Genomic DNA, 57,671 nt, shown 5'->3' on the forward strand with positions numbered 1-57,671 from the left:
GCGGCTGCCGCCGCCTCGTCGTCGCACGTCCCCTCCGGGGCCGGGGTCTTGCTTGGTGCTTCGCATCCGTTGTTGCCCGTCCACTACGTGGCCGTCACTGCCCTGGACGGCTTCCCTGGCTCGTGGTCGGGGGCGGTTGTGCGTGGGGCGTCGGGGGGTTCGGCCGCTGCGCAGGCGTTCCGGGGTCGCTGGGGTTGGGTGGCGGGTGTTGCGGTGTGCATGTCGACCGCAGGCCCGGGGTCTTGGGTCGGGTGTGTGTCCGGTGCTTGGGTTTCCGGCGGGGTGTGCGGCCTTTTCTGCCTTGTCGTGCCTCGGTTTCGGCTCGGGGAGCACGAAACCCGCACTCGCCGGCCTGCGCGGACCCGGGTGCCGGGTAAAACCGCAGGTCGCGCTTCGTCTCGAGCCTGGGGAGTCTCGTCGGGATCCGGTTTCGGTCCCGAGGAGAGGGCGGGTGCCGTGAGGGGCTGCGAGACGCGCCATGGCCACCGACCGCCGGGGGCCGCCGCCGGGACAACGGCTCCCGACCGCGAGTCGGGGGATGCCGACCAGGGTGGTAACGGCCACGTAGTGGACGGGCAACAACGGATGCGAAGCACCAAGCAAGACCCCGGCCCCGGAGGGGACGTGCGACGACGAGGCGGCGGCAGCCGCCACGAATCGGCCCCGCCGAACGGACCCAGGGCCACCACGCCAGCAGCCCAACACCACGACGCCGAGCGGCCAACCGCCCCCGACCACGACCCAGGGAAGCCGTCCAGGGCAGTGACGGCCACGTAGTGGACGGGCAACAACGGATGCGGAGCACCAAGCAAAGACCCCGGCCCCGGAGGGGACGTGCAACGACGAGACGCGGGCAGCCGCCACGACCCGGCCCCGCCGAACCGACCCAGGGCCACCACGCCACCAGCCCAACCGCACGACGCCAAGCGGCCAACCGCCCCCGACCACGACCCAGCAAAGCCGTCCAGGGCAGCAACGGCCACGTAGTGGACGGGCAACAACGGATGCGAAGCACCAAGCAAAGACCCCGGCCCCGGAGGGGACGTGCAACGACGAGACGGTGGCCACCTACCGCGACCCGGCCCCGCCGAACGGACCCAGGGCCACCACGGCACCAGCCCAACACCACCACGCCAACCCGCCAACCGCCCCCGATCGCGAACCAGCCAAGCCGACCAGGGCAGCAACCGCCACGCAGCAGAAGGCCAGCGACGAGACGTAGGCCGCCGAGCCTGGGTTCGGTTCCGCTGCCCCGCATTGCTCGTTCGTTGCGTGCCCCGCCCCCGGCCCCGCGGCGTGGAATAGGCGTACGCCTGCCCAGGCGGAACGGGCGTGGTTAAGCTCTGGCGGCACGGGCGATGGAGGAGCGGGTGTGGCGGAGGACGATCGGGCGTTGCCCAAGGAACTCCGGGACGTGCTGCGGGAGTCGGGGCGGCGCCTCGGCTACGACCGTGGGGACGCGCTGTTCATGGAGGGCGACCATCCGCGCCACGTGGTGCTGATCGAGCACGGGCAGGTCAAGATCGAGCGGGCCACCTCGGACGGCTCGGCGGTGACCATCGCGGTGCGTGGGCCGGGGGAATTGGTCGGCGAACTCGCCTGTATCGACGGGCGCGGCCGGTCCGCGACCGTGGTTGCGCTCGGTCCGGTGGTGGCCGTACTGGTGCCGCTGAGCCGGTTTCGCGAGTTGCTCAACACGAACGCCCCCCTGGTGTACGCCGTGTTGATCCGTACCGTGCTGCGGATTCGGGAATCGGACCGCTGGCGGGTCGAGTACGGCGCGCTGGCCACCGGGCGTCGGGTGGCTCGGGCGCTGGCCGACCGTACCCTCGGTTGTCCCGAGGGGCCCTGCGTGATCCGGACCACGCAGCAGGAGCTGGCCGATGCGATCGGCATCTCGCGTGAATCCGTGGTCCGTGCGCTGCGGGTACTGCACGAGTCGGAACTGGTGCGGACCCGGCGCGGCAGCATCGTCGTCCCCGACCCGCCCGCGTTGCGCGAATGGGCCGACGGATAGCCGGGTGGCCGTACAGCCGGGTGGATACGAGATAGGGCCGATAACGCGTTGTGTGTCATCTGACGCGTACAACCCGACCGATGCCGGAGTACTCCTTGAGGGGCGAGGGGTAGGCGGCGCGCGAGCGCCCGGCGCGGTAGGGGGATTCGGTGGCAGCCAAGTCGCGATACATGTCGATCCTGGTGCTCGACGTCGAGCGATTCGGTCGACGCTCGGACGTCACCCAGGAGTGGGTACGGGGTCGGCTGTACGAACTGCTGCACTCCGCGCTCGAGGCCGCGGGCATCGCGTGGGACGCCTGCGCGGTCGAGGATCGCGGTGACGGGGCGATCCTGCTGATCCCGGCGAACGTGCCCAAGGAGGACCTGACCGACCTGTTCATCGACCGCCTGCATGCCGGATTGCGCAACCACGATCGGCACGCCAGCGACGAGGCGCGGATCCGGCTGCGGGTGTCGCTGCACGCGGGCGATGTGGTCCGGGACACCCGGGGCTGGTCGGGCAGTGCGATCAACACCGCCTGTCGACTGGTCAACGCCGACCCGCTGCGCGATGTGCTGGCCGCCGCCGATCGGGCCTGCCTGGCGCTGATCGTCTCCGGGGCCTGGCACGAGGCGGTGGTGGCCCCGGAGCGTGGCGGTCTGGAGAGTTCGGCATATGGGGAGGTACACGTGCGGGCCAAGGAGGTCGACGAGACCGCGTGGGTGTACGTACCCGGCTATCAACGGCCACCCGCCACGGACACCGGACAGCCGGCGACCGCGCCGCGAGGGAGAGGGACGACTGTCCGGCGCGGGGGGCTGGACAGGGGCTTCACCTTCGACGGCGGGGCGCGCCCGGCCCGGTGACGTGGTGGGTGGTGACGCACCCGGTGGGCCCGGTTCGGAGCGGTGCCGCCCGGGTGTGCGGCGCCGGCGCCCGCGGACCTGGGAGGGAGAGGCCCGACGGCGCCCGGCGCCCGGCGGCCGGCCGTGTTGCCGATGATCGGGGACACGACCGGCCGTTCGGGCGGCGCGGCCGGCAGGCCGATGGGTGCGTTGTGGAGTCGGATGGTTGCGTTGGGTGGCGGGCTGTGCGGCTCGTAACTTGATTTGTGGTCGGCCGTGTTCGAGGATTTCGAGCCATGGGACCTCTCAAGCCGGATCTTGCCGAACTGATCTTCGGATTCATCGTCTTCGGGCTGGTCTTCGCGGTGTTCGCGAAGATCCTGCTGCCGCGCATCGGGCGCACGCTCGCCGAACGACACGACGCGCTCGAAGGCGGCTTCGACCGGGCGACGGACATCCAAGCCGAGAGTGAGGCCGCGCTGGCCGAACTGCGGGCGCAGATGGCCGAGACCCGGCGCGAGACCGCGGCGGTTCGGCAGAAGGCGGCCGAGGAGGGCGCCCGGCTGATGGCGGAGGCGCGGGCCGAGGGTCAGCGGATTCGCGAGGAACTGGTCACCACGGGCCACGAGCGGCTGGACGCGGACGTCGCGCTCGCGAGCGCTTCGCTGCACGCCGAGTTGGGCCTGATCGCCACGGACCTCGCGGGCAAGGTACTCGGCGAGCCGGTCGGCACGCTGGTGGCCGACAGCGACGTGATCGCCCGCTTCCTGGCCGAGCTGGACCAGCTCGACGCGGAGCAGGGTGGCGGTACGGCGGGCAACAAGGGCTGATCGGGCTTCGTCGTCGGTCGCGGAGCGGCGGCGATGGCGGTAGCGACATAGCGACGGCGACGGCGACAACGGCCGGGTCCGGGATTTTCCCGGGCCCGGCCGCTTTTTGTTGTGCGAGCGCTTTTTGTTGCGTGAGGCGTGAGGCGTGAGGCGTGACGTTGCCGGGGCCCGGTGCGAGGTCGGCTGGTTCCGGTAGTCCGGGTTAGTTCCGGTAGTCCGGGTCCGGATCGAATTCCGGGTGGTATTCCGGCTCCGGTTCGAAGTCGGGCTCGTAGTCGTACCGGTCGTCGGGTTGGTAGTCCGGCAGCGGCTCGCGGATCAGTTCGGCCACCGGCTCGCGGGTGAGTTCGGCGGCCGGCGCGGGGGCCTTGGCAGTGGCTGGTGCCTGTGCATGTGCCTGTGCCCGTGCCTGTACCGGCACAGGCGCCGGGCCCGCGCCCGCGTCCGCCCCTGAGCTCGCCCCCGCCCCCGAGCCGCCCAGCGTGTCCAGGATCGGCTGACCATACTTCGCCAGCTTGTTCTCGCCGATGCCGCTGATCGTGCCGAGTTCGGCGAGCGTGGTCGGGCGGGTCGTGGCGATCTCGCGCAATGTGGCGTCGTGGAAGATCACGTAGGCCGGGACGCCCTGCTCCTTCGCCGTCGCCGCCCGCCAGGCGCGCAGTTCCTCGAAGATCGGCGCGGCTTCTGCGGGCATCTCCACCGGTGCGGCCTTGCCCTTGCCGGTCTTGGCCGCCTTCGCTGCCTTGGCCGCTCGCGCGGGCCGCTCCGGTTCGCGGCGCAACATCACCTCGCGCCGGCGGCCGAGCACCTCGCCGCTCTGTTCGGTGAGCACGAGCGCGCTGTACGCGGGCTCCACCGCGACCAGCCCCATCGCGAGCAACTGCCGTACCACGGACATCCATTCGGTTCGGCCCAGCTCGGTGCCGATGCCGAATACGGGAAGTGTGTCGTGGTCGAACTGGATGACCTTGGCCGTCTTGGCGCCGAGCAGGATGTCGACGATCTGGCCCGCACCGAACTTCTGCCCGCGTCGGTCGTGGTGCAGTCGCCATACGGTCGACAGCACCTTCTGCGCCGCGATCGTGCCGTCCCAGGAGGCGGGCGGCGACAGGCATGTGTCGCAGTTGCCGCACGCGGTGCTCTGCTGGCCGAAGTAGGCCAACAGCCGCACCCGGCGGCACTCGACCGTCTCGCACAGCGCCAACATCGCGTCCAGGTGCTGACCGAGTCGGCGGCGGTGGGCCAGGTCGCCCTCGGAGCCGTCGATCATCTTGCGCTGCTGTACGACGTCCTGAAGGCCGTACGCCAGCCACGCGGTGGACGGCAACCCGTCGCGGCCCGCGCGGCCGGTCTCCTGGTAGTAGCCCTCGACCGACTTGGGCAGGTCCAGGTGGGCCACGAAGCGCACGTCGGGCTTGTCGATGCCCATCCCGAACGCGATGGTGGCCACCATCACCATGCCGTCCTCGCGCAGGAAGCGGGACTGGTTGGCGGCGCGCACGCGCGAGTCCAGGCCCGCGTGGTAGGGCAGCGCGTCGATGCCGTTGTCGACCAGGAAGGCGGCGGTCTTCTCCACCGAGGCCCGGGACAGGCAGTAGACGATGCCCGCGTCGCCGGGGTGCTCGGCCCGGAGCAGGTCGAGCAGCTGCTTTTGCGGCTTGTCCTTCTGCACGATCCGGTACTGGATGTTGGGCCGGTCGAAGCTGGCCACGAAGTGCCGGGCCGATTGCAGGTTGAGCCGCGACGCGATCTCCGCGTGGGTGGCCTCGGTCGCGGTGGCGGTGAGCGCCACGCGCGGTACGTCCGGCCAGCGCTCGTGCAGCTGGGAGAGGGTGAGGTAGTCGGGCCGGAAGTCGTGGCCCCACTGCGCGACGCAGTGTGCCTCGTCGATCGCGAACAGCGAGACGACGCCCCGGTCCAGGAGCCGCAGGGTGGCGTCGACCTTGAGCCGCTCGGGGGCGAGGTAGAGCAGGTCCAGCTCGCCGGCCAGGAACTGCGCCTCGACCATCCGCCGCTCGTCCGGGTACTGCGTCGAGTTGAGGAATCCGGCCCGGACACCGAGTGCGGTCAGCGCGTCGACCTGGTCCTGCATGAGCGCGATCAGCGGTGAGATCACCACCCCGACGCCTTTTCGCACCAGCGCGGGGATCTGGTAGCAGAGCGACTTGCCACCGCCGGTGGGCATCAGCACGAGGGCGTCGCCGCCCTCGATCACATGGTCGATGATCTCCTGCTGGCTTCCGCGAAACGAGTCGTAACCGAAGACGCGATGCAGAACGCGCAGCGCTTCGCTGATCTGGGGACCGTCGTCGAGCGCTGTCATCCGAGCAGTCTAAGAGCTTCCGACGACACCCGAGCCCGCTCTGTGGACAACAGCAGGCGCCCACCCGATCCAGCCTGTGGACAACCCCGAACCACCGGGCCATAACCGACGCGGGGTCGGCTTGGGGCCGGGTCGTGGGGGAGCACTCGGCGGGTCGCCATCGGGTGCCTCCGGGATCGGCAGCGCGAGCGGCCGGTGCCGGTACGGCGGTCGCCACCGGCGGTGACGCGACGCGACGCGGCGACGCCGACGGCGGTGGGCCGGCCGCCGTGCGGATGCCCTCGGCGGCGATGCCTTGGGTGGGTGGTCGGCCTCCGCGGCGTTGTACCGAGCCGGTGCGGCTGCGGGGAGGCGATCAGGGCGTCCGCGTCGCCATCCGCGACGACCGGCCCGGCCGGGCCGAAAGGCGCCCGGGAGTTGACGGGTCCGAGGCCCGAGGACAAGTACGGCGAAGCGCCATGCCGGCGATCCGAGGGTGGGTTGCCGAGATCGCCGCGGCCCTGGGCCAGGGGCGCACTACGGTGGTGATCGATCCGGGAGGCGAGAACCCATGCCCGCACCACCCTGGTGGACGTCCCCGCCGAACGGTACCCACTGGACTGCGGCCGACCTGGATGACCTGCCGGCGGACGCCCCGGAGCATGTGGAACTCGTCGATGGAGCCCTGAACTTCCGGTCGGCTCCACAGACAAGATTCGACTCGCGGGTCCGACGCAACCTCACGACGGCCCTGGCCGCCCGAGCCCCGGCCGGTGTCGCGGTCGACGCACGGATGTCCGTCCGCCTCGACGAACTCACGTGCCTGGAGCCCGACCTCGTCGCCTACCGCGCCACCGACGACTTCGGCCGGACGTGGTTCGACGCGTCCGAGGTGCGACTGGTGGTGGAGATGGTTCCGGCACGATCGGAACGCCGCAAGCTTGAGCCTGCCCGTTACGCCGAGGCGGGGATTCCGCACTTCTGGCGGGTCGAGGAGGAGGCGAAGTTTCCCGTCGTGTACGTCTTCGAACTCGAACCGAGCACGCGTACCTACGTCCCGACCGGGATCCACCGGACTCGGCTCGAGGTAGCGGTTCCCTTCCCGATCGAGATCGATCTCGCCGCACTGCTCCACTGAATCGGGCGAGACGAACCAGCCCGCCGCCGCTGTCGGTTCGCCCTATCCATCCCGTCGGGACGTCCCCCGGATCTCCAGTCGGGTCGGGACGAGGCGGCCGGTCGAGGTGGGATCGCCCGACTCCAGTGCCTTGATCAGCAACTCGACGCCCACGGTGGCTATTTCGGTCGGGCGCAGGCTCAGGGTGGTGATCGGGGGGTCGGTCTGGGCGGCCGTGGGGTCGTCGCTCACGCAGACGATCAGCAGGTCGTCGGGGGTGCGCAGGCCGTGTGAGCGGACGGTTTCCAGGATCAGCGGCGGGCTGGCCTCGGTGAGGACGAAGAGCGCGTCGGGGCGGTCCGGTGCGGCCAGCATGTGGTCGATCACCGCCCGCGTCGGCTGATTGCCGGGGCGCGGGGTCAGGCCCACCAGGGGAGCGAATCCCCTTTCCCCGCACCACGCGTGATACGTCGTCAGGCCCTGTTCGTAGAACAGCGACGTGGAGTGCGCGGCCACCACGCCGATCCGGCGCGCGCCGCCCGCCGCCAAGTGGTCGAGTACGCCGCGCACCGCTGCCTCGTGGTCGATGTCCACCCAGTGCCCGCCCGCCCGACCGGCGAGCCGACGGTCCGAGACGATCGGGATGTGGGCCGCCAGGAAATCCTCGACCAGCGGATCGCCGGCGAGTGGATCGGCCACCACGGCCGCGTCCAGCGGCAGGTCGGCCCATTCGTCCCGGGCCGAGTGGGTGGGCAGCAGGACCAGCGCGTATCCGTGCGCGAGCGCGGCCTGCGCGGTGGCGCTGGTGAGTTGGGCGAAGTAGGGCGACTCCATGTACGACCACGGCGTGTCCACGTACTCGCGCACCGCGTACCCGATCAGTCGCGCGTGCCCGGCTCGGAGCAGTCGCGCGGTCGCGTTCGGCCGGTAGCCGAGTCGGCGTGCGGTCTCCTGGGCATGCAGGCGGACCGCGTCGGACAGCCGCCCGGTGCCGTTCAGCGCAGCCGAGACGGTGGTCTTGGACAGCCCCGCCTCGCGGGCCACGTCGACGAGCCGGACCCGAGGCACGGGCGCCGGGCGCCGGCCGCCGCCGCGCGGTGAAGTGCTCATGCCGCGACATGCTGCCGGCTGCGCGGACGTGCGTCACGCCCCCCTCACCGACCGGGGCGGCGCCCGGGCCGGTGCCCCGGCCACCGTCCGAGTAACCAGCCGGTGACCTTCAGAAAACCGTTCCCGCAAACTCTTGTGCGGGAACGTTCCCGCATTAATACTCCAGAAACTCCGGAGAAATGCCGGAAAGCTCCGGCACTCCACACCACCCCAGCACTTCACAGCACCCAGCACTCCACACCACCCCAGCGTCCCCGCTACCCCCTGGAAGAGGTGGGTTCTCTTGCGCACGCTCCGATCCGTCGCGGCGATCGCCGGCGCCGTCGTCGTCGCCGCAGCCCTGGCCGGCTGTTCCGGTGGCTCGGCCGGCTCGGCCGACTCCTCCGGCACCGGGAAGCCCGGCGGCGGGTTCCAGGTCACCGCGAACACCCCCGCGGCCAAGGGCGCCATCCCCTCGGTGTCCTGGTCGCTCTACGCCGAGCCGCAGACGCTCGACTACCTCTACGCCTGGGACTTCCCGATCAACACGGTGCTCGCCAACGTCTGCGAGCAGTTCCTGCGCACCACGCCGGACCTGAAGGTCGAGCCGGGCCTGGCCGCCTCCTACACCAACCCCGATCCGCTCACCTGGGTCTACAACCTGCGCGAGGGCGTGAAGTTCCACGACGGTACGCCGATGACCTCGGCCGACGCGGTGGCCAGCCTCAAGCGGCATCTCGACCCCGAACTCGCCTCCGCGTGGGGCAGCGCGTTTCGCAACGTCGCCTCGGTCGAGGCAAGCGGCCCGCTCCAGGTGACCATCAAGCTGAACAAGCCGGACGCGTTGCTCAATTCGCTGCTCGCCGCCTCGCCCGGCACCGTGGAGAGCGCCGCCTCGATCGCGAAGGCCGGGAAGAACTACGGCAATCCGCAGGGCGGGGTGAACTGCACCGGCCCCTACGCGCTGGACAAGTGGACCCCCGGCGACTCGATCGTGCTGAAGAAGAACCCGAACTACTGGGATCCTCAACTGCTCGCCAAGGCAGACCAGTTCAAGTTCGTCTTCATCCAGGACCCGGCCGCGCGGGTGAACGCGCTGGTCTCCGGCTCGGTGGACGGCGGCTACCTGGTGCCCTCCAGCGCGTTCGCCCGACTGCGCAACACCCCCGAGGGCAAGCTGTACTTCGGCCCCGGCACCGGTGGCTACCTGCTCGGCATCACCAATATGCAGGGCGTGATGGGCGACCTGAAGCTGCGTCAGGCGCTGTCCATGGCGATCGACCGACCCGGCCTGATCAAGGCCGCCGCCGGCGGGGCCGCCAACGAGCCCAAGGGGCTCACCCCGATCACCGCGTGGGGCCTGACCCCGGACCAGGCGCCGGGCTACTTCGCCACCCTCCCGCCGATCAAGCAGGACCTCACCGCGGCCAAGAAGCTGGTCGCCGAGGCCGGTGGCGCGGGCAAGAAGATCGTGCTGGCCACCAGCTCACTCGCGCCGGAGATCTCCGTCTCGGCCACCGCGATCCAGGCCGCCGGCAAGTCGATCGGCCTGGACATCGAGCTCAAGACGGTCACCCCCGACGCCTACACCGCGCTGTTCACCGATCCCGAGGCGCGCAAGGGCATCGACCTGGTGGTCACCAACGGCTACACCAACACCCCCGACCCGCTGGAGTTCTACGAGTCCATGGTCACCGGGGCGTTCGCCAACTACGGCAACTACTCCAACCCCCAATACGACAAGCTCTACGAGCAGGCGGCCGGCACCGCCGACCCCGCCGCCCGCTCCGACCTGACCGCCAAGCTGCAAGAGATCGCGCTGCGCGACCTGACCGCGATCCCGCTCTTCGAGCCGGCGCACAACGTGTTCATGAACAAGCGGATCACCGGCGCCACGCCCGGCATCGCGCAGTTGTACTGGCCGTGGGCCGCGACCGTCGGGGCCGCGGGCTGATGGGGCGTCACCTCTTGGGCCGTGTCCTCGGGTTGGCGTCGGTGTTGCTGGTGACCTCGTTTCTGGTCTTCAGCGCGATCCACCTCGCCCCCGGGGATCCGGTGACCTTCCTGCTCAAGGGCCACCCGGCCACCCCGGAGGCCAAGGCGGCGGTACGCCTCCAGTACCACCTGGACGATCCGTTCCTGTCCCAGTACGCGCAATGGCTCGGCGACGTGTGCACCGGCGACTTCGGCCGCTCGGTGCAATTCCGGCAGGACGTCGGGGAGTTGGTCTGGTCCCGGTTGCCCACCACGGCGTTCCTGATCGGCTACGCGGCCGTCCTTGTCGTCGTCTCCGGCGTGCTGCTCGGCGTACTGTCCGCGCTGCGCCCCGGGTTCGTGGACCGGTTCGTGCTGATCGGCACCGGAGTCGCCACCGCGACGCCCTCGTTCGTCGCCGCGATCGGGCTGGTCTCGCTGTTCTCGGTCAAGCTCGGCTGGTTCCCCACCTTCGGTGGCGGCGAGGGCTTCGGCGGCCGGATCGAGCACCTGACGCTGCCCGCGGTGGCGCTCGCGTTCACCCTTTCCGGGTTGCTCGCCCGGGTCACCCGCTCGTCGATGCTCGACGAACTGGCGCGCGAACACGTCGAGGTGGCCCGGGCCCGAGGCGTGGCCGAGTCGAACGTGGTGCGCCGCCATGTACTGCGCAACGCGCTCGGCCCGATCGTCACGGTCGGCGGCACGATGCTGGCCGGCCTGTTGGTGACCACCTCGATCGTGGAGACCGCGTTCTCCGTACCCGGGGTGGGCTCCCTGCTCGTAACTTCCGTGAACGTCAAGGACTTTCCCGTGGTACAGGCCATCACGCTGCTCACCGTGACCGCGTTCGTCCTGATCAATCTGCTCGTGGATCTGCTGCAACCGCTGGTCGACCCGAGGGTCTCGTCGACCGGGCGAGGTGCCTCGTGAGCACGCTGTCGATCGACCGGACCGACGGGGTCACCCGCCGACCGGGCCTGCGGGCGTTGCGCGCGCTGCGCCAGGGGCCGCTGTTCGTCGGCGCCGTCGTGGTGCTCGCACTGCTCGTGCTGGTCGCGGTGTGCGCGCCACTGCTCGCGCCCTACGACCCCAACGCCGTGGACCTGTCCGCGACGCTGGCCGGCACCGGAGCCGACCATCTGCTCGGTACCGATCAGAACGGCCGCGACATCCTGTCCCGGCTGATCCACGGCGCCCGTACCGGCCTGCTCGGTCCGCTGCTCGTGGTCGCGCTGTCCACCGTCCTGGGCCTGGCGCTCGGTGTCGCCGCCGCGTGGCGCGGAGGCCGGATCGACGCGATGTTGTCCCGGTCGATGGACATGATGTTCGCCTTCCCCGGCCTGCTGATCGCGATCCTGTTCGTCGCGGTGTTCGGCTCCGGGCTGACCGCGCCGGTGATCGCGATGAGCGTGGCCTACACGCCCTATGTGGGCCGGCTGGTGCGCTCGGTGGCGGCGCAGGAGAAGGCCCGGGCCTACCTCGAGTCGTATCGGGTCCAGGGCTGGTCCGGCTGGACCATCTGCGTCCGGCACCTGATCCCCAATATCGCGCCCACCGTGCTGGCCCAGTCGGCGATCAACTTCGGCTACGCGCTGATGGACCTGGCCGCGCTGTCCTACCTCGGCTTCGGCGTACAACCGCCGGACTCGGACTGGGGATCGATGATCAACGGGGGCCAATCGGCGCTGCTCCAGGACGGGTTGTTGCCGTCGTTCGCGCCGGGTGTGTGCATCGTGCTCGCGGTCGTCGCGTTCGGCATCGTCGGCGAGGGTATCGCCGACCGGGTCGCGAAGCGGGAGCGGTGAATCGGCATGGCCTTTCTGGAAATCGACGAGCTGACGGTACGGCTGCCCGAGGGGCGGGCCGCGCGGCCGATCCTGGACGGCGTATCGCTGCGGGTCGAGCAGGGGGAAAGCGTCGGCCTGGTCGGCGAGTCCGGGTCGGGCAAGTCGGTCGTGTGCCGCTCGGTGCTCGGGTTGTTGCCCGCGACGGCGCGGGTGAGCGGCGCGGTACGGGTGGCCGGGCGGGACGTACTGAAGCTGAATCGTGGTGAGTTGCGCTCCTTGCGGGCGCGGGAGGTGGCGATGGTCTTCCAGGATCCGCGCGCCTCGGTCAACCCGATGCGTCGGGTCGGCGACTTCCTCACCGAGGGGATGCGGGCGGCCGGCACCGCACCGGCGGAGGCCGCGCGGCGGGCTCTGGAGCTGTTGGCAGCGGTCGGCATCCGCGACCCCGAGGAGGCGATGCGTCGCTACCCGCATCACTTCTCCGGCGGCATGCTGCAGCGTGTGGTGATCGCCGCGGCGCTGGCGGGCGAGCCGTCGCTGCTGCTGGCCGACGAGCCGACCACGGCCCTGGACGTGACCACGCAGGCCGAGGTGATCGGGATCCTGACCCGACTGCGGGCCGAGCGCGGTACCGGGATGTTGTTCGTCACCCACGACCTGGAGTTGGCGGCGGCGGTGTGCGACCGGGTCTACGTGATGTACGCGGGGCGGATCGTCGAGACGCAGACCGCCGAGGGGCTGTTCGCGGCGCCGCGACACCCGTATACCGCCGGGCTGTTGGCGTGTACGCCGCGCCTGGACCCGGACGCCGGGCCGCCGAAGCCGATCCCGGGGCGCCCGGTGTCGTTGGCGGAGGCACCTTCGGGATGTGCGTTCGCGGCGCGGTGCGCGCATGTTCGGGCCGGGTGCGAGGTGGCGGCGCCGGCTTTGGTACGGCACGGGGAGGCGTATTCGGCCTGTTTCCGTGCGGACGAAGGGATTCTGGCGTGACGGATGGCATGGGCGACGTCGTGGTTGCCGACGGCACGCTCGAAGTGGGCGGGCTGCGCAAGGTGTTCGGGGACCACGCGGCCGTGGACGGGATTTCCTTCACACTCGCCCCCGGAGGCTCGCTGGGCATCGTCGGCGAGTCTGGCTGCGGGAAGACCACGACGGCGCGGATGTTGGTCGGGCTGGTCGCGCCGGACGCGGGCACCATTCGGATCGGCGGGCGCGAGCGGGCGGCCCGGGCCCGCAATCGGGCCGAACGGCTGGCCCGGGCCCGGGAGATCCAGATGGTCTTCCAGGATCCCTACCTGTCCCTGGACCCGCGGATCGCGGTCGGGGCGTGCGTCGACGAGGTCTTGCGGCTGCACTTCGCCGAGTTGACGAAGGATCAGCGGGCGGCGCGGGTACGCGAGTTGCTGGACCAGGTCGGCCTCGGCACCCGGGAGGCGACGGCACTGCCCAGGGCGCTGTCCGGCGGCCAGCGGCAGCGGGTGGCGATCGCCCGGGCGCTGGCGGCCGAACCGGCCGTGCTGATCCTGGACGAGGCGGTCGCCGCGTTGGACGTGTCGATCCAGGCACAGATCCTCGAACTCCTGGCGGGCATCCGTCGGGACGCGGGCGTCGGCTTCCTGTTCGTCAGCCACGACCTGGCGGTCGTCCGGCACATCACCGACCACGTGGTGGTGCTGCGCGCGGGCCGGATCGTCGAATCCGGCGCCACCGGGGACGTGTTGACGGACCCTCGGCATCCGTATACCCGGCTGCTGCTCGACTCCGTGCCGCGCGTGGGCTGGGACCCGGCGGCGATCGCGGCGGGGCGAAGGGCGTTGGCGGCAACCGAACATGTGAAGGACGTGAGCAGGTGATGCACCAGGTGAGCACCCCCGCCGAGGTCGTCTTCCGAGGCGGCCCGGTGCATACGATCGATGCCGTACGGCGCAGGGTGACCGCGGTGGCCGTGCGCGGCGGGCGGATCGTCGCGGTCGGGCACGACGCCGACGTGCGCGACCTGATCGGCCCGCGTACCGACGTGATCGACCTGGCCGGGCGGGCCCTGGTGCCCGGCTTCCAGGACGCGCACGTGCACCCGGCGCTGGCCGGCATGACGCTGATCCGGTGCGACCTGTCCGACGCGCGCGATGCCGCGGCGACCTTCGCGCTGATCCGGGCGTATGCGGCGGCCCGGCCGGAGGAGGAGTGGATCACCGGCGGCGGGTGGAGCATGGAGGCGTTCGCGGGCGGTACGCCGAGCCGCCGACAACTGGACACGATCGTGCCGGACCGCCCGGTGTTCCTGATCAACGCGGACGGCCACGGTGCGTGGGTCAACACGCGCGCCCTCGAACTCGCGGGTGTGGGCCGGGACACCCCCGACCCGGCCGACGGGCGAATCGAGCGCGAGCCGGACGGTACGCCGCAGGGCACCCTGCACGAGGGCGCGGCGGCGCTGGTCGGCGACCTGGTACCGGGCCTGGACGCCGCGGACGGCCTGCGCGCGTTGCTCGCGGGCCAGGCCCGGCTGCACTCGGTCGGCGTGACGGCGTGGCAGGACGCGATGGTCGGTTCGGCCCATCCGGGCCTGGACCCGCTGGACGCGTATCTCACCGCGGCCCGGTCGGGGCGGCTGACCGCCCGCGTCGTGGGCGCGCTGTGGTGGGAACGGGACCGGGGCGCCGAGCAGTTGGACCGACTGCTCGAACTGCGGGCGACCTCCTCGATCGGCCGATTCGCCGCGACCAGCGTCAAGATCATGCAGGACGGCGTCGCGGAGAACTTCACCGCCGCGCTGACCGAGCCCTACCTCGACGGTTGCGGCTGCCACACCGGCAACCGCGGCCTGAGCTTCGTCGACCCGGCCGCGCTGCGCGAGCACGTCACCCTCCTGGACGCGCACGGCTTCCAGGTCCACGTACACGCGGTCGGCGACCGGGCGGCCCGCGAGGCGCTGGACGGCTTCGCCCAGGCACTGGCGGCCAACGGCCGAGCCGACCACCGACACCACATCGCCCACCTCCAGGTGGTCCACCCGGACGACGTACCGCGCTTCGCGGCGCTGGGCGTGACGGCCAACCTGCAACCGCTGTGGGCCGCGCACGAGGCCCAGATGGACGAGCTGACCATCCCGTTCCTGGGCCACGAACGAGCCGGGTGGCAATACCCGTTCGGCGACCTGCTCCGCTCCGGCGCGACCCTCGCGGCGGGCAGCGACTGGCCGGTCAGCGCACCGGACCCGATGTGGGGGATCCACGTGGCGGTCAACCGGCTGCTGCCCCCCTTCGCCGACCCGTCGGACGTGGTCTTCCTACCCGAACAACGCATCGACCTGACGGCGGCCCTGGCCGCGTACACGGTGGGCACGGCCCACCTGAACCACCGCGACCACGACACCGGCACGATCGAGGTGGGCAAACTCGCCGACCTGGCAGTCCTCGACCGCGACCCATATACGGGTCCGCCCGCCGAAATCGCGTCGACGCGGGTCCTGGGGACGTACGTGGAAGGCGAGGCGGTGTACACGGCGGAGGGCCTGTAACGCCGGCCCACGACACGACGGCGCCCGACCCTCAGCCGCTCCCCAACCCGGTCGCAGGCCGGAAACGGCCGACCCGACACGGCCGATCCGACACAACAAAAGCGCCCACCCTCAGCAAAACCGAGGCCGGGCGCTTCATCGTTCTGTTCCTGCCGGTCAGACCCCACTCACACACTCTGACCTTTACGTGCCCCTGGCAGGATTCGAACCTGCGCACACGGCTCCGGAGGCCGTTGCTCTATCCCCTGAGCTACAGGGGCTCGGGTGACGTGAACATTACCAGCTCCTGGGAGTGGGTTGCGAAGGGGTTGCCGGTTGGGGGGATCGGGTGGGGTGAGATGTGCGGATCGGGCCCGCCGGTGGGGGTTCGGGGCCTAACCTCACTGGCGTGGGCGGGATTGGTGGTGAGGCGGCGCGGGTGCTTGTCGTGGATGACGACGAGGTGATTCGGCAGCTGATCGCGGTCAATCTGCGGCTGGAGGGGTTCGTGGTGAGTACCGCGTGTGATGGTGAGGAGTGTCTGCGGCTCGTGCACGAGGTGCGGCCGGATCTGGTGACGTTGGATGTGGTGATGCCGCATCTGGACGGGATCGGGACGGCGGCTCGGTTGCGGGCGGATCCGCGGACCAAAGGGTTGAAGATCCTGATGATCAGTGCCTGTGCGCAGGACGAGGATTTCTCCCGGGCCCGGGCGGTCGGGGTGGATGGCTACCTGACCAAGCCGTTTCATCCCGAGCAGTTGATTCGGTTGGTTCGGGCGTTGTCGCCGGAGTTGTCGCCCGAATGATCGACCCGGAATCGGCCCACCTCGCGTGCCGGGCGGGTCGGTGATCGGGGCGGCTGCGCTTCGCCTACCCTTGTTGCCGTGACCCCCGCAGAGCTTTCGCAGTCAGTGTTGTCCGCGGTTCGTGCCGCCGTCGAGGCGGGCGAGCTCGCCGTTGTCGTGCCCGAGAGCACCACCGTGGAGCGACCCAAGAACCGCGAGCACGGGGACTACGCCACGAACATCGCGCTGCAGCTCGCGAAGCCGGCCAAGCGGGCGCCGCGCGAGATCGCCGAGTTGCTGGCCGCGCGGATCGCCGGCACGCCGGGTGTCGCCAAGGTGGACATCGCCGGGCCCGGCTTCCTGAACATCACGCTCGACACCGCCACCCAGGGCGAGCTCGCCCGCGCCATCGTCGCGGCCGGCGCCGCGTACGGCAGCAACAACGCGTTCGACGGGCTGAAGATCAACCTGGAGTTCGTGTCCGCCAACCCGACCGGGCCGATCCACATCGGCGGAGTGCGCTGGGCCGCCGTCGGCGACTCGCTGGGGCGGATCCTGCGCGCCTCCGGGGCCGACGTGACCACCGAGTACTACATCAACGACGCCGGCGTACAGATCGACAAGTTCGGCAAGTCGCTGATGGCGGCGGCCAATGGGCGGCCCGTCCCGGAGGACGGCTATGTCGGGGCGTACATCAACGACATCGCCGCCGACATCCTGGCCGAGCGCCCGGACGTGCTCGGCCTGGCCGAGGTCGAGCAGGAGCAGGTCTTCCGGGCCACCGGCCTCAAGCTGATGGTCGCCGAGATCCAGCGGTCGATGGAGAACTTCGGCGCACACTTCGACGTGTGGTTCTCCGAGACCACGCTGCACGCGTCCGGCGCGGTGGAGCAGGCGATCGAGCGGCTGCGCGAGCAGGGCCACGTCTACGACGACAACGGCGCCATCTGGCTGCGCACCACGGACTACGGGGACGACAAGGACCGCGTCCTGATCAAGTCCGACGGCGAGAAGACCTACTTCGCCTCCGACGCCGCGTACTACCTGAACAAGCGCGACCGGGGCAACGAGGTCGCGGTCTACATGCTCGGCGCCGACCACCACGGCTACGTCGGCCGGCTCAAGGCGATCGTGGCCTGCGCGGGCGACGACCCCGAGCACAACATCGAGGTCATCGTCGGCCAGTTCGTGAAGATGATGCGGGCCGGCGAAGAGGTCCGGATGTCCAAGCGGGCCGGCAACATCATCACCATCGACGACGTCGTGGAGTGGATCGGCGTCGACGCCGCGCGCTACTCGCTGGCCCGCTCCTCCACCGACTCCACCATCACCCTCGACATCGACATCCTCACCTCGCACAAGAACGAGAACCCGGTGTTCTACGTTCAGTACGCGCACGCGCGGATGTCCGCCGTCGAGCGCAAGGCGGCCGAACGCGGGATCGTCAAGGGCGAGTTCAAGCCGGAGCTGCTGGCCACCGAGTGGGAGGCCGACCTGCTCGGCATGCTCGGCGAGTTCCCGCGCGTGGTGGCCAAGGCCGCCGAGATGCGCGAGCCGCACCACGTGGCGCGTTACCTGGAGCAGTTGGCCGGTACGTACCACCGCTTCTACGACCACTGTCAGATCCTGCCCAAGGGCGAGGAAGAGGTCACCGACCTGACGCACGCCCGAATGTGGCTGGCCGAAGCCACGAAAACCGTGGTGGCCAACGGCCTCGCCCTGCTCGGGGTGTCCGCCCCCGAGCGCATGTGACGGATCGTCACAACGCAGGCGACAGGCCGAAGGCCGGGCAACCGCCCGGCCTTCGGCCGTTCCCGGCGGGCATCACGCAGCACGGCATCGCAACCCGGCAACACGGCATCGCAACCCACGAGCCACCGGCTCATCAGTCCACGAGCCGACCGGCTCATCAGTCCACGAGTCCACCAGCCCACGGGCCCACGATCCACACACCGACGCCTCACCCCACGGGGAGCACCACGACATGAGCCGCTCCGCCCACCCCGCCGGTCCCCGGCACGCGGACGTCCTGCCCGACGGCGCGCCGCCGATCGCGCCCGAGGACCTGGCCCTGCTCGATCCGAAGATCTGGTCGGCCAACACCGAGCGCGGGGCCGACGGCGTGGTCACCGTCGCCGGCCTGGACGTGCGCGACCTCGCCCGCGAGTTCGGCACCCCCGCCTACATCCTGGACGAGGCCGACTTCCGGGCCCGCTGCCGCGCCTGGCGCGAGGCGTTCGAGGGCGCCGACGTGTTCTACGCGGGCAAGGCATTCCTGTGTCGCGCGCTGGTGCGCTGGATCGCCGAGGAGGGCCTGAACCTGGATGTGTGCACGGCCGGCGAACTGGCCGTCGCACTGTCCGCGGGCATGGACCCGGCCCGGATCGCCTTCCACGGCAACAACAAGTCCACCGACGAACTCGACCGCGCCCTTGAGGCGGGCGTCGGCCGGATCGTGGTCGACTCGTTCGAGGAGATCAGCCGCCTCGCCTTCCTCGCCGATCGGCGCGGCGTCCGCCAGCAGGTGCTGGTCCGGATCACCGTCGGGGTCGAGGCGCACACCCACGAGTTCATCGCCACCGCGCACGAGGACCAGAAGTTCGGCTTCTCGCTCGCCGACGGGCAGGCCGCCGAGGCGGTCCGCCGGATCCGCAAGCTCGAATCGCTCGAACTGATCGGCCTGCACTCGCACATCGGCTCGCAGATCTTCGACACCGCCGGCTTCGAGGTGGCCGCCCGCCGGGTGGTCGCCCTGCTGGTCGCGGTCCGCGACGAACACGGCGTCGAGCTGCCGGAGATCGACCTCGGCGGCGGCCTGGGCATCGCCTACACCTCCGCCGACGACCCGCAGTCGCCCGCCACCATCGCCGGCTCGCTCCTGGACATCGTCCGCCGCGAATGCGCCGCCGCCGGCCTGGCCGCGCCGCGCCTGTCGGTCGAACCCGGCCGGGCGATCGCCGGGCCCGGCACCTTCACGCTCTACGAGGTCGGCACCATCAAGCCGCTCGAGGGCCTGCGTACCTACGTCAGCGTCGACGGCGGCATGTCGGACAACATCCGCACCGCGCTCTACGACGCCGAGTACACCGTCACCCTCGTCTCCCGGACCAGCCACGCCGCGCCGATGCTCTCGCGCGTGGTCGGCCGGCACTGCGAGTCCGGCGACATCATCGTGCGCGACGCGTACCTGCCCGCCGACCTGGCCCCCGGCGACCTGGTCGCGGTGCCCGCCACCGGCGCCTACTGCCGGTCGATGGCGAGCAACTACAACCACGTCACCCGCCCGCCGGTGATCGCGGTCCGCGACGGCGCGGCGCGCGTGATCGTGCGGCGCGAGACGGAAGAGGACCTGCTGCGCCTCGACGTCGGCTGAACCGGGCCGGCCGGGAAATCGCCCGACGAGAGCAGTCGGAAGCAGCCGGAAGCAGCCGGAAGCAGCCGGGAGCAGCGGGGAGCAGCGGGGAGCAGCCGGAAGCAGTCGGACAAGAACAACGGAACTTTCGGGGGGCGCCGCGTGGCGGCCCCCGAACGCGGGAGAAAGTCCCGTCGGCACCAAGCGAGGCCGCAAGAATCGTCGTCTCGGATCCTGGACCCTCCCCGGTTCGGGGAATGATCCGAGCGACACTTGACGGCACTGCCCGTCTCCGGAAACCGGTCGGACGGCAGACTCGGACAACCTTTGTCTTCGAGAAGTGAGGTCGGATGATGCGTACGCAGCCGCTGAAGGTGGCGCTGCTCGGTTGTGGTGTGGTCGGCTCCGAAGTGGCCCGCATCATGACGACGCACGCGACCGACCTCGCCGCCCGAATCGGCGCCCCGATCGAACTCGCCGGAGTGGCCGTGCGCCGCGCCGGGCGCGAGCGCGCGGGCATCGACCCCGCGCTGATCACCACCGACGCGGTCGAACTGGTCAAACGCGACGACGTCGACGTGGTGATCGAGGTGATCGGCGGCATCGAGCCCGCCCGCGGCCTGATCCTGTCCGCGATGGAGCACGGCGCCTCGGTGGTCTCGGCGAACAAGGCGCTGCTCGCCGAGGACGGCTCGACGCTGCACGCCGCCGCCGCGAAACACGGCGTGGACATCTACTACGAGGCCGCCGTCGCGGGCGCGATCCCGCTGCTTCGCCCGCTGCGCGAGTCGCTCGCCGGGGACCGGGTGGAGCGGGTGCTCGGCATCGTCAACGGCACCACCAACTTCATCCTGGACCGGATGGACTCCACCGGCGCCGGCTTCGCCGAGGCGCTCGACGAGGCCACCGCGCTCGGCTACGCCGAGGCCGATCCCACCGCCGACATCGAGGGCTTCGACGCCGCCGCCAAGGCCGCGATCCTGGCCGGGCTGGCGTTCCACACCCGGGTCACCGCCGCCGACGTCTACCGCGAGGGCATCACCGAGGTCAGCGCCGCCGACGTGGCCAGTGCCAAGGCGATGGACTGCGTGGTCAAGCTGCTGGCGATCTGCGAGCGCGGCGCCGACGGGCAGAGCGTGAGTGCCCGCGTACACCCCGCGATGATCCCGCGCGCGCACCCGCTCGCGTCCGTGCGCGAGGCGTACAACGCGGTCTTCGTCGAGTCCGAGGCGGCCGGCCAATTGATGTTCTACGGCCCCGGCGCGGGCGGCGCGCCGACCGCCAGCGCGGTGCTCGGCGACCTGGTCGCGGTCTGCCGGCACAAGCTCTCCGGTACGACCGGGCCCGGCGAATCGGCGTACGCCCAGCTCACCCCGCAGCCGGTGGGCATCGCCCGGACCCGCTACCACCTCAGCCTGGACGTGGCCGACCGGGCCGGCGTACTGGCCCAGGTCGCCGCGGTGTTCGCGCAGCACGACGTGTCCATCGACACGGTGCGTCAGCAGGGCCGGGACGGGGATGCCACACTCGTGATCGTCACCCATACCGCCACCGACGCCGCGCTCGCGGCGACCGTCGCCGACCTGCGCGGTATGGACATCGTCCGGGACATCGCCGGCATCATGCGGGTCGAAGGGGAGTAGAGACACCGTGAGCGCGCTCAAGGAAAGCGTCCGCACCACTCAGTGGCGCGGGGTCATCGAGGAATACCGGGATCGCCTGCCGGTCTCGGCGAACACACCCGTGATCACCCTGCGTGAGGGTGGTACGCCGCTGGTCCCGGCCCAGGTGCTCTCCGAGCGCACGGGATGTGACGTTCACCTCAAGGTCGAGGGCGCCAACCCGACCGGGTCCTTCAAGGACCGCGGCATGACGATGGCGATCTCCAAGGCCAAGGAGGCGGGCGCGCGGGCGGTGATCTGCGCGTCCACCGGCAATACCTCGGCCTCCGCCGCCGCCTACGCGGTGCGCGCCGGGATGGTCTGTGCGGTGCTCGTGCCGCAGGGCAAGATCGCGCTGGGCAAGATGGGCCAGGCGCTCGTGCACGGCGCGCGCATCCTCCAGGTCGACGGCAACTTCGACGACTGCCTGACCCTGGCCCGCGATCTGGCCGAGAAGTATCCGGTCGCGCTGGTGAACTCGGTCAACCCGGTGCGCATCGAGGGCCAGAAGACCGCCGCCTTCGAGATCGTGGACATGCTCGGCGACGCGCCCGACATCCACGTGCTCCCGGTCGGCAACGCGGGCAACATCACCGCGTATTGGCAGGGCTACAACGAGTACGCGGCGGACGGCCTGGCCACCCGCCGACCCCGCATGTGGGGCTACCAGGCGGCCGGTTCGGCGCCGCTGGTGGGCGGTGCGCCGGTGCTCTCGCCGCAGACCATCGCCACCGCGATCCGGATCGGCAACCCGGCCTCGTGGCACTTCGCGATCGCCGCGCGGGACGAATCCGGGGGCCACATCGAGTCGGTGACCGACCGTCAGATCCTCTCGGCGTATCGCCTGCTGGCCGCGCAGGAGGGCGTGTTCGTCGAGCCCGCCTCCGCCGCGAGTGTGGCCGGACTGCTCCAGGCGGCCGAACAGGGCCGGGTCGACCCGGGCCAGCGGATCGTCTGCACGGTGACCGGAAACGGCCTCAAGGACCCGGACTGGGCCGTCGCCGGCGCGCCCAAGCCGGTCGTGGTGCCGATCGACGCCGCGGCCGCCGCCGCGCAACTCGGCCTCGGCTGACCGGTCGGGCCCGGCGTTTGCCCGGCGTCGGACACCGGCCGGATTTCGGCCGGATTCCGGCCCCGAAACCGCCCCGATAGCGGGCGAGGGGCGGATACTGGAAGGACCGGAAACCGGTCCGATACCCGCGGGCGATAATCCACGCGGGGAAGGTACCGGTACGAAAAAGCGCCGGTAGGGAAAAGCGACAAGATCAAACCAGGGCGGTCGACGGTCGGCCGTCGACCGCCCTCGGTCCATTTCGATCCATTTTCTCGTACCGATCCGGCGTTGCCCCGCAGCAATTCGACGCCGACCGGTACCAATCCCACGACGCGGTGGTTACGGTGTCCCGCGAGGGAACGCACCTTCGGTAGGCTGATCACCGGACGCGGCCTTCCACTCGTTCCGCGGCGCATGCCGCCCGAGTCTCGCGTCTGTTCCTGCCGTTCCGCAGCACCCGCGATTTCCCGAACGCGCCATCGGTTCGGATCGTCCCGCGAAGGTGCCCGGAACTCCACGAGGAGGAGTGTCCACGCGTATGGCCGGCCCCGCATTCCGTGCCGCCCCCGTCCGGGTTCGCATCCCGGCCACGAGCGCCAACCTGGGCCCCGGGTTCGACGCGTTCGGACTCGCGCTCGGACTGTACGACGACGTCGCCGTCCGGGTCGCGGACGAGGGCTTGTCGATCGACATCGCCGGTGAGGGCGCCGAGGACCTGTCCCGGGACGAGAACCACCTGGTGGTCCGCGCCGCGTACGCCGCGTTCGAGGCGATGGGCGGCCGACCGCCCGGGCTCGACGTGGTCTGCGCCAATCGCATCCCGCACGGACGCGGTCTGGGCTCGTCCGCAGCGGCGATCTGCGCCGGGGTGATCGCCGCCCGGGCGCTGACCATAGGCGGCGCCGAACGGCTCGACGACGAGGCAACGTTGGCCCTGGCCACCGAACTCGAGGGCCACCCGGACAACGTCGCGGCGTGTCTGCTCGGCGGCTTCACCATCGCCTGGACCGACGAGGACGGACCCCGGGCGGTGCGAGCGACCCCCGACCGGGGTATATCTCCCGTCGTGTTCGTACCCGCCACCCCACTGTCCACCGAGGTCGCGCGCGGTCTGCTGCCGGCCAAGGTGACCCATCGCGACGCCGCGGCGAACGCGGCGCGGGCCGGCCTGCTGGTCACCGCGCTGACCTCGCGGCCCGACCTGCTGTTCGCCGCGACCGAGGACCGGTTGCACCAGACCTACCGAGCGCCCGCGATGCCCGCGAGCGCCGAATTGATCGACAAGCTGCGCGCACAGGGGATGGCCGCGGTCGTCTCCGGCGCGGGGCCGACCGTACTCGCCCTGGTCACATCCGACCGCGTGGACGAGGCGATCGGCAGTGCCGGGCCCGATTGGGTGGTTCGGCAATTGCACGTGGACGGAGCCGGAGCAAGCGTCATGCCACTGGCGTGACCTGCGCACTCGCTGTTCGTTGGCAGTGCGTCCGGTAGCGCGTGGCCGGCCCGCCGGCACCCTCGGCGCAGCCGGGCGACGGGGCGGCGACGGTGGTGGATCCGTTCACTCCACTGCACTACCGCAGGAAGCTGGTCTGCTGCAGGAAGAAAAAATGGGCTGCGCCGGGGGAGCGATGGGGTGGGGGAATGTCTCGTGGGTCCGGTAGTGTTAGCGTCATCACCGCACCAGATCCCCCACCCGCACAGGGTTGGGCGCGTTCGGTGCTCTGTGGCCACGATCCTTTGGGAGTTTCCCCTCCTGCCTGTCCTTCGTGACGAACGTGGCTCCCCGATACAGACCGGCGGAACCACCGCGCCGCGTCGAGCACATCCCGGGGACCCGAGGGCACTTCCCCTACAGGAATACGAGCCCCCACAGGCATACATGAGCCCGATCCCCGCAGTACTGGGCACATTTTCGACGATTCCCGCCATCCGGCGGACCACCGCACCGGACCGCACTGGAAGCGGGACGGACAGCACAACCGGTCGCCGAGCCCCCTCAAGGCCGACGCCCGCTCCAGGGAAGGACCCTTCGTGAGCGACACCACCGAACTCATGGACGCAACGCCGCAGGCCGCGTCCGCCTCGGGTGACGCGGCTGCCACCGCGGACGCACCCGCTCCCGCCACGCGGCGCCGCCGCTCGACGGGCACCGGCCTCAACGGCATGGTGTTGGCGGAGCTGCAGCAGGTCGCCACCGGTCTCGGCATCAGCGGCACCGGCCGCATGCGCAAGAGCCAGCTGATCGAGGCCATCCAGGCGAAGCAGGGTGGTTCGGACGCCGCTCCCGCCGCCGCTGCCGCCACGAAGCCGGCCCGGGCGACCAGGGCCAAGGCCGCCGCCGCGGCGGACAACGGCGCGGCGCCCGCCGAGGCCCCCGCCGCCGAGGCGCCGCCGGTCGCGGAGGCGCCCACCCGGGCCCGCCGCGCCGCCCGCACGCGGGTCGCGGTCGAGACCGCGCCGCAGATCGAGATCCCGGTACAGGCCGCCGCCGAGGCGCCCGCCAACGGCCGCACCCGGCGCGAGCAGGGGGAGCCGACGGCGGAGGCCGTCGAGGCCCCCACCCGCCGCCGCGGCGAGCGCACCGAGCGCCCCGAGCGCACCGGTGACGACCAGGGCGAGCAGCGCGAGGGCGGCGAGCGGGAAGGCCGCCGCGAGCGTCGCGAGCGCGGCCAGAACCGGCGCGACCGCGGCGAGCGCAACAACAACGAGCGCGGCGAGCGGACCGAGCGCGCCGAGCGCCCGGAGCGCGGCGACCGCGCCGACCGGCCCGACCGCGGCGAGCGCACCGACCGCGGCGACCGCGGCAACAACGAGCGCGGCGCCGACCGGGCCGAGCGCACCGACCGCGGCGAGCGCGGCAAGCAGCAGCAACAGCAGCAGGACAACGGTCCGCTGGACTCCGACGACGACTTCGAGGGCGGCGGCCGGCGGCGTCGTGGCCGCTACCGCGACCGCAACCGTCGGCGCGGCGGCCGTGAGGGCTTCGAGACCAACGAGCCCGTGCTGGCCGACGACGACGTCCTGGTCCCGGTCGCGGGCATCCTGGACATCCTCGACAACTACGCCTTCGTGCGGACCTCGGGCTACCTGCCCGGCTCCAACGACGTCTACGTCTCGCTCGCCCAGGTGCGCAAGAACGGCCTGCGCAAGGGTGACGCGATCGTCGGCGCGGTGCGCCAGCCGCGCGACGGTGAACGTCGGGAGAAGTTCAACGCCCTCGTGCGCCTGGACACGGTCAACGGCATGGAGCCGGAACAGGCGCGGCAGCGCTCCGACTTCAACAAGCTGACCCCCCTCTACCCGCAGGACCGGCTGCGCCTGGAGACCGACTCCAGCGCACTGACCACGCGGATCATCGACCTCGTGTCGCCGATCGGCAAGGGCCAGCGCGGGCTCATCGTCGCGCCGCCCAAGGCGGGCAAGACGATGGTGCTCCAGGCGATCGCCAATGCGATCACGGTGAACAACCCCGAGTGCCACCTGATGGTCGTGCTCGTGGACGAACGCCCCGAAGAGGTCACCGACATGCAGCGGTCGGTCAAGGGCGAGGTCATCTCCTCGACCTTCGACCGGCCCGCCGAGGACCACACGATCGTCGCCGAGCTGGCCATCGAGCGGGCCAAGCGCCTGGTCGAGCTGGGCCACGACGTGGTCGTGCTGCTCGACTCGATCACCCGCCTGGGCCGCGCCTACAACCTCGCGGCGCCCGCCTCCGGCCGGATCCTCTCCGGTGGTGTCGACTCGACCGCGCTCTACCCGCCGAAGAAGTTCTTCGGCGCCGCGCGCAACATCGAGAACGGCGGCTCGCTGACCATCCTGGCCACCGCACTGGTCGAGACCGGCTCGCGGATGGACGAGGTGATCTTCGAGGAGTTCAAGGGCACCGGCAACATGGAGCTCAAGCTCGACCGCAAGCTCGCCGACAAGCGGATCTTCCCGGCGGTGGACGTGGACGCGTCCAGCACCCGCAAGGAAGAGATCCTGATGGCCTCGGACGAACTCGCGGTCGTCTGGAAGCTGCGCCGGGTGCTGCACGCCCTCGACCAGCAGCAGGCCATCGAGCTGCTCCTGGACAAGATGAAGAAGACCAAGAGCAACGGCGAGTTCCTGATGCAGATTCAGAAGACCACGCCGATGCCGAACGACTAGTCCTCGGACTCGTCGTACGGAATGTAAGCCACAAGACGCAAGACAAGACACGGCGTCGGCCGGGAGGGAATGCCGCGACACAGGTCGTGGTTGGGCGGTACAGACCCTGATTTGGGTCCGGTCGCCCCCTCCTGGCAGACTGCTCTGTCGGCCCCGGTTCACGTGACGCCCAGTCGGGCGTACGACCCGGCGCCCTCCCGAACCTCAAGGAGACTCCTGTGAAGCCCGACATCCACCCCGAGTACGTGGAGACCACCGTCACCTGTGGCTGTGGTTCGACGTTCACCACGCACAGCACCGCGACCAGCGGCCAGATCCGCGTCGAGGTCTGTTCGCAGTGTCACCCGTTCTACACGGGCAAGCAGAAGATCCTCGACACGGGTGGCCGTGTGGCGCGCTTCGAGAAGCGCTTCGGTACGCAGCCGGTGGGCGGCAAGAAGTAGCGACCCTGCGGCGCCGGAGGTGCGGTGGGCCTGTCCAAGGTCCGTCCCGCGCCTCCGGCGCCGTTCGTTTGTCTCCGGAAGTCGTCGACACCGATCCCGCCGAGTTCGCGGCCGAGCGGCCACACCCGCGGCCATACCCAGAGGAGCCCCCCAGTGTTCGAGGCGATGGACGACCTGCTCGCCGAGCACGCCGACCTGGAGCGGCAACTCGCCGACCCGGCCGTGCACACGGACCAGACGCGCGCGCGCAACCTCGGCCGGCGCTACGCCGAACTGGGGCCGATCGTGGACGCCTACCGGCAGTGGGCGATGGCCAGCGACGATGTCGAGGCCGCCCGCGAACTGGTCGCCGAGGACCCGGATTTCGCCGCCGAGGCGGCCGAGGCCGAGGAGCGCCGCGAGGAATCCGCGGAGAAGTTGCGCCGGCTGCTCGTGCCGCGCGACCCGGCCGACGACAAGGACGTGATCCTGGAGGTCAAGGCGGGCGAGGGCGGCGAGGAGTCGGCCCTGTTCGCCGGCGACCTGCTGCGGATGTACCTGCGCTACGCCGAGCGGGCGGGCTGGAAGACCGAGATCCTCGAGGCCAACGAGTCCGATCTGGGCGGCTACAAGGACGTCCAGGTCGCGGTCAAGACCAAGGGCAACCCGGCGCCCGGCGAGGGCGTCTACGCCCGGCTGAAGTTCGAGGGCGGTGTGCATCGCGTGCAGCGGGTGCCCGCCACCGAGTCGCAGGGCCGCATCCACACCTCCGCGGCCGGCGTCCTGGTGTTGCCCGAGGCGGCGGACGTCGAGGTCGAGATCAACGCCAACGACCTGCGCATCGACGTCTACCGCTCGTCCGGCCCCGGCGGCCAGTCGGTCAACACCACCGACTCCGCAGTGCGCATCACACACCTGCCGACCGGCATCGTGGTCTCCTGCCAGAACGAGAAGAGCCAGCTCCAGAACAAGGAGTCGGCGATGCGCATCCTGCGCGCCCGAATGCTCGCCGCGGCCCAGGAGGAGGCCGACAAGGAGGCCTCCGACGTGCGGCGCAGCCAGGTCCGTACGGTGGACCGTTCCGAGCGCATCCGGACGTACAACTTCGCGGAAAACCGGATTTCCGACCACCGCGTGGGCTATAAGGCGTACAACCTGGACCAGGTGCTCGACGGCGACCTCGATCCGGTCATCCAGGCGTGTGTGGACGCCGACATGGCCGCTCGGCTCGCCCACCAATAACGGAGACGAGATGAACCTGCTGCTCGCCGAGGTGGCCCAGGCCACCCTGCGACTGGCCGACGCGGGTGTTCCCTCTCCGCGCTTCGATGCCGAGGAACTCGCGGCGTTCGTGCACGGCGTCAAGCGGGGCGCGTTGCACACCGTCGCGGACGGCGACTTCGACGCGCGGTTCTGGGAGGCCATCGCCCGCCGCGAGGCCCGCGAGCCGTTGCAGCACATCACCGGGCGCGCCTTCTTCCGCTACCTCGAACTCCAGGTGGGTCCCGGCGTGTTCGTGCCCCGCCCGGAGACCGAGGTGGTGGTCGGCTGGGCGATAGACGCGCTGCGCGCGATGGACGTGGCCGAGCCGCTGGTGATCGACCTGTGCACCGGCTCGGGGGCGATCGCGCTGGCCGTCGCCCAGGAGGTGCCGCGCTCGGTGGTGCACGCGGTCGAGCTGGACCCGGGGGCGTACGGCTACGCGCAGCGCAACGCGAGCGGCTCGCGGGTGATCCTGCACCGGGGCGACGCGCTCGCCGCGCTTCCGGAGCTGGACGGCACGGTCGACCTGGTCATCTGCAATCCGCCCTACGTGCCGCTGGAGGAGCGGGACGAGATGGCCCCCGAGGCGCGTGACCACGATCCCGAGTTGGCGCTGTTCTCCGGGCCGGACGGGCTCGACTTCATCCGGATCCTGGCCAAGACCGCCTACCGGCTGCTGCGGCCGGGCGGCCTGGCCGTGGTCGAGCACGCCGACACGCAGGGCGGCGCGGTGCCGTGGATCTTCAACGAGGAGGCCGGCTGGGTGGACGCGGCCGATCACCGCGACCTGACCAACCGCCCCCGGTTCACCACCGCCCGCAAGGAAGGCGCGTGAACCGCGCGCCCGCACCGCTCGCGGCACCGGCACCACCCGTACCACGCGCAGTGGTCGCACCATCCGCACCATTCGCGCCATGCGCAGTTTCCGTACCGCCCGTACCGTTTCCGGAGGTAAGTGCCCGATGAGCCGACGCTACGACTGCTCCGACGCGATGGACCGCGGGCTCGGGCTGCGGGAGGCGACCGGGTCGATCAAGCGCGGCGATCTGGTCGTGCTGCCGACGGACACCCTGTACGGGATCGGTGCGGACGCGTTCACCCCGCACGCGGTGCACGCGTTGCTGGACGCCAAGGGGCGGGGCCGCAACATGCCCTCGCCCGTCCTGGTCGGCTCGCCGAACACGCTGCACGGGCTGGTCACCGGATTTCCCGAGGTGGGCTGGGAACTGGTCGACGCCTTCTGGCCGGGGGCGCTGACCATCGTCGCCTTCCACCAGCCGTCGCTGATGTGGGACCTGGGCGACACGCGCGGCACGGTCGCGGTGCGGATGCCGCTGCACCCGGTGGCGATCGAACTGCTCACCGAGACCGGGCCGATGGCGGTCAGCAGCGCGAATCGATCCGGCAACCCGCCGGCCACCACCGTCGACGACGCGCAGGCCCAGCTCGGCGACTCGGTGTCGGTGTACCTGGACGGCGGTACGTGCCCCTCGACCGCGCCGTCCTCGATCGTCGACCTGACCGCCGGTCGGCCGCGGCTGCTGCGCGAGGGTGCCCTGTCCCTGGAGACGTTGCGCGAGGTCGTACCCGACCTGGAGGGCGTGAATTGACCGCGCCACCTCCGTCTCCCCATCCGGGAGGGCACTCCTACGGGCCCTACGGGTCCGGCTCGGCCGACGCGTTTCGGATCCTGTTCGTGTGCACCGGGAGCATCTGTCGCTCGCCGATCGCCGAACGGCTCGCGCGCCTCGGCCTGGAGCGCCGGCTCGCGGCCGACGACGCCGTGCGGCTGAGCGTGCAGAGCGCCGGGACCTGGGGACACGAGGGCGCGCCGATGGAGCCGCACGCGGCCGAGGTGTTGCTCGAATACGGCGCCGATCCCGGCGACTTCCACGGCCGCGAGCTGCTCGACGAGCACGTGGCCGAGGCGGACCTGGTGCTCACCGCGACGCTGGATCATCGGGCGCACGTGGTGTCGATGGGGCATGCCTCGGGGCTGCGCACGTTCACCCTCAAGGAGTTCACCCGGTTGGTCGCGGTGTTGGAGCGGGCCCCATACCCCGAGCGCGACCTGGTCCGGCGCGGCCGGTCGCTGGTGCGGGCCGCCGCGGCGCTGCGCGGGCGGTTGGCCGCGCCCGATCCCGAGTGGGACGAGGTGGCCGATCCGTACGGCGCGCCGCTGAGCGTGTTCCGGGCCTGCGCCTCCGACATCGGCTCTGCGCTGGATCCGGTGCTCACCGCGCTCACCGGGCACCCCGCGCACAGCCGCTGACCGACGGGTCGGCGTACCGGTCGCGACCGCCCGCGCGCGGCGGCCGGGAACCGGGCCGAATCGGCCCGGGAAGAGCCTGTCCGTGCTCCGACCCCCGGCCTATGGTGGAGAGGTCTCTGCGGCCTTGAGGAGCAGTCCCATGGGCACTCCCGACTCCACGCCAACTCCGTTCTGGGGACCGGACTTCGCCGCGCTCGAGGCGAGCGATCCGGAACTCGCCGAGGTGCTCCTGGCCGAGCTGGCCCGACAGCGCGGCGGCCTCCAGTTGATCGCCGGCGAGAACTTCACCTCCTCGGCGGTGCTGGCCGCACTGGGCAGCACGCTCGCCAACAAGTACGCCGAGGGCTACCCCGGCCGGCGCTACTACGGCGGTTGCGCCGAGGTGGACCGGGCCGAGCGGCTCGCGGTGGCCCGGGCCCGGGCGCTGTTCGGCGCCGAACACGCCAACGTGCAGCCGCATTCGGGCACCGCGGCGAACCTGGCGGCCTACGCGGCGTTGCTCGCGCCGGGCGATCCGATCCTGGCCATGTCGCTGCCGCACGGTGGGCATCTCACCCACGGCTCGCGGGTGAACTTCTCCGGGCGCTGGTTCGACGTGCTCGCCTACGGGGTCCGCGAGAGCGACGAGCGGATCGACTACGACCAGGTCAGGGACCTGGCCCGGGCACATCGGCCGAGGCTGATCGTGTGCGGCGCGACGGCATATCCGCGACTTGTCGATTTCGCCGCATTTCGACAGATCGCCGATGAGGTGGGCGCGTTCCTGATGGTCGACGCGGCGCATTTCATCGGCTTGGTCGCGGGCGACGCGGTGCCCTCGCCCGTTCCGTACGCGGACGTGGTCACCTGCACCACGCACAAGGTGCTGCGCGGGCCGCGCGGCGGACTGATCCTGTGCCGCGAGGAGTTCGCCGAGCGGATCGACCGCGCGGTGTTCCCGTTCAGTCAGGGCGGCCCGCACATGCACACGGTGGCCGCGAAGGCGGTCGCGCTCGCCGAGGCGGCCGGCCCGGCGTACCGGGTCTACGCCCGCCGGGTGGTGGCCAACGCACAGGCACTCGCGCAGGGTTTGCAGGCCGAGGGCATGCGGCCGGTCTCCGGCGGTACCGACACCCACCTGGCGCTGCTCGATCTGCGGGCGATCGGCGTCAGCGGGAGCGACGCGGAACGGCGTTGCGAGCGGGCCGGGATCACGCTGAACAAGAACGCGCTGCCGTTCGACCCGGTCAAGCCGACGATCGCGTCCGGGATCCGGGTCGGTACGGCCGCGGTGACCACGCAGGGGATGACCGAGACGGACATGAAGGAGATCGCGCTGCTGCTCGGTCGGGCGGTGCGCGAGGACCACGAAACGACGCTGCGCGAGGTGCGCGCGGCGGTCGGCGAACTGGTGGCGACCCATCCGGTCTACCCGCGCCGGTGAACCCGTCGCACGGCGATACCGGCCCGGGGTGGCTGGGACCGGGGTGACTGTGGTTACGTGTGGGGCGACGGGCCGGTGGCGGTGCCACCGTGCATCGTGCGATCGTCCCTCGCCGGCGAAGGCTCGGCGATTCTCCCGGGGAGCGGCGGCACGTCTAGTCTGAGCCCGTGCTGCCGCTGGAATGGTCCGAAGCCGGGGACGGTTGAGTCTTGCGCGAATACCTGCTCACGCTGTTCGTCGCCGCCGCGGTGACCTACCTGCTGACGGGCGCGGTCCGCCGGTTCGCGATCGCCGCCGGGGCGATGCCCGAGATTCGCGCGCGCGACGTGCACAAGGAGCCGACACCGCGGCTCGGCGGGCTGGCGATGTTCGGCGGATTGTGCGCGGGATTGTTGATGGCCCGGCATCTGCCGGTGCTGGAGGAGGTGTTCACCTCCACGACCGACGTACAGGCGCTGCTGTCGGGGTGCACGCTGATCTCGGTGCTCGGGGTGATCGACGACAAGTGGGGCGTCGACGCGATCATCAAGCTGCTCGGGCAGGCGCTCGCCGCCGGGGTGATGGTCTGGCAGGGCATCGTGATCCTGTGGCTGCCGATCCCCGGTTACGGCCCGGTCAGTCTGACGCCGACCCAGGGTTCGTTGTTGACCATCGGCATAGTGGTCATCACGATCAACGCGGTGAACTTCGTGGACGGCCTGGACGGACTCGCGGCTGGCATGGTGTGCATCGCGGCGCTGGCGTTCTTCGGCTATTCGTACCGGCTGTGGTTCGGCTACGGCGTCTCGGCCGCCGCCGCGCCGACGTTGTTCAGCGCGCTCCTGGTCGGGATGTGTATCGGCTTCCTGCCGCACAACCTGCACCCCGCGCGGATCTTCATGGGCGACTCCGGCTCGATGCTGATCGGATTGATGCTGGCCGCCGCCGCGGTCACCGTCACCGGACGGATCGACCCGGCCGCGATCGCGGCGCAAAACGACGGCTCGATCGCCTTCACCACGCACAAGCTGGTGCCGGTCTACATCCCGCTGGTGTTGCCGTTCGCGGTGCTCGTGGTGCCGCTGATGGACCTGGTGATGGCGGTCGGTCGGCGTGGCTGGGCCGGGCGTTCGCCGTTCGCGGCGGACAAGGGCCACCTGCACCACCGGCTCCTGGAGATCGGCCACTCGCACGGCCGCGCGGTGCTGATCATGTACTTCTGGTCGGGCCTGATCGCGTCGTTCACGGTGCTCATCTCGGTCCGTCCGGAGCGCCGGCCGATCGTCTACGTGGGCCTCGGGCTGATCGCGGTCGGCCTGGTGTTCCTGATGTTGCCGCGCTTCAAGCCGCACCTGCCCACGGAGTTGCACAGCGTGGTTCCGCCGCGTTATCGCCGGCTGCGCCGAGGCAAGCGGGACGCGAACGTTCCGTTCGAACGGATGGTTCCCGGCGATTCGGCGGGGGTACGCCTGAACGGAGCAACCGCCACACCTGCCACAGGGCCCGCAACGGACCCCAAAGACCCCTCCCGACCAGCGCATTTGCCTGCGGGGAGAGGGTCGCGAAAAGGTGGTGCAGGGCTGTGAGCTTGTACACACGAACGGGTAAAGCTCTGCTCAAATAGTTTGTGATATCGTTCACGAACCAGGATCAACAGCCGATGAACCCCCAGCAACGAGGGTTCGGTTCGTCAACGGCCCGTCCCGCGCGTTGCGTCGCCCCGAGCGCGAGTTCGAGCGACTGATCCACCCCCTTGCCCCCCACTGATGCCGGAGTCACCGACATGCAGGCCAATGACGTCCGCCTTCTCCGTGGTTCGGTCGTGCCCACGACCGCCGCCGGAGTGATCGCGGCGGTCGCGGCTTTCCTCGCAGCCGGTGGCAAAGGACTCCTCGGCGCGGCTTTCGCCACCGTGGTCGTCCTGGCCTTCTTCGTGATCGGCCAGGTCGCGATCGGACGGATCTCGCGCGACAACCCCATGATGATGATGAACATGGCGCTGTTCACCTACATCGTGCAGATCCTGCTCCTGGGGTTGGTTTTGTTCCTGTTCAAGGACACCACGGCGTTCGACACGAAGGTGTTCGGACTCACCATCCTCGGGGCCACGCTGATCTGGGTCGCCACGCAGGTATGGGTCTTCACCAGGCTGAAGATCGCCTACGTCGAGCCGGACGGAGAGCGATGACACACGCACAACGCCCTTCGGGCGCGACGCGGTGCAAACGGGCCGGGTATGTAGCCATGACGCCGGTACTGCTAATGTCCGGGGCGTCATGAGCGAGAGAGGCCCCCGTCCACCGGACCGAGAGAATCGGGCGATGGACGGTGCCGCATGGTCGAGTGTCGGTTACCTGCTGAGCGGCATGCTGGTCTACGGCGGCATCGGCTGGCTGATCGACCGGTGGACAGGTCACTCCGCACTGTTCCTGCCGATCGGCCTGGTCGTCGGAATCGCTCTGGCCCTTGTTCTTGTCTTTGTCCGCCACGGCAGGTCCTCCTGACCGGGCCCTGTTGCGTGCCGCTCCGTGGCCCTCGCCACGCCGACACATCGAGGTAGCCGAAATCATGCTTCACGACGAAGGAGTCGGTGGTGACTGCTGACGTCCAGACGCTCGCCAGCGAGAGCGGATGTCACCTGTTCTCCGGGTGCGGCTTCCCCTCGCCCGGGCTGAACGTCTTCGAGTTCAAGCCGATCTTCTCCATCGGGGCCTTCGACTTCACGAAGCCGATGTTGCTCGCGCTCATCTCGATGCTGTTGGTGATCGGGTTCTTCTGGACCGCCTTCGCCAAGCCCAAGATGGTGCCGCGCGGCGCGCAGAACGTCGGCGAGTTGGGCTACCTGTTCGTTCGCGACAACATCTCGCGCGAAACGATCGGCAAGAAGGGTGACGCGTACGTCCCCTTCCTGTTCTCGATCTTCTTCTTCGTCTGGGTCATGAACGTGATGGCGATCATCCCGTTCGCCCAGTTCCCCGCGACTTCGCGGATCGCCTTCCCGGCATCGATCGTCGGCGTCGTGTATGTGACCTACCTGGTCGTCGGTATCAAGAACCAGGGCTTCGTCGGTTACTTCAAGAACATGATGTTCCCGCCCGGTCTGCCGAAGGCGATCTACTTCCTCCTCGCGCCGATCGAACTGCTGCAGGGTCTGATCACCCGGCCGTTCACGATGGCGGTCCGACTGTTCGCGAACATGTTCGCCGGACACATGCTGATCGTCACGTTCAGCGTCGGCGCGTGGTATCTGCTCGGCTTCCACGTCGGGGCCCTGTACTCGGCGACCTCGTTCCTGGTCGTCGTCATCCTGACCGGCTTCGAGCTGTTGATCCAGGCGCTTCAGGCGTACATCATCACGCTGCTCGCCGCCTCGTATCTCTCCAGCTCACTCGAAGCCGAGCACTGAGAGACCCGCAAACCTCCTCTCTCCTCGACCGTCGTCCGGTGGATCGTCCATCGGCCTCGAAAAAAGGATCAGTTCCCATGATGAACCTCGCCGCTGGCGTCTCTGGCAGCCTCGGTTCCATCGGTTACGGCCTCGCCGCGATCGGCCCCGGTATCGGTATCGGCATCATCTTCGGTAACGGTGTCCAGGCGATGGCCCGTCAGCCCGAAGCCGCCGGTCTGGTCCGCCAGAACATGCTGCTCGGCTTCGCCCTCGCCGAGGCGCTCGCCCTCATCGGCGTCGTCATGCCGTTCGTCTACGGCAAGTAATTCATCCGATACGGACGGAAGGTCCTCACACCGTGATTTTCTTCGCCAACAGCGAGGAGAAGATGAACCCTCTTCTCCCGCCGCTCGACGAGATCATCATCGGTGGCGTGGCGTTCCTCATCGTTTTCGGCTTCCTGTGGAAGGTGCTCCTTCCCAAGATCGCGAAGACGCTGGCGGACCGTACGGACGCCATCGAGGGCGGTCTCAAGCGCGCCGAAGAGGCGCAGGCCGAGGCCCAGGCCGAGCTGGAGCGCTACCGCGCCCAGCTCGCCGAAGCCCGTCGTGAGGCCGGCCGCCTCACGGAGGACGCCCGCGAGCAGGGTGCGGTCACCATCGCCGAGATGCGTGCCGAGGGTCAGCGGATCAAGGACGAGATCGTCACCGCCGGCCACACCCAGATCGAGGCCGACCGCAACCAGGCCCAGAACGCGCTGCGTCAGGACGTCGGCCGACTCGCCGTCGACCTCGCGTCGCGCATCGTCGGGGAGTCGCTCGAGGACGAGGCGCGCCAGCGTCGGGTCGTCGACCGCTTCCTGGCGGAGCTGGAGGCGAAGGCTTCCGCCGGAGCGACCGCGGAGAAGGTGCGCTGATGCAGGGCGGCGCCAGCAGGGAATCCCTCGCCGCGGCCCGTGAGCGCCTGGACGCGCTCGCGACCGCGACCGGTACCGACATGGTCCAGTTGGCCCAGGAGCTCGACTCCGTGGTCATCCTGCTCGACCGGACGGTGTCGCTGCGCCGGGTCCTCACCGACTCGTCGCGCTCCGGGCAGGCCCGCGCGGCCTTCCTGACGCAGCTCCTCTCCGGTCAGATCTCCGGTACCACGGCCGATCTGCTCGGCGGACTCGTCCACACGCGCTGGTCGCGGCCGACCGACCTGGTCGACGCGGTCGCCGAACTCTCGGTGTCCGCCGAGCTGATCGCCGCCGAGCGCGACGGGAAGCTCGACGACCTCGAGGACGAGCTGTTCCGGTTCGGCCGGATCGTGGCGGGTGAGCGCGAGTTGCGCTCCGCCCTGACCGACCCGGGCGTCTCGAACGAGCGCAAGGCCGAATTGGTCTCCGGTCTGTTGGCGGAACGGGTCCAGCCCGTCACCCGTCGACTGATCACCAGGCTTGTCGCACACCCGCGCAGCCGTAACCTTGAACACGGGCTCGAGTCGTACGCGCGCCTTGCCGCCGATCGCCGGCGGCGGATGGTCGCGTTGGTCACGGTCGCCCTGCCCCTCACCGAGGAGCAGCGCACCCGCTTGGCCGCGGCGCTGGGCCGGATGTACGGCCGCGAGGTCCACCTCAACGTGGAAATCGATGCCGACGTCATCGGCGGGGTCCGCGTGGAGATCGGTGACGACGTCATCGACGGCACCGTGACCACACGTCTCGAAGAAGCGGGCCGACGGCTCGCCGGTTGAGACACCGGACGACAGGGGCGAATCAGGCCACCCGGGGAAACCCCCGGATCGGCCCGGCGAGCCCCACAGCAGCACCGCGGTTCCGTACGACAAGCGACGGACAGCGGACCGTTAACCCCACCACCTAGGAGAGCAGGGACACCAGATGGCGGAGCTCACGATCCGGCCGGAGGAGATCCGGGACGCGCTGGAGCGCTTCGTCGCCTCGTACGAGCCGGAGACGGCCGCGCGCGAAGAGGTCGGTACCGTCACCGAGGCGTACGACGGCATCGCCAAGGTCGAGGGCCTGCCCTCGGTCATGACGAACGAGCTGCTCAGGTTCGAGGACGGCACCCTCGGTTTGGCGCAGAACCTCGACGTCCGCGAGATCGGTGTCGTCATCCTCGGTGACTTCAGCGGCATCGAAGAGGGCCAGAAGGTCCGTCGTACGGGCGAAGTGTTGTCGGTTCCGATCGGTGACGGCTACCTGGGTCGCGTCGTCGACCCGCTGGGCCAGCCGATCGACGGCCAGGGCGAGATCGCCTCGGAGGGTCGCCGCGCGCTGGAGCTGCAGGCTCCCGGCGTGATGATGCGCAAGTCGGTGCACGAGCCGATGCAGACCGGCATCAAGGCGATCGACGCGATGACCCCGATCGGCCGCGGCCAGCGTCAGCTGATCATCGGCGACCGGCAGACCGGCAAGACCGCGGTGTGCCTGGACACGATCATCAACCAGCGCGACAACTGGCGCTCGGGCGACCCGAAGAAGCAGGTTCGCTGCATCTACGTCGCGATCGGCCAGAAGGGCACGACCATCGCGTCCGTGCGCCGCTCGCTCGAAGAGGCCGGCGCGCTGGAGTACACCACGATCGTCGCCGCCCCGGCGTCCGACCCGGCCGGCTTCAAGTACCTGGCCCCGTACACCGGTTCGGCCATCGGCCAGCACTGGATGTACCAGGGCAAGCACGTGCTCATCGTGTTCGACGACCTGTCGAAGCAGGCCGAGGCGTACCGCGCCGTGTCCCTGCTGCTGCGCCGCCCGCCGGGGCGCGAGGCGTACCCGGGCGACGTGTTCTACCTGCACTCGCGTCTGCTCGAGCGTTGCGCGAAGCTCTCGGACGAGCTCGGCGGCGGTTCGATGACCGGTCTGCCGATCATCGAGACCAAGGCGAACGACGTGTCGGCGTACATCCCGACCAACGTCATCTCGATCACCGACGGCCAGTGCTTCCTGGAGTCCGACCTGTTCCTGCAGGGCGTGCGCCCCGCGGTCAACGTCGGTATCTCGGTCTCGCGAGTCGGTGGCTCCGCGCAGATCAAGGCGATGAAGAGCGTCGCCGGTCGACTGCGCGTCGACCTGGCCCAGTACCGCGAGCTGGAGGCGTTCGCGTCCTTCGGTTCCGACCTGGACGCCACCTCCAAGGCCTCGCTCCAGCGCGGTGCGCGCATGGTCGAGCTGCTCAAGCAGGGGCAGTTCGAGCCGTTCGCGATCGAGCTCCAGGTCGTCTCGATCTGGGCCGGCACCACCGGCAAGCTGGACGACGTGCCGGTGCAGGACATTCGGCGCTTCGAGAAGGAGCTGCACGAGTACCTCCAGCACAAGCACGCGGCGCTGCTCACCGCGATCGTCGAGACCGGCAAGCTGGAAGACGACACCGTGATGGCGCTCACCGACGCGGTGGACTCCTTCAAGCAGACGTTCACCAAGTTCGACGGCGAGCCGCTGATCCAGGACGTGGCCCCCGCCGGTCTGACAAAGGAAGACGTCGGCCAGGAGAAGATCACCCGTCACGTGGCCAAGTCCGAGTAAAGAACGGAGAACCCTGACCAATGGGAGCCCAACTTCGGGTCTACCGGCGTCGGATCCGTTCCGTGTCGGCGACCAAGAAGATCACGCGCGCCCAGGAGCTCATCGCGGCGTCGCGGATCGTGAAGGCGCAACAGCGCGTCGCGGCCTCCAAGCCGTACGCCGACGAGCTGACGCGCGCCGTATCCGCGGTCGCCACCTTCTCCAGCACGCAGCACCCGCTGACCACCTCGGTGGCCAACCCCACGCGGGCCGCGGTGTTGCTGGTAACCAGTGACCGCGGCTTCGCGGGCGGCTACAACTCGAATGCCATCAAGGCCGCCGAGCAGCTCACCAAGCTGCTCGAGGACGAGGGCAAGACGGTCAGCCGCTACGTGATCGGGTCCAAGGGCATCACGTTTTTCCAGTTCCGCGAGGTGGACCTGGCCGGGCAGTGGAAGGGATTCTCCGACCGCCCCGAGTACACCGATGCCAAGAAGGTGGCAGGTGAGCTGATCGACGCGTTCGTGACGCCCACCGACGAGGGCGGTGTGGACGAGATTCATCTCGTCAGCACCGAGTTCGTCTCCATGCTCACGCAGAGCCCGGTCGCGGTGCGGGTGCTCCCGTTGGCGGTCGAGGAGACGGACGAGCCGCCGGCCGGCGGTCCCTTCCCGCTCTACGACTTCGAGCCCTCGGCCGAGGGTGTTCTCGACGCACTGCTGCCGCGGTATGTGGAAAGTCGCATCTTCAACGCCCTGCTCCAGTCCGCGGCTTCCGAGCACGCGGCCCGGCGACGGGCGATGAAGTCGGCGACCGAGAATGCCGAAGACCTCATCCGGACCCTTTCTCGCCTGGCGAACAACGCTCGCCAGTCCGAGATCACCCAGGAAATCAGCGAGATCGTCGGTGGCGCCAACGCCTTGGCCGACGCGACCGCGGGGAGTGATTAGAAATCATGACTGCCACTGTTGAGACGGCCGCTGCCACGGGCCGCGTCGCCCGCGTCATCGGCCCGGTCGTCGACGTGGAGTTCCCCGTCGACGCGATGCCGGAGATGTACAACGCGCTGCACGTCGACTTGGACCTCACGGGCCAGGGCGAGGGGGAGGGCAAGACCACGCTCACCCTCGAGGTCGAGCAGCACCTCGCCGACGGCATGGTGCGCGCGATCTCGATGCAGCCCACCGACGGCCTCGTCCGCGGCGCCATCGTCAGGAACACCGGCGCGCAGATCTCCGTCCCCGTGGGCGACGTCACCAAGGGCCACGTGTTCAACGCCCTCGGCGAGGTCCTCGACGTGGACCGGGCGACCTTCGAGGTCACCGAGCGCTGGCCGATCCACCGCAAGGCGCCGGCCTTCGACCAGCTCGACTCGAAGACCGAGATGTTCGAGACCGGCATCAAGGTCATCGACCTGCTCACCCCGTACGTCAAGGGTGGCAAGATCGGCCTGTTCGGCGGTGCGGGCGTCGGCAAGACGGTGCTCATCCAGGAGATGATCGTCCGCGTCGCCCGACTGCACGAGGGTGTCTCGGTGTTCGCCGGCGTCGGCGAGCGCACCCGTGAGGGCAACGACCTCATGGAGGAGATGAAGGAGGCGGGCGTCTACGAGCAGACGGCGCTCGTCTTCGGCCAGATGGACGAGCCGCCGGGCACCCGGCTGCGGGTGGCGCTGTCGGCCCTGACCATGGCGGAGTACTTCCGCGATGTGCAGGAGCAGGACGTGCTGCTGTTCATCGACAACATCTTCCGGTTCACCCAGGCCGGTTCCGAGGTGTCGACGCTGCTCGGCCGGATGCCCTCCGCGGTGGGTTACCAGCCGACGCTCGCCGACGAGATGGGCACCCTCCAGGAGCGCATCACCTCGACGCGTGGTCACTCGATCACCTCGATGCAGGCGATCTACGTCCCCGCGGACGACCTCACCGACCCGGCCCCGGCGACCACGTTCGCGCACCTCGACGCGCTGACCGTGCTCTCGCGGCCGATCTCCGAGCTGGGCATCTACCCGGCCGTGGACCCGCTGGACTCCACCTCGCGCATCCTGGACCCGCGCTACGTCGCGCAGGACCACTACGACTGTGCGATGCGGGTGAAGAACATCCTGCAGAAGTACAAGGACCTCCAGGACATCATCGCGATTCTGGGCATGGACGAGCTGTCCGAAGAGGACAAGCTCACCGTGCACCGCGCGCGACGTATCCAGCGGTTCCTGTCGCAGAACACCCACGTGGCGAAGCAGTTCACCGGGCTCGACGGTTCGGACGTACCGCTGTCCGAGACCATCGAGGCGTTCAACGCGATCGCCGACGGCAAGTACGACCACGCTCCCGAGCAGGCGTTCTTCATGCTCGGTGGGCTGGACGACCTCGAGAAGAAGATCGCCGAGCTGAACAAGGGCTGACGATCGCCTGATCGACGAGGGGCGGTCCCGCATGGGTCCGCCCCTCGTGTCGGTTCCCGGTCCGACCGGTCCGGCCGCAAACCCGCCGGCGCCTGCGTCGGTTGGAGCCAGGCCCGTCCGGGCCACTATCCTTGAACACCACCCGTCCCGTGAGGGCGGAGGCGAAGACCCGCGTGTCTTCGACCCGACATGAGGAGCCACGTTGGCTGAGCTGCACGTCGAGCTGGTCGCGGCCGACCGCAAGGTGTGGTCCGGCGAGGCCACCATCGTCATCGCGCGCACCGCGGACGGCGACATCGGCATCCAGGCCGGTCACCAGCCGGTTCTCGGAGTGCTCGAATCAGGTCCGGTGACGATCCGTCAGGCCGACGGTTCGGTCGTCATCGCGGCCGTCCACGGCGGGTTCATCTCGTTCGCGGACAACAACCTCTCGCTGCTCGCGGAGATCACCGAGCTGGCCGACGAGATCGATGTCGCCCGCGCGGAGCGGGCCCTCGAGCGCGCCGGCGCGGCGAAGGACTCCAGCGCCGAGCGGCGCGCGGAAACGCGCCTGCTTGCCGCCCAGCGGCGGGTCTAGGGTCAGTCGCAGCACCAGAGCCCGGACCGACACACGGCCGGGACCACTGCTCAACGCGCGAACGAGGAGGTCGATCGGGATGGTCCTCGTTGTGCTGAGCGTGGTGTTGGCCGTGGTCGTCGTATTGGTGGTCGGTGTCGCGGCGTTCGCGCTGCGCCGCCGGCTGATCCAGCGACCGGGGGGCACCTTCGACTGTTCCCTGCGCACACGTCCACCGGTCGTAGCGGCCGGCGGAGCCGGTACCACCGACGCGGCGTCGTCCGGGCCTCAGGGCTCGGGGGGCGCCGCGTCCGCGTCTTCGGATCCGGCCGCCGCAGCGGAGGCCGAGGACGGCGATCCGGCGGCGCCGTCGGCCGATCCGGACCACGGCAAGGGTTGGGTGTTCGGGATCGCCCGGTACAGCGGCGATCGCATCGAGTGGTTCCGGGTGTTCAGCTACGCGCCGCGCCCGCGCCGGGTGTTGCAGCGGGCCGGGATCCAGGTGATCGGCCGCCGGGAGCCGGCCGGCCAGGAGGAGTTGGCGCTGCTCTCGGGCGCGGTGATCCTGGTCTGCGAACACGAGGGCGCGCGGATCGAACTGGCGCTCAGCGACGACGCGTTGACCGGCTTCCTGGCCTGGCTGGAAGCGGCGCCGCCGGGGCAACGGGTCAACGTGGCCTAGAGCCTGAAGACACGCCCTGGCAGCGCCGGTTCGCGCGTGCGCGCCGTCAGCGGTTGGCGCCGGGCACCCACAACACGTCGCCGACCTCGCGATTGGCGTGCCTGGCCAGGATGAAGAGCAGATCGGACAGGCGGTTGAGGTATTTCACCGTCAGCGGGTTCATCGAGTCGCCGTGCACTTCGAGGGCGGCCCACGTGGTGCGTTCCGCGCGGCGGGCCACCGTGCGGGCCTGGTGCAGGAGCGCGGCGCCGGGTGTGCCGCCGTTGAGGATGAAGCTGCGCAGCTTGGCCAGGTTCTCGTTGTACTCGTCGCAGGCCGCCTCGAGCGCGTCGATGTAGCCCTGTTCCACGCGCAGCGGTGGGTACTTGGGGTCCTCGACGACCGGTGTGGACAGGTCGGCGCCCAGGTCGAACAGGTCGTTCTGGATCCGGGTCAGCAGCTTGACCACGTCCTCGTCCAGGTTGCCCAGGGAGAGCGCGACGCCGATCACCGCGTTGGTCTCGTCCACGTCCGCGTAGGCCGCGAGTCGGGGATCGGTCTTGGCCGTGCGCGACATGTCACCCAACGCGGTGGTGCCGTCGTCGCCGGTACGGGTGTAAATCCGGGTGAGGTTGACCATGCTCGAACCCTAGTGCCGGGCGCGGCACCGGGCCCGATCCGGCGGCACGCTTTGTCCCGGCTTGGCTTCGTCCGTTGTGGGCCTCGGGAATCAGTACGATTCTCCGATGGACAGGTTCCGGGTGACAGGTGGTCAGCGACTCGTCGGCGAGGTGCGGATCACGGGCGCGAAGAACAGCGCGCTCAAATTGATGGCTGCCGCATTGCTCGCGGAGGGCACCACGGTGCTCGAGGAGGCACCCCGGATCCTCGACGTCGAGATCATGAGCGAGTTGCTCCGGCGGCTCGGCTGCGCGGTCGAGGGGGAGACCACCGGGACGGTACGGATCGACGTGCCGGCGGCGCCGCGCTTCGAGGCGGACTACGACCTGGTGCGCAGCATGCGGGCCTCGATCTGCGTGCTGGGGCCGCTGTTGGCCCGCTGCGGCGAGGTACACGTGGCCTACCCCGGTGGGGACGCGATCGGCTCGCGGGGCCTGGACATGCACATCGAGGGCCTGGTCAAGTTGGGCGCCACGGTGGAGAACTCGCACGGCATATTGATCGCCAAGGCGCCGCACGGGCTCAAGGGCACCACCGTATGGCTGGACTTCCCGAGCGTGGGCGCGACCGAGAACATCCTGATGGCCGCGGTGCTCGCGGACGGCCGCACGGTGATCGACAACGCGGCGCGCGAGCCGGAGATCGTGGACATCTGCTCGATGCTCACCGACATGGGCGCGCGGATCGAGGGCGCGGGCTCGTCGACCATCGAGATCGAGGGTGTCGAAGGGCTCAAGCCGGTGCGCCACCGCACCGTTCCGGACCGGATCGTGGCCTGCACCTTCGCCGTCGCGGCGGCGATGACGCTGGGGGACGTGACGGTGCGCAACGCGCATCCCGAGCATCTGGAGATCGCGCTCGACAAGTTGACCCTGGCCGGCGCGGAAGTCTCGCATGTGCGAGACGGCTTCCGGGTGGTGATGGACCGGCGACCCAAGGCGGTCGACGTGGTCACCCTGCCGTATCCCGGATTCGCCACCGACATGCAGCCGTTCTTCGCCGCGATGAACTCGATCGCCGAGGGCTCCGCGATGATCACGGAGAACCTGTTCGAGGCACGTTTCGTCTTCCTGCAGGAACTGCTTCGGCTGGGCGCCTCGATTCGCACCGACGGGCATCACGCGATCGTGCGCGGGGTCGAACAACTTTCCGGCGCACCGGTGTTGACCGCGGACATCCGAGCCGGCGCGGGTCTGGTGCTGGCCGGCCTGGTGGCCGACGGGGACACCACGGTGAGCGGCGTGCACCACATCGATCGTGGCTACACCGGCCTGGAGGTGCAGCTCCAGTCGCTCGGCGCGAAGATCGTCCGGGAGCCGGAGCCGGAGAGCACCTCACGTTTTTGACGGTCGGCGTCGGGGGTCGGCTCTCGGTCCTTCGGGTGTTGGGCCGATGGGCGGCGGGCAATCGGCGCATCATCTGACCATTCGTCACTGGTACGAGTGAAGTCCGGTGCGATGGGTGAGGATTATCGGGTTTTGGGTGTTCTTCTGGGAAGTCGAACCGTCATCGAACAGACGGATTGCCCAGGAGGAGACGATGCACGTTTGGGGAGACCCGCGCGAGTTGCACTTGGCCGGTGTGCTCGACGTACACGCCACCACCGATGTGCGCTTGGCGCTGCACGAGGCATTGGACAACGGGGACGGCGACCTGATCCTCGACCTGACCGGCGTACCGGCGCTGGACATCACTGGGCTCGGTCTGATCGTCGGCGCGCATCGGCGTGCGGGTCGGCGCGAGCGCCGGTTGGTGCTGACCGGGGTCACCCCGGATGTCTACCGGGTGCTGGTGTTGACCCGATTGCACCGGATCCTCACGCTGCGTCAACCCGCCGCGGTATGACCGGTCGATCGGGCGGGTTTCGGCTGCTTCGGCTACACAGTGTCAGGGTGGATTCGAAACGACATGCGAGTTGTGGTAGAGCACACGCTGTCCGGAGCGGTTACCCGTCAGTACACTCCGTGGTAAGCAGGGCCGACCAGGCGCGGTGACAGCGGACCAGCGGGATGGCCCAGGCCGGTAGTCGCCGAGCCGCGGTCGGTCCGGAACCCTCCGGAGGTATTCCGTGGCGAGCCAGACGCCCTCAGCTCAGCCCTCGCAGCCCTCGCCGCTCCCGCAGCCGGCCGCGACCGAGCGTGACCGCCCCTGGGTCATGCGTACCTATGCCGGCCATTCCTCGGCCACCGCGTCCAACGCGCTGTATCGGCGCAATCTAGCCAAGGGCCAGACCGGCCTGTCGGTGGCGTTCGACCTGCCCACGCAGACCGGTTACGACCCCGACCACGAACTCTCGCGCGGCGAGGTGGGCAAGGTCGGTGTGCCGATCTCGCACATCGGCGACATGCGCCGACTCCTGGACGGGATACCCGTCGAGGAGATGAACACCTCGATGACGATCAACGCGACCGCGCTGTGGATGCTCGCGCTGTATCAGGTGGTCGCCGAGGAGCAGGGCGCGGACATCACCCGCCTCACCGGGACGACGCAGAACGACATCATCAAGGAGTACCTGTCGCGCGGGACGTACGTCTTCCCGCCCGGGCCCTCGCTGAAGCTGATCACCGACAGCGTCGCGTACACGGTCTCCACCATCCCCAAGTGGAACCCGACCAACATCTGCAGCTACCACCTCCAGGAGGCGGGCGCGACGCCCGTGCAGGAGATCGCGTACGCGATGTGCACGGCGATCGCGGTGCTCGACGCGGTGCGTGACTCCGGGCAGGTGCCGGCGGAGCGCATGGGCGAGGTGGTCCAGCGGATCTCCTTCTTCGTCAACGCGGGGGTGCGGTTCGTCGAAGAGATGTGCAAGATGCGGGCGTTCGTGCAGTTGTGGGACGAACTCACGCTGGAGCGCTACGGCGTACGCGACGCCAGGCAGCGGCGGTTCCGGTACGGCGTGCAGGTCAACTCGCTCGGGCTGACCGAGGCGCAGCCGGAGAACAACGTCCAGCGGATCGTGCTGGAGATGCTGGCCGTGACGCTGTCCAAGGACGCGCGGGCGCGGGCGGTGCAACTGCCCGCCTGGAACGAGGCGTTGGGGCTGCCCCGGCCGTGGGACCAGCAGTGGTCGTTGCGGATCCAGCAGGTGCTGGCCTACGAGTCGGACCTGTTGGAGTACGGGGACATCTTCAACGGGTCGCATGTGATCGAGGCCAAGGTGGCCGAGCTGGTCGCGGGCGCTCGGGCGGAGATCGACCGGGTGCAGGCGATGGGCGGCGCGGTCGCGGCGATCGAGTCCGGCTATATGAAGTCGCAGCTGGTCGGCTCGCACGCGGCGCGGCGGGCGCGGATCGAGGCGGGCGAGGAGGTGGTCGTCGGGGTGAACCGGTTCGAGACCACCGAGGACAATCCGCTCACCGCGGACCTGGACGCGGCGATCATGAGCGCCGACCCGGACGCGGAGCGCTCGGCGATCGAGGGGGTCCGGGCCTGGCGGGCGGCGCGCGACGCGGCGGCGGTGGACTCGGCGATGGCGCGACTGCGGGCGGACGCGCGGTCGTGGCAGGCGGCTGCGGCGGTCAACCTGATGCCGGCCACGCTGGCGTGTGTCCGGGCCGGGGTGACCACGGGCGAGTGGGCCCAGGCGCTGCGCGAGGAGTTCGGCGAGTATCGCGCGCCGACGGGGGTGTCCGGGGTGGTCGGCGTGCAGGACGGCGCGGGGTTGGCCGCGGTACGCGGCGCCGTGCGCCGGGCCGGGGAGGAACTCGGCGGGCGGCTGCGGCTGTTGGTCGGCAAGCCGGGCCTGGACGGGCACTCGAACGGGGCCGAACAGATCGCCGTGCGGGCGCGGGATGTCGGGTTCGAGGTGGTGTACCAGGGGATCCGGCTGACGCCCGCGCAGATTGTCGCGGCGGCGGTCGAGGAGGACGTGCACTGCGTGGGGCTGTCGATCCTGTCGGGGTCGCATCTGGAGCTGATTCCCGATGTGTTGGCGCGGATGCGCGCGGCCGGGATCGGGGACGTGCCGGTGATTGTCGGCGGGATCATCCCGGTCGCGGACGCGGCGGTGTTGCGCTCGCAGGGGGTGGCGGCGGTGTTCACGCCGAAGGACTTCGGGATCACGGACATCATGGGGCGCATCGTCGAGGTGATTCGCGAGGCGAACGGGTTGGCGGCTCCGGTGCGGGTGGGCTGAGTCGGGCTTTTGTCCGCACACGCCGGACGGGCTGATCGGTGTGGGTGGGCTTTTCGGGGGCCGCTGGGCTTTGTCGGCCGGTGGCTTTTCGGGTGTCCTCAAGCGCCGGACGGGCTGATTTTGGTGCGGATGGGCCGGCATGGCCCGTCCGGCGTTCGAGGACGGTTTTTGCTGGACCGGACGGGTCAGGTGCGCTGCCGCCGCGCAGGCGAGCCGGATTTGGCCCGACCTCACCCGCCGCCCCGGGCGCCGGCAACCCCGCCCGACGGAGCATGCCCCCGTGACCACTTGCGGGCCCGCGCGTTGTTGTTGTGAAGAGGGAGCGAAGGTCGACCCGGACGCGGCCCACTCGACGGCGGGAGGTGGCAAGGTGGGGAGCGGTACGGCGGGGACACACGCAGCCCATGCTCGGCCGCTCCGGTGCGCGACGCGTCGGTGCTCAACGATCTTGTCACGAACCCGGCGCCGGCTATCGGTGCGCCGGCCGCGCCCGGCACACTGATCACCGGTTTCCGCCCCCGGGTGCCCGGACTTGTCCCCGGCCCGCACCGGCGCGTCGAGGAACCACGACGGGGAGCACAGGGAGTGGCATGAACGGCGGCGGCAGGGAACGGCCGGAACAGGACGGGGAGAAGCACTTCGAGGACGATCCGCGCCGATCGGCGGCCGACCACGCGGCGGGGAACTTCGGGTACGACCGGGGGAGTGGCTCCGGGCACGGTGCGGGGAGCGGTACCGGGGGCGGCTCGGGGGGCAGCTCCGGGCACGGTGCGGGGAGCAGCTCGGGAAGCGGCCCGGTACGCGACGCGGCGGCCGGTGGCTCCGGGAGCGACTCGTGGGGTGGTGACGACGCCTATCTGGACGAGTTGTTCGGGCCACGTCCCGATGCGGCGGCCCGGGACGGGGACCCGAAGCGGGCGACGCCGTCCGGTTCCGGGCCGGGGTTCGACCCGGGCTCTCGCTCCGACTCCGGCGCCGACTCCCGCTCCGGGTTTGCTGCCGCGCCGCGCCTGGGGCGGGCCGAGCCGATGCGGCTCGACGACTGGTCCGATCCGGCGCTCGGCCCCGAGCGGGGCGGGTCCGACGAGCCGGCCGCGACGGTGCTCCAACTGATCGCCGGCGACCTGATGTTGACCTTCGGCGGCGCCGACGGCACCGATGCGAGCCCGCTGCCCGCCGGCTCCCGGCCGCCGCAGCCGAGCAAACTGCCCGCCTCGGCCCCGGCCGACGAACCGCCGCCGCTGGGCCGAGGCGTCGAGCTCGCCGAGCTCACCGGCCTGCTGCAACGCGGGACCTCGGTCCGGATCGGCGGGCCGTCGTCGAGCGGGCGAAGCACCCTGCTGCGCCACCTCGCCGCGCTCGACCCGGCGGGCGCGCCGGACGGGGTGATCCTGCTCGACGGTCGGCGTCGTGGTCTGGGCGATCTGCTGCAGCAGCTGCACGACGCGTGCTTCGGCGGCCCCGCCTACCGGCCGACCCGCGAGCAACTGGGCGTGATACTGGCCAATGTGGCCGCCCTCGTGGTCGTGGACGACCTGGAGCTGCCCCAGGACGACGTGGCCGAGCTGTTGCGGATGGCACCGGAATGCGCCTTCCTGGTGGCCGGTGCGGCGGTGGTCGATCCGATCGTGCGCCGGGATTCGCCGCTGCACGAGCTGACCCTGGGCGGCCTGCCGCAGGAGGCCGCGCTCGATCTGCTGCGCCGCACCGCCGGGCGCGAACTCGACGACGAGGAATTGGCCTGGGCCGCCGCGTTGTGGTTCCAGGTGGGCGGCCATCCGGGCCGGTTCGTCCAGGCCGGCGCGTTGCTCGCGCGGCGCGAACGTGGGCGCTCCGGCTACGGGTTCCTGGACGACGGCGCGGCGGACTCGTCCGGCGAACTGCCCTCGCCCGGTGAGCCCGGGCAGTTCGTACCGCGCCTGGTGCCGCTGGTGTCCCCCTCGGCCCAGCAGGTGTTGCGGCTGGCCTCCGCGCTGGACGGGCAACTGCCGGACCCGGTCCACCTGCCCGCCCTGACCGGCGCGGTGGACGCGGTCGGCGCGGCCGACGAACTGGTCGAAGCGGGCCTCGCCGCCCGCGAGTTCGGCCGGTATCGACTCACCGGCGGCACCGCCGAGGCGGTCGCCTCGATCGTGCGCGGGCCGTCCTCGTGGGCGGTGGCGGCAATACAACACTTCACCTGGTGGGTCTCGCATCCCTCGGTCACCGCCGCCGAGATCGCGCGCGAGGCGGACACGATACTGGCCTGCCTGCGCGAGTCGGAGCGGTTGGGCAAGGCCGGTTCGGCGCGCGCCCTGGCCCGCGCCTCGGCCCCGGCGTTCGGCGCCTCGGCCCGCTGGGACACCTGGGGCGAGGTGCTCGACCTGGGGTTGGCCTCGGCACGCGACGCCGGCGCCTCGGCGGCGGCCGAACATGCCTGGTTCCGGCACGAGTTGGCCGTCCTGGCGTTGTGCACGGGCGATTCGCGCGGCGCGCGCGAGGAGGCGGTTGCGGCCACCCGGATGCGCGACGTGGGCTCGGACAAGCGCGGACTGGCCGCGGATCGCCGGGTGTTGGCGCTGGCCGGCGGCGACCGGGCGGCCGCCGCGGCGGCGGGGGCGGACGGTACGCCGAGCCCGGCCCGGGGCGGGCTCGGGCGGCGCGGCGTGCTGATGACGGTGGGGGCGGGTGCCCTGCTCGTGGTCACCCTGGCGGCCGTGGTCGCGATGGGCTCGGACTCGCCGGATCAGTCCGATCATCGCAATCCGGTGGGCTCGACCGGCGCGGCGAGCTACGACGCGAACACCCCCAACCGCGGTCCGGACGCGGAACCCAGGAACGACCGGGACAAGCCGGCGCCGCCGACCGGCAGCCACAAGCCGGGCCCCTCCGGGGCGACGGCGCCGACCACCACCACCGCCACGACGACGCGGGCATCGACCCCGGCGGGGACCACGGCGCCGCCGTCGACCACCACCGCGTCGAGCCCGGCGACCACGCCGACGCACTCCGCCACCAGTACGGCCGGCAACCCGCCCGCGTCACCCCCGCCGTCGTCCTCCTCGGCGCCGGCATCCTCCCCGGCGGCGCCGCCCGCGGGAGCGCCCACCGGGTAGCCGGTCAGCGCAGCGCCGGGAGCACCTCCTTGCCCAGGCGCGTCACGTTCTCCAGCGTCACCGAGGGCGCCCCGGCGCCCTCGGTGAACAGCAGGAAGCGGTCGATCCCGGTGCGCTCGGCGGTGCGCTCCAGGGCCCGTACACAGTCGGCGGGTGAGCCGACCGGGTGAATTCGGCACAGGAAGTCGGTGTACTCGGCCGGATCGCGCATGTGCCGCTGCCGATCGTCCACGGTCACATGCGCGGACAGGCCCCGGCGCAGCCACTTGGGCATCGATCGGCGCAGCACCTCGGTCGCCTCGCGGCGGGTGTCCGCGACCTGCGCGACGCACGCCGCGGCGTGCCGGACCGCCTTGGGGTCGCGGCCGCACGCCGAGGCCGCGCATTCGTAGGTGCGTACCATCGCGGCCCTCTCCGCGTCGTCCGCGTGCATCCCGAGCAACATCGGCAGGCCGTGCCGGGCGGCCAGCGACGCGCTCTCCCGGGAGGTGCACGCGACGATCACCGGGGGGTGCGGGTAGGTGCGCGGGCGCGGTACGACCGGCACCTTGCGGAACGCGAAGTGATCGCCCTCGGCGCCCACCCGGTGGTGGGTGAGCCAGCGCATCAACAGGTCGAGCGACTCCGGGAACGCCTCGTCGTGTCGGCGCAGCCCGGTGCCGAAGACCTCCAGGTCCACCCACGGACCGCCGCGCCCCACGCCCAGGGTGAAGCGGCCCCCGGAGAGCTGGTCGAGCAGCGCGGTCTGCTCGCCGAGCGCGACCGGATGTTGCGTGGACAGCACGCTGATCGCGGTACCCACCCCGATCCCGCGCGTACGCCCCAGTAGCATGGCGGCGAACGCGACCGCCGACGGGCACAACCCGTACGGCACAAAATGGTGTTCGGCGATCCACGCCTCGTCGAACCCGGCCTCCTCCGCGGCGATTCCCGCGTCCATGGCAGCGGTGAGCACCGCACCGTGATCGCCCGCGTCGAACTGCGCCGCCAGCAGGAAGATGCCCAACTTCATCGCGTCCTCCTCGTCGTGTTCCCCGGTCCCGACCGGGCGGGAGCGGCCGGGCGGAGCGGGACGTGGGGTCAGGGCGCCCACAGACAACTCAACGCTCGAACGCCCACAGAAGTAATCCTTCACCTCTGATGGTTTTCCCCTCGGCCCTTCGTCGAGTCATTCGCCGATCATCGGGGTAAATGTCCGAAAATGCGTTCGGGGGTTGGTCGGGGACGGATCGAGGCGAACGGCACATCCCGGCGGCCTGTGCCTGCTCGACGGGGGCTGCCATACTCCTGAAAACCCGCGGTACTACTTCGCAGTAACCAAGGCGTACTCCCGGTCGGGAGACGCCATTTCAGCAGCGAGGAGCACAGCAGATGACCCGTGACATCAGTACGGTCGGTGTGGTCGGCCTGGGCACCATGGGCGCCGGCATCGTGGAGGTCCTGGCCCGGGCGGGGCTCACCGTGGTGGCCGTGGACGTCTCCGACGAGGCGATCGCGCGTGGTCGGGCCCGGATCGAGGAGTCGACCACCCGGGCCGCCGCGCGCGGGAAGTTGACGCAGGATCAGCAGCGCGACCTCTTCGAGCGGATCACCCTCGGTACCGACCTGACCGCGGTCGCGGCGGCGGACCTGGTCCTGGAGGCGATACCCGAGCAGTTGGCGCAGAAGCAGGAGCTGTTCGCGCAGCTCGACAAGATCTGCGGCCCGGAGACGATCCTGGCCACCAACACCTCTTCGCTGTCGGTCACCGAGCTGTCGGTGTCCACGGCGCGCTCCTCGCGGGTGGTCGGGCTGCACTTCTTCAACCCCGCGCCGGTGATGAAGCTGGTCGAGGTGGTGCGCACGGTGGTCACCGAACCCGAGGTGCTCGCCGACGTGGTCGCGCTCGCCGAACGACTGGGCAAGTCGCCGGTGGTGGCGGGCGATCGGGCCGGCTTCATCGCCAACGGGCTGCTGTTCGCCTACCTCAACCACGCGGCGTCGATGTACGAGCAGAAGTACGCGACGCGCGAGGACATCGACGCGGCCATGCGGTTCGGCTGCGGCCTGCCGATGGGTCCGCTCGCGGTGCTCGACCTGGTCGGGATCGACACCGCGTACGAGATCCTGGAGCAGATGTACCGCCAGTCGCGGGACCGCCTGCACGCGCCCGCGCCGATCCTCAAGCAGATGCGCACGGCGGGGCTGCTCGGGCGCAAGAGCGGGCGTGGCTTCTATACGTACGAGCGGGCCGGTTCGCCGGTGGTGGTGACCGGGGCGGGGGAGCCGGCCGCGGTCGCCGGTACGGGCACGCCGCGCGAGGTGCGCGCGGTGGGTGTCGTGGGCACCGGGACGATGGCGACCGGCATCGTCGAGGTGTTCGCCAAGTCCGGCTACGACGTGGTCTACGTGGCGCGCAGCGAGGAGAAGGTCGAGCGGGTGCGCGCGGCGCTGATCCGCTCGCTGGACAAGCAGATCCAGCGCGGCCGGCTGACCGAGGCGGCCAAGGCCGAGGCACTGGCCCGGGTCGGCGGCACCACGCGCCTGGACGATCTTGCCTTCGCCGACCTGGTGGTGGAGGCGGTGGTCGAGGAACTCGCGGTCAAGCAGGCCCTGTTCGAGAACTTCGACGAGATCTGCAAGCCGGGCGCGATCCTCGCCACCACGACCTCCTCGCTGCCGGTGATCGACTGCGCGGTGGCCACCTCGCGGCCGGCCGACGTGGTCGGGATGCACTTCTTCAACCCGGCGCCGGTGATGAAGCTGGTCGAGGTGGTGCGCACGGTGGCCACCTCGGACGACGTGGTGGCCACGGTGCACGAGGTGTGTCGGCGCACCCGCAAGCACGCGGTGGACTGCGGTGACCGGGCGGGCTTCATCGTCAACGCGCTGCTGTTCCCGTATCTCAACGACGCGGTGCGGATGCTCCAGGCCAACTACGCCACGGCCGAGGACATCGACACCGCGATCAAGCTGGGCGCGGGATATCCGATGGGCCCGTTCGAACTGCTCGACGTGGTCGGGTTGGACGTGTCGTTGGCGATCCAGAAGGTGTTGTTCGCCGAGTTCCGCGAGCCGGGGTGGTCGCCGGTGCCGCTGATCGAGCACCTGGTCACGGCGGGCTATCTGGGGCGCAAGACCGGGCGCGGGTTCCGGGACTACGCGAAGCGGTAGATCGGGGCGGTAGATCGGGGCGTGGTGAGCGGTGGTTGGTAAGCGTGGTGAGCCGAGGTTGGTAATCAGTAATTGGTAATCAGTAATCAGTAATACGAGAGGGGTACGGGCGTACGCACCGTGTGCACCCGTACCCTTTTTGTGTGCCGCGTCGTAACAAGCCCCCCAGCCGCTCCCGGTCCGCCGACCGGGACGAGCCCCGCGATCCCAGCCTCGGTTTCGAGGAGCGTGAATCGGGGGCCGACGGGGACTGGCTGGTGCGACCGATCAGCGGGCAGGCCGCGACCAAGACTTACCGCTGCCCCGGCTGCGACCACGAGATCCCGCCGGGCGTGCCGCACCTGGTCGCGTGGTCCGCGGACGGGCGGGTGGAGGAGCGGCGGCACTGGCATCGGCCGTGTTGGAACAGCCGGGGGCATCGGCGGATCACCCGGCGGCGGTAGCGCTTCCGTCGGTGTGCTCGTTGGTGTGATCGTCGTTGTGTTCGTTGTGTTCGTTGTGTTCGTTGTGTTCGTTGGGCTCGTTGGTGTGTTCGCTGCTGTGCTCGGTGGCCTGCTTTCGGGGGCCGCGGGTCGGGTGGGTGGCGATGGTGGCGGCGGCCAGTAGGGCGAGGACGGGCACGGTCACCGCGAGGACGAACGGGGCGAGCAGCGCGGCGGCCGAGCCGGCCACGTGCACGCTCGCCGCGCCGATCAGGCCGCTGCGCGAGGTCGCGCCGGTACGCAGTCGGGCGCGCAGGTTCAGCGCGGCCCAGACCGACCACATCGCGATCACGATGCCGAGCAGTGCGAAGAAGGCGATGGCGAGGGCGATTACGGCCCGGCCGCCGGAGGAGTCGTTGAGCCGACGCAGGAGTTGGATCGGGGCGAGCAGGCTACTGGCGAGGAGCGCCACCCCTGCCTCGGCGAACAGCGTCACGATGGCCGCGTACGTCACGATCCCCCGGGTCAGCGTCATAAGGCGCGATCGTGCCTGTTGGCGGGCGGTTTGTCGAGAGTTCGTTCGGGATGGTTGTGGGTGGTCGCCTTTTGGGGTGGTGGTGGGCGGTCGGGGTGGCGGTCTCGGTTGCGGTCGCGGTGGCAGTGGTGGGCAGCGGTGGTGGCAGTGCAGGCTTGGCCGGGCTCTACTGCTGCCGGCTGCCTTGCTCGCGCAGTACGGACTTCTGTACCTTGCCCGCCGCCGTCAGGGGCAGTGCGTCGACGAACTCGACGGTGCGCGGTGCCTTGTAGCCCGCGATCAGGGTCTTGACGTGGGCGCGGAGGACTTCGGCGGTCGGTCGGTGGCCGGGATGGGGTACGACGACGGCGTGTACCCGTTCGCCCCAGCGTGGATCGGGCAGGCCGATCACGGCGCAACCGGCCACGTCCGGATGGGCGTTGATGGCGTTCTCCACCTCGGCGCTGTACACGTTCTCCGCGCCGGTGACGATCATGTCCTTGAGCCGGTCGACCACGGTGAGGTAGCCCTCGGCATCCATGAAGCCGAGGTCGCCGGTGTGCATCCAGCCGTCGCGCAGCGCCTGTTCGGTCTCGGCCGGGCGGTTCCAGTAGCCGATCATCACGTGGTTCCCGCGCGAGACGATCTCGCCGACCTCGCCGCGCGGCAGTTCGAGCCCGTCCGGGCCGAATACCCGTACCTCGGCGTGGAAGCACGGGCGGCCGGCGGAGCGCAGTCGTACCGGGTCCGCGTCGAGATGGTCCTGGGGTAGCAACAGGGTTGCCAGTGGGGAGAGTTCGGTCTGCCCGTACGCCTGGATCAGGGCGGTGCCGGGCAGCGCGGTGAGCACCCGGTCGAGCAGTGTGGCGGTGATCGGCGAGGCGCCGTAGTTGAGCAGGCGGAGTGAGGACAGGTCGTAGGTGGCGAACTCCGGGTGGTCCAGCAACATTTGCAGCATGGTCGGGACCAGGAAGACCTCGGTGATCCGTTCCCGCTGGATGGTCGCGGCGACCTGCTCGGGGTCGAAGGAGGGCAACACGACTTGGGGGATGCCGATGATCGAGGTCATCAGGGACACCCCGACGCCGGCGATGTGGAACAGCGGGCCGGTGTGCAGTACGCGGGCGTCCGGGGCGGTCCGGAACGCGGCGGTGGCGACCAGGCCACCCATGGCGGAGGCGAGCAGGTTGTCGTGCGAGAGCATCACGCCCTTGGGGAAGCCGGTGGTGCCGCCGGTGTAGAAGATCCCGGCGAGGTCGCGGCCGGTGCGGTCGGCATCGGGGATGGGGGTGGCGGCGGCGAGGAGGGTCTCGTAGTCGTGTGATTCGTGTGATTCGTGTGATTCGTGTGCGGGCGGCGGGTTGTTGGCGGTGTTGCGGGTGTCGGCGGTGCTGCCGGTGTAGCTGGTGGCTCCGGTGCTGCCTGTGGTGCCGATGTTGCGCGTGCTGCCGGTGTTTCCTATCCGGACGATCTCGCGGATGGTCGACGAGGTGGTGCGCAGGGTGGGCACCAAGGCGGCGAACGTGTCGTCGACGATCAGTACGGAGGTCTGCGAGTCGTCGAGGGAGAAGGCGATCTCGGCCGGGCTCCAGCGGATGTTCACCGGATTCAGTACGCCGCCGGCCCACGGGATCGCGGCCAGACACTCCAGGTAGCGGGCCGAGTTCAGGGCCAGGATGGCGACCCGGTCGTCGGGACGCACGCCGAGGCCGCGCAGCGCGCCGGCGAACTTGGCCACCCGCTCGCGCAGTTCGCGCCAGGTGGTGCCCTCGCCGCGGTCGACCACGGCCATGCGCTCCGGTGTCTGCTGGGCCCATCGGTGCAACGGCTGCGTGATGCCCATGGGGCTGCTCCTCGGGTCGGGAGTCGGGTGCACGGTTACGTGGGTACGCGGGGGTACGCGGAGGCGCGGGCACGCCGTCAGGCCTGCCCGCGCCGCCCAGGGGTCCGCCGGGTGTCAGCGGTCCGGTTCGATCCCGTTCAATCCGGACTTTGCTCGGCTCGGCTCTGTCCCGTTCCGTTCCGTTTTGCCCTCTCGATTCAGCAGTCGCGCAGGGTCGGCGATTGGTTGAGCAACTGGCCGCGGATCGAGGTGAACTTCGCATACCGGTCCGCGTCCAGGCCCTCGGCCGGGAAGACCGCGACTCGGTGGCAGTTCTGGAACGCGAGCTTGACCTCGAAATGCCGTTCCAGCGAGCCGCGGATCGCGTCCGAGGCCAGCGCCCGGAGCAGTTCGCCGCGCTCGGTCTCGGTCGCGGGCGGTACCTGGTTGTCCGCGAACGGGCCGCCGTCCACCTGGAGTTGCGTCACCAGCGAGGAGACGAGGTTCCACGCGTAGGGCAGCGAGGTGCGCACGCAGTCGATGAACTCGGCCTCGTCCACATCACCACGTTCGGCCTGTTCCAACAGCTTCGGAGGCACGTCGAGCGACATCGGTGCTCCTTCCGGCCGGGACGTACGCGAGTTCGCCCGGCGGTTCGGGTCGTGTGCGGTACGTAGCAGGTGGCACTCGTGCATCGATCACGACACGCCCCGAACGCCCATCCGCCCGGCCCGCACCGTCTCCTGACTCACCGTAGGACATTCGGTACGCGTTGCTCCATAGCGAACGGCGGGTGAACACGACCGTGCCACGGGTCGGTGTTCGGTCTTCGGTGTTCGATGCGCGGAGGGTCCGGCCCGCGCCGCTTCCGCGATGGCGGTGCCGCGGGCGGGTGGTGATGAGGTGCGTCACACGGGTTGCGGCGGCGCGGGAGGGATGGCCGGGGGAGGGGGTCCGGAGGCGGTAGCGTCGGGGGTATGCGTCTCGTCATCGCCCGTTGCTCCGTGGACTACGTCGGGCGACTCACCGCCCACCTGCCGTCCGCCCCCAGGCTCATCCTCGTCAAGCGGGACGGCAGCGTGTCCGTGCACGCCGACGACCGCGCGTACAAGCCGCTGAACTGGATGAGTCCGCCGTGCACCCTCAAGGAGGGGGACGGCGTGTGGACGGTGATCAACAAGGCCGGCGAGAAGCTGATCATCACCATCGAGGACGTCCTGCACGACTCGTCCCACGAACTGGGCGTGGACCCGGGCCTGGTCAAGGACGGCGTCGAGGCACACCTCCAGGAACTCCTGGCCGACCGCCTCGACGCACTCGGCGCCGGCTGGACCCTGATCCGCCGCGAATACCCGACGCCGATCGGCCCGGTCGACATCCTGTGCCGCGACGCGGACGGCACGACGGTCGCGGTCGAGATCAAGCGCCGAGGCGAGATCGACGGCGTCGAGCAACTGACCCGATACCTGGAACTCCTCAACCGCGACACCCTGATCGCCCCGGTCAAGGGCGTCTTCGCCGCCCAGGAAAT

The 57,671-nt window shown here is 70.3% G+C and carries 49 protein-coding genes and 1 tRNA gene (1 of these 50 running past the window's edge); 42 read left to right on the plus strand and 8 right to left on the minus strand.

Annotated features, from left to right (window positions below; genetic code table 11):
- Positions 1 to 1,372 precede the first annotated feature (1,372 nt).
- The 3 genes from ABIA38_RS41555 (at position 1,373) to ABIA38_RS41565 (ending at position 3,674) form a co-directional block, all read left to right on the plus strand.
- Positions 1,373 to 2,017 (plus strand): Crp/Fnr family transcriptional regulator, encoded by a 645-nt coding sequence (locus ABIA38_RS41555; protein WP_424644198.1) that lies wholly within the window; start codon positions 1,373 to 1,375, stop codon positions 2,015 to 2,017.
- A 149-nt stretch (positions 2,018 to 2,166) separates the two neighbouring features.
- Entirely contained in the window at positions 2,167 to 2,865 is a 699-nt protein-coding gene (locus ABIA38_RS41560; RefSeq protein ID WP_424644199.1) for a hypothetical protein, read from the plus strand.
- A 275-nt stretch (positions 2,866 to 3,140) separates the two neighbouring features.
- The gene (locus ABIA38_RS41565) at positions 3,141 to 3,674 is read left to right on the plus strand and encodes a hypothetical protein (protein ID WP_424644200.1); all 534 of its coding nucleotides are present in this window, start codon (positions 3,141 to 3,143) and stop codon (positions 3,672 to 3,674) included.
- 202 nt (positions 3,675 to 3,876) lie between these two features.
- Here ABIA38_RS41565 and recQ read toward each other — a convergent pair whose 3' ends face one another.
- Positions 3,877 to 5,997, minus strand: a complete 2,121-nt coding sequence (gene recQ / locus ABIA38_RS41570) for a DNA helicase RecQ (RefSeq protein WP_424644201.1) — start codon at positions 5,995 to 5,997, stop codon at positions 3,877 to 3,879.
- Between the two features lie 550 nt (positions 5,998 to 6,547).
- On the opposite strand from recQ, the gene ABIA38_RS41575 reads away from it, so the two are divergent.
- Positions 6,548 to 7,114 (plus strand): Uma2 family endonuclease, encoded by a 567-nt coding sequence (locus tag ABIA38_RS41575; protein ID WP_424644202.1) that lies wholly within the window; start codon positions 6,548 to 6,550, stop codon positions 7,112 to 7,114.
- Positions 7,115 to 7,156: 42 nt separating this feature from the next.
- Here ABIA38_RS41575 and ABIA38_RS41580 read toward each other — a convergent pair whose 3' ends face one another.
- The gene (locus ABIA38_RS41580) at positions 7,157 to 8,203 is read right to left on the minus strand and encodes a LacI family DNA-binding transcriptional regulator (RefSeq protein WP_424644203.1); all 1,047 of its coding nucleotides are present in this window, start codon (positions 8,201 to 8,203) and stop codon (positions 7,157 to 7,159) included.
- 283 nt (positions 8,204 to 8,486) lie between these two features.
- Between ABIA38_RS41580 and ABIA38_RS41585 the strand changes: the two genes are divergently transcribed.
- The 6 genes from ABIA38_RS41585 to ABIA38_RS41610 are packed head-to-tail and all read left to right on the plus strand — an operon-like array spanning position 8,487 to position 15,463.
- Positions 8,487 to 10,136: an ABC transporter substrate-binding protein gene (locus ABIA38_RS41585; protein ID WP_424644204.1), complete on the plus strand. Its 1,650-nt coding sequence runs from the start codon at positions 8,487 to 8,489 to the stop codon at positions 10,134 to 10,136.
- Entirely contained in the window at positions 10,136 to 11,086 is a 951-nt protein-coding gene (locus ABIA38_RS41590; RefSeq protein ID WP_424644205.1) for an ABC transporter permease, read from the plus strand. Before ABIA38_RS41585 ends, ABIA38_RS41590 begins: the two co-directional genes overlap by 1 nt.
- The gene (locus ABIA38_RS41595) at positions 11,083 to 11,961 is read left to right on the plus strand and encodes an ABC transporter permease (RefSeq protein WP_424644206.1); all 879 of its coding nucleotides are present in this window, start codon (positions 11,083 to 11,085) and stop codon (positions 11,959 to 11,961) included. The genes ABIA38_RS41590 and ABIA38_RS41595 overlap by 4 nt, the downstream gene beginning before the upstream one ends.
- 6 nt (positions 11,962 to 11,967) lie before the next feature.
- Positions 11,968 to 12,933, plus strand: coding sequence for an ABC transporter ATP-binding protein (locus ABIA38_RS41600; protein ID WP_424644207.1), 966 nt, complete (start codon positions 11,968 to 11,970; stop codon positions 12,931 to 12,933).
- 8 nt (positions 12,934 to 12,941) lie between these two features.
- Complete coding sequence (locus ABIA38_RS41605; protein ID WP_424644252.1) at positions 12,942 to 13,796, plus strand: ABC transporter ATP-binding protein; 855 nt, start codon at positions 12,942 to 12,944, stop codon at positions 13,794 to 13,796.
- A complete protein-coding gene (locus ABIA38_RS41610) occupies positions 13,796 to 15,463 on the plus strand; it encodes an amidohydrolase (RefSeq protein WP_424644253.1) in 1,668 nt (555 codons plus the stop codon). The genes ABIA38_RS41605 and ABIA38_RS41610 overlap by 1 nt, the downstream gene beginning before the upstream one ends.
- A gap of 188 nt (positions 15,464 to 15,651) precedes the next feature.
- On the opposite strand, the gene ABIA38_RS41615 is transcribed toward ABIA38_RS41610, so the two are convergent.
- A tRNA-Arg gene (locus ABIA38_RS41615) sits at positions 15,652 to 15,723 on the minus strand.
- Between the two features lie 128 nt (positions 15,724 to 15,851).
- On the opposite strand from ABIA38_RS41615, the gene ABIA38_RS41620 reads away from it, so the two are divergent.
- The 25 genes from ABIA38_RS41620 (at position 15,852) to ABIA38_RS41740 (ending at position 42,336) form a co-directional block, all read left to right on the plus strand.
- Positions 15,852 to 16,250, plus strand: coding sequence for a response regulator (locus ABIA38_RS41620; RefSeq protein WP_424644208.1), 399 nt, complete (start codon positions 15,852 to 15,854; stop codon positions 16,248 to 16,250).
- A 78-nt stretch (positions 16,251 to 16,328) separates the two neighbouring features.
- The gene (argS, locus tag ABIA38_RS41625; protein ID WP_424644209.1) at positions 16,329 to 17,981 is read left to right on the plus strand and encodes an arginine--tRNA ligase; all 1,653 of its coding nucleotides are present in this window, start codon (positions 16,329 to 16,331) and stop codon (positions 17,979 to 17,981) included.
- A gap of 232 nt (positions 17,982 to 18,213) precedes the next feature.
- The gene (lysA, locus tag ABIA38_RS41630; protein ID WP_424644210.1) at positions 18,214 to 19,602 is read left to right on the plus strand and encodes a diaminopimelate decarboxylase; all 1,389 of its coding nucleotides are present in this window, start codon (positions 18,214 to 18,216) and stop codon (positions 19,600 to 19,602) included.
- Positions 19,603 to 19,931: 329 nt separating this feature from the next.
- Complete coding sequence (locus ABIA38_RS41635) at positions 19,932 to 21,224, plus strand: homoserine dehydrogenase (protein ID WP_424644211.1); 1,293 nt, start codon at positions 19,932 to 19,934, stop codon at positions 21,222 to 21,224.
- A gap of 7 nt (positions 21,225 to 21,231) precedes the next feature.
- The gene (gene thrC / locus ABIA38_RS41640) at positions 21,232 to 22,314 is read left to right on the plus strand and encodes a threonine synthase (RefSeq protein ID WP_424644212.1); all 1,083 of its coding nucleotides are present in this window, start codon (positions 21,232 to 21,234) and stop codon (positions 22,312 to 22,314) included.
- Positions 22,315 to 22,834: 520 nt separating this feature from the next.
- Positions 22,835 to 23,749, plus strand: coding sequence for a homoserine kinase (gene thrB, locus ABIA38_RS41645; RefSeq protein ID WP_424644213.1), 915 nt, complete (start codon positions 22,835 to 22,837; stop codon positions 23,747 to 23,749).
- Positions 23,750 to 24,327: 578 nt separating this feature from the next.
- Entirely contained in the window at positions 24,328 to 26,445 is a 2,118-nt protein-coding gene (rho, locus tag ABIA38_RS41650) for a transcription termination factor Rho (RefSeq protein ID WP_424644214.1), read from the plus strand.
- A gap of 218 nt (positions 26,446 to 26,663) precedes the next feature.
- Positions 26,664 to 26,888 (plus strand): 50S ribosomal protein L31, encoded by a 225-nt coding sequence (rpmE, locus tag ABIA38_RS41655; protein WP_424644215.1) that lies wholly within the window; start codon positions 26,664 to 26,666, stop codon positions 26,886 to 26,888.
- A gap of 165 nt (positions 26,889 to 27,053) precedes the next feature.
- Entirely contained in the window at positions 27,054 to 28,109 is a 1,056-nt protein-coding gene (prfA, locus tag ABIA38_RS41660) for a peptide chain release factor 1 (protein ID WP_424644254.1), read from the plus strand.
- Between the two features lie 10 nt (positions 28,110 to 28,119).
- A complete protein-coding gene (gene prmC / locus ABIA38_RS41665; RefSeq protein WP_424644216.1) occupies positions 28,120 to 28,965 on the plus strand; it encodes a peptide chain release factor N(5)-glutamine methyltransferase in 846 nt (281 codons plus the stop codon).
- Between the two features lie 127 nt (positions 28,966 to 29,092).
- Entirely contained in the window at positions 29,093 to 29,740 is a 648-nt protein-coding gene (locus ABIA38_RS41670) for an L-threonylcarbamoyladenylate synthase (protein WP_424644217.1), read from the plus strand.
- Positions 29,737 to 30,402, plus strand: a complete 666-nt coding sequence (locus ABIA38_RS41675) for a low molecular weight phosphatase family protein (RefSeq protein ID WP_424644218.1) — start codon at positions 29,737 to 29,739, stop codon at positions 30,400 to 30,402. The genes ABIA38_RS41670 and ABIA38_RS41675 overlap by 4 nt, the downstream gene beginning before the upstream one ends.
- Before the next feature lie 139 nt (positions 30,403 to 30,541).
- Complete coding sequence (gene glyA, locus ABIA38_RS41680; RefSeq protein ID WP_424644219.1) at positions 30,542 to 31,825, plus strand: serine hydroxymethyltransferase; 1,284 nt, start codon at positions 30,542 to 30,544, stop codon at positions 31,823 to 31,825.
- Positions 31,826 to 32,034: 209 nt separating this feature from the next.
- Positions 32,035 to 33,390, plus strand: coding sequence for an MraY family glycosyltransferase (locus tag ABIA38_RS41685; RefSeq protein ID WP_424644220.1), 1,356 nt, complete (start codon positions 32,035 to 32,037; stop codon positions 33,388 to 33,390).
- Between the two features lie 236 nt (positions 33,391 to 33,626).
- Positions 33,627 to 33,992 carry a hypothetical protein gene (locus ABIA38_RS41690; protein ID WP_424644221.1) on the plus strand — a complete coding sequence of 122 codons (366 nt, stop codon included), beginning with the start codon at positions 33,627 to 33,629 and terminating at the stop codon, positions 33,990 to 33,992.
- 133 nt (positions 33,993 to 34,125) lie between these two features.
- Entirely contained in the window at positions 34,126 to 34,308 is a 183-nt protein-coding gene (locus ABIA38_RS41695; protein ID WP_395865992.1) for an AtpZ/AtpI family protein, read from the plus strand.
- Positions 34,309 to 34,394: 86 nt separating this feature from the next.
- Positions 34,395 to 35,210, plus strand: a complete 816-nt coding sequence (atpB, locus tag ABIA38_RS41700; RefSeq protein WP_424644222.1) for a F0F1 ATP synthase subunit A — start codon at positions 34,395 to 34,397, stop codon at positions 35,208 to 35,210.
- Between the two features lie 77 nt (positions 35,211 to 35,287).
- A complete protein-coding gene (gene atpE / locus ABIA38_RS41705; protein WP_424644223.1) occupies positions 35,288 to 35,518 on the plus strand; it encodes an ATP synthase F0 subunit C in 231 nt (76 codons plus the stop codon).
- A 32-nt stretch (positions 35,519 to 35,550) separates the two neighbouring features.
- Positions 35,551 to 36,108 carry a F0F1 ATP synthase subunit B gene (locus ABIA38_RS41710; RefSeq protein ID WP_424644224.1) on the plus strand — a complete coding sequence of 186 codons (558 nt, stop codon included), beginning with the start codon at positions 35,551 to 35,553 and terminating at the stop codon, positions 36,106 to 36,108.
- A complete protein-coding gene (locus ABIA38_RS41715) occupies positions 36,108 to 36,926 on the plus strand; it encodes a F0F1 ATP synthase subunit delta (protein ID WP_424644225.1) in 819 nt (272 codons plus the stop codon). Before ABIA38_RS41710 ends, ABIA38_RS41715 begins: the two co-directional genes overlap by 1 nt.
- Before the next feature lie 145 nt (positions 36,927 to 37,071).
- Positions 37,072 to 38,715 carry a F0F1 ATP synthase subunit alpha gene (atpA, locus tag ABIA38_RS41720; protein WP_424644226.1) on the plus strand — a complete coding sequence of 548 codons (1,644 nt, stop codon included), beginning with the start codon at positions 37,072 to 37,074 and terminating at the stop codon, positions 38,713 to 38,715.
- A 20-nt stretch (positions 38,716 to 38,735) separates the two neighbouring features.
- Complete coding sequence (locus ABIA38_RS41725; RefSeq protein ID WP_424644227.1) at positions 38,736 to 39,644, plus strand: F0F1 ATP synthase subunit gamma; 909 nt, start codon at positions 38,736 to 38,738, stop codon at positions 39,642 to 39,644.
- A gap of 5 nt (positions 39,645 to 39,649) precedes the next feature.
- Positions 39,650 to 41,098, plus strand: a complete 1,449-nt coding sequence (gene atpD, locus ABIA38_RS41730; protein ID WP_424644228.1) for a F0F1 ATP synthase subunit beta — start codon at positions 39,650 to 39,652, stop codon at positions 41,096 to 41,098.
- A 202-nt stretch (positions 41,099 to 41,300) separates the two neighbouring features.
- Positions 41,301 to 41,675 carry a F0F1 ATP synthase subunit epsilon gene (locus ABIA38_RS41735; RefSeq protein ID WP_424644229.1) on the plus strand — a complete coding sequence of 125 codons (375 nt, stop codon included), beginning with the start codon at positions 41,301 to 41,303 and terminating at the stop codon, positions 41,673 to 41,675.
- 79 nt (positions 41,676 to 41,754) lie between these two features.
- Positions 41,755 to 42,336, plus strand: coding sequence for a DUF2550 domain-containing protein (locus ABIA38_RS41740; protein WP_424644230.1), 582 nt, complete (start codon positions 41,755 to 41,757; stop codon positions 42,334 to 42,336).
- 46 nt (positions 42,337 to 42,382) lie between these two features.
- Here the strand turns inward: ABIA38_RS41740 and ABIA38_RS41745 are convergent, their stop codons facing one another.
- A complete protein-coding gene (locus tag ABIA38_RS41745; protein ID WP_424644231.1) occupies positions 42,383 to 42,955 on the minus strand; it encodes a cob(I)yrinic acid a,c-diamide adenosyltransferase in 573 nt (190 codons plus the stop codon).
- Positions 42,956 to 43,061: 106 nt separating this feature from the next.
- On the opposite strand from ABIA38_RS41745, the gene murA reads away from it, so the two are divergent.
- The 4 genes from murA to ABIA38_RS41765 all read left to right on the plus strand — a co-directional run bounded on the left by murA (position 43,062) and on the right by ABIA38_RS41765 (position 50,229).
- Positions 43,062 to 44,342, plus strand: a complete 1,281-nt coding sequence (gene murA, locus ABIA38_RS41750) for a UDP-N-acetylglucosamine 1-carboxyvinyltransferase (protein ID WP_424644232.1) — start codon at positions 43,062 to 43,064, stop codon at positions 44,340 to 44,342.
- A gap of 193 nt (positions 44,343 to 44,535) precedes the next feature.
- Positions 44,536 to 44,841 (plus strand): STAS domain-containing protein, encoded by a 306-nt coding sequence (locus tag ABIA38_RS41755; RefSeq protein WP_424644233.1) that lies wholly within the window; start codon positions 44,536 to 44,538, stop codon positions 44,839 to 44,841.
- Between the two features lie 310 nt (positions 44,842 to 45,151).
- Positions 45,152 to 47,134 carry a protein meaA gene (locus ABIA38_RS41760; protein WP_424644234.1) on the plus strand — a complete coding sequence of 661 codons (1,983 nt, stop codon included), beginning with the start codon at positions 45,152 to 45,154 and terminating at the stop codon, positions 47,132 to 47,134.
- A 590-nt stretch (positions 47,135 to 47,724) separates the two neighbouring features.
- Positions 47,725 to 50,229 carry a hypothetical protein gene (locus ABIA38_RS41765; protein ID WP_424644235.1) on the plus strand — a complete coding sequence of 835 codons (2,505 nt, stop codon included), beginning with the start codon at positions 47,725 to 47,727 and terminating at the stop codon, positions 50,227 to 50,229.
- Between the two features lie 4 nt (positions 50,230 to 50,233).
- Here the strand turns inward: ABIA38_RS41765 and ABIA38_RS41770 are convergent, their stop codons facing one another.
- The gene (locus ABIA38_RS41770; protein ID WP_424644236.1) at positions 50,234 to 51,241 is read right to left on the minus strand and encodes an LLM class flavin-dependent oxidoreductase; all 1,008 of its coding nucleotides are present in this window, start codon (positions 51,239 to 51,241) and stop codon (positions 50,234 to 50,236) included.
- Between the two features lie 359 nt (positions 51,242 to 51,600).
- Here ABIA38_RS41770 and ABIA38_RS41775 point away from each other — a divergent pair, with 359 nt between their 5' ends.
- Positions 51,601 to 53,382, plus strand: a complete 1,782-nt coding sequence (locus tag ABIA38_RS41775; RefSeq protein ID WP_424644237.1) for a 3-hydroxyacyl-CoA dehydrogenase family protein — start codon at positions 51,601 to 51,603, stop codon at positions 53,380 to 53,382.
- Positions 53,383 to 53,525: 143 nt separating this feature from the next.
- Positions 53,526 to 53,825, plus strand: a complete 300-nt coding sequence (locus tag ABIA38_RS41780) for a hypothetical protein (protein ID WP_424644238.1) — start codon at positions 53,526 to 53,528, stop codon at positions 53,823 to 53,825.
- Here the strand turns inward: ABIA38_RS41780 and ABIA38_RS41785 are convergent.
- The 3 genes from ABIA38_RS41785 to ABIA38_RS41795 all read right to left on the minus strand — a co-directional run bounded on the left by ABIA38_RS41785 (position 53,809) and on the right by ABIA38_RS41795 (position 56,751).
- Entirely contained in the window at positions 53,809 to 54,339 is a 531-nt protein-coding gene (locus ABIA38_RS41785) for a hypothetical protein (protein WP_424644239.1), read from the minus strand. The genes ABIA38_RS41780 and ABIA38_RS41785 overlap by 17 nt on opposite strands.
- A 166-nt stretch (positions 54,340 to 54,505) precedes the next feature.
- Positions 54,506 to 56,161 carry a long-chain-fatty-acid--CoA ligase gene (locus tag ABIA38_RS41790; protein WP_424644240.1) on the minus strand — a complete coding sequence of 552 codons (1,656 nt, stop codon included), beginning with the start codon at positions 56,159 to 56,161 and terminating at the stop codon, positions 54,506 to 54,508.
- Positions 56,162 to 56,358: 197 nt separating this feature from the next.
- Positions 56,359 to 56,751, minus strand: a complete 393-nt coding sequence (locus tag ABIA38_RS41795; RefSeq protein WP_424644241.1) for an SCO5389 family protein — start codon at positions 56,749 to 56,751, stop codon at positions 56,359 to 56,361.
- A 366-nt stretch (positions 56,752 to 57,117) separates the two neighbouring features.
- On the opposite strand from ABIA38_RS41795, the gene nucS reads away from it, so the two are divergent.
- On the plus strand, positions 57,118 to 57,671 hold the 5' portion of the coding sequence (gene nucS / locus ABIA38_RS41800; protein WP_424644242.1) for an endonuclease NucS. 106 nt of this gene lie beyond the right edge of the window; 554 of the gene's 660 nt are visible here — the first part of the coding sequence; the start codon lies at positions 57,118 to 57,120; its stop codon lies off the right edge, out of view.

Source organism: Embleya sp. AB8 (assembly GCF_049739465.1).
Classification (GTDB): Bacteria; Actinomycetota; Actinomycetes; order Streptomycetales; family Streptomycetaceae; genus Embleya.

Bases quoted from the DNA above. Each gene is read 5' to 3' on its own strand.
- ABIA38_RS41740 (WP_424644230.1), top strand. From the start codon at position 41,755: ATGGTCCTCGTTGTGCTGAGCGTGGTGTTGGCCGTGGTCGTCGTATTG.
- ABIA38_RS41795 (WP_424644241.1), bottom strand. From the start codon at position 56,751: ATGTCGCTCGACGTGCCTCCGAAGCTGTTGGAACAGGCCGAACGTGGT.
- ABIA38_RS41785 (WP_424644239.1), bottom strand. From the start codon at position 54,339: ATGACGCTGACCCGGGGGATCGTGACGTACGCGGCCATCGTGACGCTG.
- ABIA38_RS41790 (WP_424644240.1), bottom strand. From the start codon at position 56,161: ATGGGCATCACGCAGCCGTTGCACCGATGGGCCCAGCAGACACCGGAG.
- thrB (WP_424644213.1), top strand. From the start codon at position 22,835: ATGGCCGGCCCCGCATTCCGTGCCGCCCCCGTCCGGGTTCGCATCCCG.
- ABIA38_RS41765 (WP_424644235.1), top strand. From the start codon at position 47,725: ATGAACGGCGGCGGCAGGGAACGGCCGGAACAGGACGGGGAGAAGCAC.
- ABIA38_RS41695 (WP_395865992.1), top strand. From the start codon at position 34,126: ATGGACGGTGCCGCATGGTCGAGTGTCGGTTACCTGCTGAGCGGCATG.
- ABIA38_RS41590 (WP_424644205.1), top strand. From the start codon at position 10,136: ATGGGGCGTCACCTCTTGGGCCGTGTCCTCGGGTTGGCGTCGGTGTTG.
- ABIA38_RS41760 (WP_424644234.1), top strand. From the start codon at position 45,152: ATGCGTACCTATGCCGGCCATTCCTCGGCCACCGCGTCCAACGCGCTG.
- ABIA38_RS41565 (WP_424644200.1), top strand. From the start codon at position 3,141: ATGGGACCTCTCAAGCCGGATCTTGCCGAACTGATCTTCGGATTCATC.
- atpD (WP_424644228.1), top strand. From the start codon at position 39,650: ATGACTGCCACTGTTGAGACGGCCGCTGCCACGGGCCGCGTCGCCCGC.
- atpE (WP_424644223.1), top strand. From the start codon at position 35,288: ATGATGAACCTCGCCGCTGGCGTCTCTGGCAGCCTCGGTTCCATCGGT.
- ABIA38_RS41745 (WP_424644231.1), bottom strand. From the start codon at position 42,955: ATGGTCAACCTCACCCGGATTTACACCCGTACCGGCGACGACGGCACC.
- ABIA38_RS41605 (WP_424644252.1), top strand. From the start codon at position 12,942: ATGGGCGACGTCGTGGTTGCCGACGGCACGCTCGAAGTGGGCGGGCTG.
- murA (WP_424644232.1), top strand. From the start codon at position 43,062: ATGGACAGGTTCCGGGTGACAGGTGGTCAGCGACTCGTCGGCGAGGTG.
- ABIA38_RS41670 (WP_424644217.1), top strand. From the start codon at position 29,093: ATGAGCCGACGCTACGACTGCTCCGACGCGATGGACCGCGGGCTCGGG.
- prmC (WP_424644216.1), top strand. From the start codon at position 28,120: ATGAACCTGCTGCTCGCCGAGGTGGCCCAGGCCACCCTGCGACTGGCC.
- lysA (WP_424644210.1), top strand. From the start codon at position 18,214: ATGAGCCGCTCCGCCCACCCCGCCGGTCCCCGGCACGCGGACGTCCTG.
- ABIA38_RS41635 (WP_424644211.1), top strand. From the start codon at position 19,932: ATGATGCGTACGCAGCCGCTGAAGGTGGCGCTGCTCGGTTGTGGTGTG.
- ABIA38_RS41770 (WP_424644236.1), bottom strand. From the start codon at position 51,241: ATGAAGTTGGGCATCTTCCTGCTGGCGGCGCAGTTCGACGCGGGCGAT.
- atpA (WP_424644226.1), top strand. From the start codon at position 37,072: ATGGCGGAGCTCACGATCCGGCCGGAGGAGATCCGGGACGCGCTGGAG.
- ABIA38_RS41600 (WP_424644207.1), top strand. From the start codon at position 11,968: ATGGCCTTTCTGGAAATCGACGAGCTGACGGTACGGCTGCCCGAGGGG.
- recQ (WP_424644201.1), bottom strand. From the start codon at position 5,997: ATGACAGCGCTCGACGACGGTCCCCAGATCAGCGAAGCGCTGCGCGTT.
- ABIA38_RS41580 (WP_424644203.1), bottom strand. From the start codon at position 8,203: ATGAGCACTTCACCGCGCGGCGGCGGCCGGCGCCCGGCGCCCGTGCCT.
- ABIA38_RS41610 (WP_424644253.1), top strand. From the start codon at position 13,796: ATGCACCAGGTGAGCACCCCCGCCGAGGTCGTCTTCCGAGGCGGCCCG.
- ABIA38_RS41775 (WP_424644237.1), top strand. From the start codon at position 51,601: ATGACCCGTGACATCAGTACGGTCGGTGTGGTCGGCCTGGGCACCATG.
- ABIA38_RS41575 (WP_424644202.1), top strand. From the start codon at position 6,548: ATGCCCGCACCACCCTGGTGGACGTCCCCGCCGAACGGTACCCACTGG.
- prfA (WP_424644254.1), top strand. From the start codon at position 27,054: ATGGACGACCTGCTCGCCGAGCACGCCGACCTGGAGCGGCAACTCGCC.
- ABIA38_RS41755 (WP_424644233.1), top strand. From the start codon at position 44,536: ATGCACGTTTGGGGAGACCCGCGCGAGTTGCACTTGGCCGGTGTGCTC.
- glyA (WP_424644219.1), top strand. From the start codon at position 30,542: ATGGGCACTCCCGACTCCACGCCAACTCCGTTCTGGGGACCGGACTTC.
- ABIA38_RS41715 (WP_424644225.1), top strand. From the start codon at position 36,108: ATGCAGGGCGGCGCCAGCAGGGAATCCCTCGCCGCGGCCCGTGAGCGC.
- ABIA38_RS41725 (WP_424644227.1), top strand. From the start codon at position 38,736: ATGGGAGCCCAACTTCGGGTCTACCGGCGTCGGATCCGTTCCGTGTCG.